Source organism: Streptomyces gilvus (assembly GCF_022513565.1).
Taxonomy (GTDB): Bacteria; Actinomycetota; Actinomycetes; order Streptomycetales; family Streptomycetaceae; genus Streptomyces; species Streptomyces gilvus.
The window spans coordinates 1-56,497 of record NZ_JAKWBE010000020.1 but is presented as its reverse complement, the minus strand read 5'-3'; the positions used below and the strand labels follow the sequence as shown (position 1 = coordinate 56,497).

Genomic DNA, 56,497 nt, shown 5'->3' with positions numbered 1-56,497 from the left:
GAGGGCGAGCGGCAGCGGTGGTCCGCGTCGGCCCAGGGAGTGCACGAGGAGCCGGTCGCGCACGACGGTCGGCGCGAGCTCGGGGCGCCCGAGGCGCCGTACAGTCGAGGCCGGGCGGACGGTGACGGCGGCGACCGCCAGCAGCAGCGGCCGGAAGGTCGTGGCGGCCACCGCGCGCAGCAGCTGGGCCAGCGCGCGCTCGCCGCGGCGCAGCCAGGCGGCGGCGAGCAGGCCGACGCCGACATGGGCGCCCAGCAGCAGCCAGGCGGTGGCCGGGTCGGCGTGCGCGAGCAGCGCCGCGAGGCGGTCGGGGTCCGCGCCGGTGACCTGCGCCAGCGGGGTGCCGACCTGGGTGTTGCTGCCGCACAGCACGTCCCAGCCGACCGAGGCCAGAGGGCCGGCGACCGGGCCGCCCGCGCGGCCGTAACAGACGTGCTGGCCGGTGGTGAGGATGGTGTCGGCCGCCAGCTCCAGCGGGATCAGCAGACCGGCGATCGGCCAGAAGCCGCGCTCACGGCCGGCCAGCGCGTAGGAGACCACGAACACGGCGGCGGCGAGCGCGGCCACCGTGTTCAGCGGCAGCGGGACCCGCGACAGCAGCACGTGCGACGCGGTGCTGAGCGTCACGACGAGTGCCGTGAACAGCGCCGCGCGCAGCGCTCTGAGTCGGGTCCCGGACATGTCCATAGCGTGGAGAGTGTGTCACGTGCTCCGGTAAGGGACCCCTAAAAGGTCCCTGTGAGACGACGGACTGTGCCGGACTGTTAGAGACCCGGAATCCGCCCGTTGCGGAACAGGTCCACGAAGATCTGGTGGTCGGCACGCGCGCGTGCGCCGTAGTCGTGCGCGAAGCCGACCATGAGGTCCGCGAAACCGTCCTCGTCCGCCGCGATCGCCGCGTCGATGGCCCGCTCGGTGGAGAACGGCACCAGGGACTCGCCGGAGGTGTCGTCCGCCGCCGCGTGCATGGTCGCCGTCGCCCGCCCGAGGTCGGCGACGACCGCCGCGATCTCCTCGGGGTCGTCGATGTCGCCCCAGTCGAGGTCGACGGCGTACGGCGAGACCTCCGCCACCAGCTGGCCCGCGCCGTCCAGCTCGGTCCAGCCCAGCCACGGGTCCGCGTGCGCCTGCAGGGCGCGCTGGGAGATCACCGTGCGGTGGCCCTCGTGCTGGAAGTAGTCCCGGATCGCCGGGTCGGTGATGTGCCGGGAGACGGCCGGGGTCTGGGCCTGCTTGATGTAGATCACCACGTCGTTCTCCAGGGCGTCGCTGTGCCCCTCGAGAAGGATGTTGTACGACGGCAGCCCGGCCGACCCGATGCCGATGCCGCGTCGGCCCACCACGTCCTTGACCCGGTAGGAGTCGGGGCGGGCCAGCGAGGAGTCCGGCAGCGTCTCCAGGTAGCCGTCGAAGGCCGCCAGGACCTTGTAGCGGGTGGCCGCGTCCAGCTCGATGGAGCCGCCGCCCGGGGCGAAGCGGCGCTCGAAGTCGCGGATCTCCGTCATCGAGTCCAGCAGCTCGAAGCGGGTCAGCGAACGGGCCGCGCGCAGCGCGCCCAGCAGCGGGCCCTCCGCGGTGTCCAGGGTGAAGGGCGGCACCTCGTCGCTCTTGGCGCCGGTCGCCAGGGCGTGGATCCGCTCGCGGTACGCGCCCGCGTACACCCGCACCAGCTCGCTGATCTGGTCGTCGCTGAGCGCCTTCGCGTACCCGATCAGCGCGACGGAGGCGGAGAAGCGCTTGAGGTCCCAGGTGAACGGGCCGACGTAGGCCTCGTCGAAGTCGTTGACGTTGAACACCAGACGGCCGTTGGAGTCCATGTACGTGCCGAAGTTCTCCGCGTGCAGGTCGCCGTGGATCCACACGCGCGAGGTGCGCTCGTCCAGGTACGGGCCGCCGCGCCGCGAGCCGAACTGATTGTTCGCAGTGAGGTCGTGGTAAAAGAGGCACGCCGTGCCCCGGTAGAACGCGAACGCGGAGGCCGCCATCTTGCGGAACTTCACCCGGAACGCGGCCGGGTCGGCGGCCAGGAGTTCGCCGAAGGCGGTGTCGAAGACGGCGAGGATCTCCTCGCCGCGCTGCTCGTCGTTGAGCTGGGAAACCGACATCGCGGGATGCCTCCTGGTGCATGGACGGGTGCGACAGCGTGTCTGCCGCTTCCAACGGGCGGCGGGTCACGGAAGTGCCCGCGACCCCCGCTGTGAAGGTACGCGGGGGACCCCTCGGATTGTCAGTGCCGAGGCATAGACTTCGACGCTGACCCCAGGACTGTCGCCGGCCCGTCGTCCACCGTTTCCACTGGAGGCTCCACCGTGTCAAAGCCGCCGTTCACGCACCTGCACGTCCACACCCAGTACTCGCTGCTGGACGGTGCCGCGCGGCTCAAGGACATGTTCAACGCCTGCAACGAGATGGGCATGACGCACATCGCCATGTCCGACCACGGGAACCTGCACGGGGCGTACGACTTCTTCCACACCGCGAAGAAGGCCGGGGTCACCCCGATCATCGGGATCGAGGCCTATGTCGCCCCGGAGTCCCGGCGCAACAAGCGCAAGATCCAGTGGGGCCAGCCGCACCAGAAGAAGGACGACGTCTCGGGTTCCGGCGGTTACACCCACAAGACCATGTGGGCCGTGAACTCGACGGGTCTGCACAACCTCTTCCGCCTCTCCTCGGACGCCTACGCCGAGGGCTGGCTGCAGAAGTGGCCGCGGATGGACAAGGAGACCATCTCCCAGTGGTCGGAGGGGATCGTCGCCTCCACCGGCTGCCCCTCCGGCGAGGTGCAGACCCGGCTGCGCCTGGGGCAGGAGGAGGAGGCCCTCAAGGCGGCCGCCGACTACCAGGACATCTTCGGCAAGGACCGCTACTTCCTGGAGCTGATGGACCACGGCATCGACATCGAGCACCGGGTCCGCGACGGTCTGCTCGAGATCGGCCGGAAGCTCGGCATCCCCCCGCTGGTCACCAACGACTCGCACTACACCTACGCGCACGAGGCGACCGCCCACGACGCCCTGCTGTGCATCCAGACCGGCAAGAACCTCTCCGACCCCGACCGCTTCAAGTTCGACGGCACCGGCTACTACCTGAAGTCCACTGACGAGATGTACGCCATCGACTCCTCGGACGCCTGGCAGGAGGGCTGCCGCAACACCCTCCTGGTCGCCGAGATGGTCGACACCGACGGCATGTTCGAGGCCAAGAACCTCATGCCGAAGTTCGACATCCCCGAGGGCTACACCGAGGTCAGCTGGTTCAAGGAGGAAGTCCGCCGAGGCATGGAGCGCCGCTTCCCCGGCGGCATCCCCGAGGACCGCCAGAAACAGGCCGAGTACGAGATGGACGTCATCATCTCGATGGGCTTCCCCGGCTACTTCCTCGTCGTCGCCGACTTCATCATGTGGGCCAAGAACAACGGCATCGCGGTCGGCCCCGGCCGAGGCTCCGCGGCCGGCTCGATCGTCGCCTACGCCATGGGCATCACCGACCTCGACCCGATCCCGCACGGCCTGATCTTCGAGCGGTTCCTCAACCCCGAGCGCATCTCCATGCCCGACGTCGACATCGACTTCGACGAGCGCAGGCGCGTCGAGGTGATCAGGTACGTGACCGAGAAGTACGGAGCCGACAAGGTCGCCATGATCGGCACCTACGGCAAGATCAAGGCGAAGAACGCGATCAAGGACTCCGCGCGCGTGCTGGGCTACCCGTACGCGATGGGCGACCGCATCACCAAGGCCATGCCCGCCGACGTCCTCGGCAAGGGCATCGACCTCAACGGCATCACCGACCCCTCGCACCCCCGCTACTCGGAGGCGGGCGAGGTGCGCGGCATGTACGAGAACGAACCGGACGTGAAGAAGGTCATCGACACCGCCAAGGGCGTCGAGGGCCTGGTCCGGCAGATGGGCGTGCACGCCGCCGGCGTGATCATGTCCAGCGAGACCATCACCGAGCACGTGCCGGTCTGGGTGCGGCACACCGACGGCGTGACCATCACACAGTGGGACTACCCGAGCTGCGAGTCGCTCGGCCTGCTGAAGATGGACTTCCTCGGCCTGCGCAACCTGACGATCATGGACGACGCCGTCAAGATGGTGAAGTCCAACAAGGGCATCGACCTGGAGCTGCTGAGCCTCCCGCTGGACGACCCCAGGACCTTCGAACTCCTCCAGCGCGGCGAGACCCTCGGAGTCTTCCAGTTCGACGGCGGCCCCATGCGCTCGCTGCTGCGCCTGATGAAGCCGGACAACTTCGAGGACATCTCCGCCGTCTCCGCGCTGTACCGTCCGGGCCCGATGGGCATGGACTCGCACACCAACTACGCGCTGCGCAAGAACAAGCTCCAGGAGATCACCCCGATCCACCCCGAGCTGGAGGAGCCGCTCAGGGAGGTCCTGGACGTCACCTACGGCCTGATCGTCTATCAGGAGCAGGTGCAGAAGGCCGCCCAGATCATCGCCGGCTACTCGCTCGGCGAGGCCGACATCCTCCGCCGCGTGATGGGCAAGAAGAAGCCCGACGAACTCGCCAAGAACTTCACCATCTTCCAGGCGGGCGCCCAGAAGAACGGCTACAGCGACGAGGCCATCCAGGCCCTGTGGGACGTGCTGGTCCCCTTCGCCGGCTACGCCTTCAACAAGGCCCACTCGGCCGCGTACGGACTGGTCTCCTACTGGACCGCCTACCTCAAGGCCAACTACCCGGCCGAGTACATGGCGGCGCTGCTGACCTCCGTCAAGGACGACAAGGACAAGTCAGCGGTCTACCTCAACGAGTGCCGTCGCATGGGCATCAAGGTGCTCCCGCCGAACGTCAACGAGTCGGTGCACAACTTCGCCGCCCAGGGCGACGACGTGATCCTCTTCGGCCTGGAGGCCGTGCGCAACGTCGGCACTGGCGTGGTCGACTCGATCATCAGGGCACGCAAGGCGAAGGGGAAGTTCGCCTCCTTCCCCGACTACCTGGACAAGATCGACGCCGCCGCGTGCAACAAGCGGACCACGGAATCGCTCATCAAGGCGGGCGCGTTCGACTCCCTCGGCCACACCCGCAAGGGACTCACCGCGCAGTACGAGCCGATGATCGACAACGTGGTCGCGGTCAAGCGCAAGGAGGCGGAAGGGCAGTTCGACCTCTTCGGCGGGATGGGCGAAGAGGACGCCGGCGGCGAGCCCGGGTTCGGCCTCGACGTCGAGTTCACCACCGACGAGTGGGACAAGACCTATCTGCTCGCCCAGGAGCGGGAGATGCTCGGTCTGTACGTCTCCGACCACCCCCTGTTCGGCCTGGAGCACGTGCTGTCCGACAAGGCCGACGCGGGCATCGCCCAGCTCACCGGCGGCGAGCACGCGGACGGCGCGGTCGTCACCATCGGCGGCATCATCTCGGGCCTGCAGCGCAAGATGACCAAGCAGGGCAACGCCTGGGCGATCGCCACCGTCGAGGACCTCGCCGGTTCCATCGAGTGCATGTTCTTCCCGGCGACCTACCAACTGGTGTCGACCCAACTCGTCGAGGACGCCGTGGTGTTCGTCAAGGGCCGGCTCGACAAGCGGGAGGACGTGCCGCGGCTGGTCGCGATGGAGCTGCAGGTCCCCGACCTGTCCAACGCGGGCACCAACGCGCCGGTGATCCTCACCATCCCGGCCACCCGGATCACCCCGCCGATGGTCAGCCGCCTCGGCGAGATCCTCACGCACCACAAGGGCGACAGCGAGGTCCGCATCAAGCTCCAGGGGCCGACGAAGACCACGGTGCTGCGACTGGACCGGCACCGGGTGAAGCCGGACCCGGCGCTCTTCGGCGACCTCAAGGTGCTGCTCGGCCCGTCCTGCCTGGCCGGCTGAGCACGGCACCCACGCGCGAGGGGCGCGCCCTGGACGGGTGCGCCCCTCGGTGGTGCCCGGGTCTCTACCGACCCGGCCCGGGTCTCAGCGACCCGTTGCACGGCGTCAGTTGTGACCGAAGCTCTTCTGCCGCCCCTTGCGGGCCATGTCGCCCGGGCTGACCGACGGGACGTGCTGCTCGGCCGGCGACTCCATCGGGATCTGCTCGCCCTGCTGACGGCCACGCTCGGACTGCGGCTGCTTACGGTTCTGCTTCTTGTTCTTGGCCATGGTGATCTGCCTCCTGTGGGTGATCTAGGGGCCAGGGCCGGGACCAGATTCACATAGGCTGACAACAAGCGCATGTCGGATAATTACCGTGTGTGACATGGCTTGTCGGGGAGTGCGGACCCGCTGCGCACTCCGAAACGCCACGCCGAAGATCGAGTTCGGGCCGTTAACCCCTGCGTAGTCGGGCAGACTCGAAGGAAGCCCGAAGCAAACCTCCCGGAAAGAGGGTGGATCGCGTGGACCGCTGCATCGTCCTGGTGGACGCCGGGTATCTGCTGGGGGCCGCCGCCAGTCTCCTCGCCGGGGAGCCCTCCCGCTCCCGCATCACCGTCGACCACACCGCCCTCATCCAGGGGCTGCGTGAGCGCGCCGAGTCCGACACCGAGCGGCCCCTGCTGCGCATCTACTGGTTCGACGGCGCCCCCGACCGCGTACCCCAGCCCGAGCACCGCCGGCTGCGGGTGATGCCCCGCGTCACCGTCCGGCTCGGCGCGCTGACCCGCAGCGACGGACGCTGGGCGCAGAAGGGCGTGGACGCGGCCATGCACGCCGAACTCACCGAGCTGGCCCGCAACCGCGCCTGCTCCGACATCGTCCTGGTCACCGGCGACGGCGATCTGCTGCCGGGCATGATGGCCGCCAAGGAGCACGGCGTGGCCGTGCACCTGTGGGCGGTGCAGGCGGCCGACGGGGACTACAACCAGTCCGAGGACCTGGTCGCCGAGGCCGACGAGCGGCGGGTGCTGGACCGTACCTGGATCACCAAGGCCGTACGGGCCAAAGAACTCGGCGGGGTGTGCGCGCCGCCGCCCGCGCCCCGGCCCGAGATCGCCGCGATCCTCTCCGCTCCGCTGCCGGAGTCCGCGCTCGCCGAGCGGTCCGCGGAGGACAGCGAGCACGCCCCGGCCGCGGCCGCGGAGAACGGCAGACAGGAGCGGGTCCCGGCGCCCAAGGGCGTGCCCACCCCGAAGGACCTCGCCGCGCTGCGCGCGCCCGGGGTGCAGCCGGCCCCCCATCCCGCGAGCGCGACCCTGCGCTGGTCCTCCGACAAGGGCTGGGTGGACCGGCCGACGGCCGAGCCGCCCGAGGTGGCCTCCATGCCGACGCTGGCGCAGCTGACGACGGCCGAGCAGCGCTGGGCCGACCGGGAGGAGGACATCACCACCGTCGGCGGGGACCCGTACGAGGTCGGGCAGGTGTTCGCACGGCGGTGGATGGAGCGGCTCGGGGACCAGAGCCATCTCCAGAAGCTGTCCGCCATGTACCCGCGCGTCCCGCACCGCATCGACGGCGAGCTGCTGCGCTACGCGGCCCGCTTCGGGCTGCTGGCCCACAAGGACGACCAGATCGACGAGCACGACCGTTACGCCATCCGGGCGGGGTTCTGGCGGGAGATCGACGTCCGCACGGCCGCGGAGCACGCACCCGCGGGTGAGTAGTTCTTTACCGGCGGATGTGCCGTCCTGGACCAACCCGAGAGCGGGCGGACGGCGGCGACCCCGTACCCTCGTCCTTTGTGAGTACGCGCGCGGCACAGGCACTTCGGCACGGTGGGGATGTCGTGTGCGCGGTGCGCGGGCTGACCAAGACCTATCCCGCGGTGCGCGGGCGGCGCGGGGCGCCGGCCACGCCGGCGGTGCGGGCCACCGACGACGTACGGCTGGACATCCGCCGCGGTGAGATCTTCGGGCTCCTCGGGCCGAACGGGGCCGGCAAGTCCACCCTGGTCCGCCAGCTGACCGGGCTGATGCGGCCCGACGCGGGGCGTGTGGAGATCCTCGGGCACGACATCGTGCGGCATCCGGAGCGGGCCGCGCGGATCCTCGCCTACCTCGGCCAGGAGTCCAGCGCGCTCGACGAGCTCACCGTGTCGCTGGCCGCCGAGACGACCGGGCGGCTGCGCGGGCTTGAGGCGCGGCAGGCGCGGGACGAGAAGGACGCCGTACTCGAGGAGCTGGGGCTCACGCCCATCGCCGGGCGGCCGCTGAAGAAGCTGTCCGGTGGGCAGCGGCGGCTGGCGTGCTTCGCCGCCGCGCTGGTCGGGGAGCGGCCGCTGCTGGTGCTCGACGAGCCGACCACCGGGATGGACCCGGTGGCGCGGCGGGCGGTGTGGGCGGCTGTGGACCGGCGGCGGGCCGAGCGGGGCACGACCGTGCTGCTCGTCACCCACAACGTCATCGAGGCCGAGACCGTCCTCGACCGGGTCGCCGTCCTCGACCAGGGCAAGGTGATCGCCTGTGACACCCCGGCCGGGCTCAAGGAGCAGGTCGCCGGGGAGGTCCGGGTCGAACTGGTGTGGCGTGAGACCGCGCCGCTGTACGTCCCCGAGGTCGCCGCACTGCGGGAGCGGGCCGTGGAGGCCGGGCGCCGCTGGACGCTGCGGCTCGCGCCGGAGGAGGCGCGGGCGGTCGTGGCCACGGTCACCGGCGGCAGCGCCTTCGCCGCGCTGGACGACTTCACGCTGGCCACGCCCAGCCTGGAGGATGTGTACCTGGCGCTGGGGGGCGCCGCGCAGCAGGGATTGGTGAAGGCATGAGCGACGTCGTGAGTCAGCGGACCGTGGTGTCCGTATGGACCCTTCGGGAGACCGCCTCAGTGACTGCCTCAGTGAGCCCGAGGAAGAAGGGGAGCAGCGCGACGTGAGTGTCGTACCCGCCGATGTCCTGCCCGGCGCCCTGGGCGCGGAGGGGGGCGAGCGTCGCGCGGCCGAGCTGGGGCCGCGGGCGCGGATGTGGCCGGCGCTCGTCGCCGTGTACCGGGCGCAGCTCTCCCGCGCGCGGGTCGCCCGGATCCCGCTGCTGTTCGTGGCGACCTTCCAGTCCGTCGGGATCATGGTCCTGATGCGGGGGGTCGTGGACGGCGGCGGCGAGGCCGAGTCGGTGGTCGCCGGCTCGTCGGTGCTCGTCGTGGCCTTCGTCGCGCTGAACCTGCTCGCGCAGTACTTCGGGCAGCTGCGGGCCAGCGGCGGGCTCGACCACTACGCGACGCTGCCGGTGCCGCCGACCGCCGTGGTCCTGGGCGCGGCGGGGGCGTACGCCTCCTTCACCGTGCCGGGGACCGTGGTGACCGCGGTGTTCGGGTGCGTGCTGTTCGGGCTGCCGCTGGCGCATCTGTGGGTGCTGGCCGCGGTGATCCCGCTGGCGGGGGCGGCCCTGTCCGGGCTCGGGGCGGCACTCGGGCTGCTCGCGCCCCGGCCGGAACTCGCGACGCTCCTTGGGCAGTTGGGGATGTCCGCCGCGCTGCTGCTGGGGGTGCTGCCCGCCGACCGGATGCCGGAGATCGTGCGGCTGGCGCGGGATCTGCTGCCGTCGACCTACGGCGTCGAGGCGTTCGCGCGGACGTTCGGGGCGCATCCCGACTGGGCGTTCGTGGCCGGTGACCTCGCCGTGTGCGCCGGGGTCGGGGTCGTCTCGCTGGCCGTGGCCACCTGGGCCTACCGTCGGGCGGCCGTCCGGTGACGCGCCGCACAGGCGGGCCTGGCACGATGGCAGGGTGACCGCACCGTTGACTCCGCCTCCGCCGCCCCATGAACAGTCCTCGCAGTCTTCCCAGGGTTCGCCCGCGCCGCAGCAGGCCTGGCAGGTGCCTGCCGGGGGACCCGCGGTGCCCTCGGGCCATGACCACCTGTGGGACGGCACGTACGGACAGGACGGCCCCGGGATGAAGACCGAAGTGCGCGAGGCCGCCCTGATCACGGTCGCGGTGGCGCTCGGAGGGGTGCTGCTCGGGGTGCTGTGGTGGTGGCTCGCCCCGCAGGTGCCGCTCGTCGGGGACATGGTCAACAAGCGCTGGATCGTCTACCTCGCCGACAGCGAGGGGGAGCAGGCGATAGGCGTGGACGGCACGTTCACACTGCTCGCGCTGGCCTTCGGAGTGGTGAGCGCTCTCGTCGTGTTCCTGGTGCGCCGGCGCGGCGGGATCCCCCTGGTGGTGGCGCTCGGCGTCGGCGGGCTGCTGGGATCCCTGCTGGCCTGGCGGCTGGGCGTGTGGCTCGGGCCCACGCAGGACGTGATCGCGCACGCCAAGCAGGTCGGCAACGGCGTCACCTTCCCGGCGCCGCTGAAGCTGGGCGCGAAGGGCGCGTTGCTGGCCTGGTCACTGGCAGCGCTGGTGGTCCACCTCGGCCTGACCGCCCTGTTCGGCCCCCGCGACCCGGACCCGTACCAACAGAACCCCGCCCAGACGAATCCGCACGGGGCTCCGCTGTCGTAGGGCCCGCCGCGAAACCCCTGCCTGCGCGGCGACGCCCGGCACGCCCCCCGGAGAGGGGGGGCCTCCACTCACCGCACCGGGCACAAAGCCGGGCGCATCCCGCACCCCGGCTCGCGTCCGGGGCGCGGAGAGCACGCTCCGTGGGCTTCGGGGCCCGCCGTCCGGGCGGACGACGGGGCTTTCGCGACGGGCCTGGGGATCATGCCGGACGGTGGCCGTGGTTGGAGTGGCCCTTCTTGGTGCGCCATTTGCGTTTCCGCGTTTTCTTCGACATGTCCCTCGTTCTTAACCGAACGAGCCGGGGTCGTCGAGGGGTCACGCACGCCCGATGGGGGCCACCACCGCGTCCGTGAGCTTCGCCAGGTCCTCGGGGGTCAGCTCCACCTCCAGGCCCCTGCGGCCCGCGGAGACGCAGATCGTGGCGTGCGCGGAGGCCGAGGCGTCCAGGACCGTCGGGAGCCGCTTGCGCTGGCCCAGGGGCGAGATACCGCCCCGGACGTAGCCCGTGGTGCGCTCGGCGAGGGCCGGGTCCGCCATCGCCGCCCGCTTGCCGCCCACCGCCGAGGCCAGGGCCTTCAGGTCCAGGGACCCCGCCACCGGGACGACGGCGACCGTCAGGGCGCCGTCCACGTCCGCCACCAGGGTCTTGAAGACGCGGTCCGGTGAGACGCCCATGGCCTCGGCCGCCTCCTCGCCGTAGGAGGGGTGGGCGGGGTCGTGGTCGTAGGCGTGGATCGTGTACGGCACCCCGGCCGAGGTCAGCGCCACCGTCGCCGGAGTGCCGCCCGGCTGCTGGGACTTCTTGGACTTCTTCGCCATCGCGGCCTTCGCTGTGTCGTCAGTTGAGGCTGGTCTGCCCGCGCGTCAGCTCCGACGCCGGCAGTGACGGCAGGTTACGGATGATCGCCGTCTCGGAGCGAAGGAGTTTCAGTTCGTCGCGCAGCCGCGAGGCCGTGTCCGGCGCCTGCAGCAGCCGTTGCTTGGTCGGGGTGTCCAGCATCATCGCGGCCGCCACCAGGTAGGAGACGACCGACGGCTCGTCGGGCAGGTCGGCGCCCGTCGACAGCGAGCGCTCCCGCGCGCCCGCCAGCCGCTTCTGGTACTGGCGGAACGCCCGCAGCACCCCTTCGGCGATCGCGCCGGCCTCGTCGCCCTGCTCCTCCGCGAGCTCCTCCAGCTCCGCCGTCAGGAACGGACCCGAGGTGTCGACGGAGAGCAGACGCACCCGGTTGGTCCCGGTCGCCAGCACCTCGAACGTGCCGTCCGCCCGCTCCCGGATCGTCGCCGCGTCCGCGACACAGCCCACCGCGTGGAAGGACTTCGCGGGGTCCGGGCCGAAGCCCGCCGCGGGGCCGCGCTCGGGCACGGCCGTGGGATCCGGCATGCCGGGCGCGCTCGGCGCGACCTCGTGGCCGTCGCGGATCGCCACGACGGCGAACCGGCGCGGCTCCTCCTCGGGCGTCTTGAGCAGCTCGCGCATCATGGCGCGATACCGCTCCTCGAACACGTTGAGCGGCAGGACGAGGCCCGGGAACAGCACCGAGTTCAGCGGGAAGAGCGGAAGGCGGACGGTGGTCACGACGCAGAAGCCTAGTGGTCGCGGGAGTGTGCGCGTTCGACCCGCTCGGACCGCGGACCTCCGGGAGCCTGCTGAGCCACCCGCGCGCGGACCTCGGCGCGCATCTTCAGGAAGAACGCCAGGGGGTCCTCGGACAGGTGGATCCAGGGGAAGGACGTGGCGTACGGGCCGATCAGCCGCAGCTGGTCCAGCGCCTCCTGCCAGCGTTCCAGGCGTACGAGGACATAGGTGAGCTTGTTGCGGATCTCCGACGGCCATGGGTCCGCCGCCGGGAAGCGGGCCGACAGCGCGATCGCCCGGTCGGCGGCCGCGTCGAGCCGCTCACGGGGCACCTCCACCGCGCAGCCGTCGGTCAGGTAGCCGAAGGCCGCCCGCGAGGGCAGCGCCTGGATCAGGGAGTCCGGCGGGGCGTCCTGCGCGGCCCGGTCGGCGAAGTCGAAGCACTCCTGGTGGGAGTGGTGCCAGGAGGCGGCCAGATAGCGCAGGGCGGCCGCGTGGCAGCCGTAGTGCAGCGGGGCGCGGCGCAGGGCCGCCTCCCACAGCTCGGAGAAGTACTTGTGCCCGGCGCCGGTCCCGCGCGCGTGGTCCAGCGCGATCCGCCACGGCACCGGGTCGCGGTCGTCGCCCCGCGCGGCGGCCGTGATCAGCGGGCTCACGTCCCGCAGCAGCTCAGCGCGGGCCGGTGAGACCCAGGCGTGGTCCACCGCGAGCTGGGCCCGCAGCAGCAGCACGTCCGGGTCCTCGGGGGTCTCGGCGTACCAGCGCTCCAGCCACTCGCCGCGCGAGCGCGCGAACGCCGTCAGCCTTCTCGCGTACCGGTCGCGGTACTCCCACTCGGCACGCACGCGCGTGCCGGCCAGCAGCTCGGACGCGGGCGCGTACTCGCCGCGGGCGGCCGCGACCAGCGTGGCGCCGAGGTGGTCGTCGGGCGCGTCGAGCAGCACCTCGTCGTCGGCGGGCAGGCCCGAGGCGTCCGCGGGCGGCGCGGAGGAGGCGGGGCGCGGCGCGGTCCGGGAGGTCCGGGCCGTGCGGCTGAAGGGGTGCAGCAGAGCCATGGTGTCGACCATTGAAAGGCCGCTGGTCAAGGCTGCGCCAGACGGAATGGGCAAGTTCCGGAAAGTTGTATGCCGCGCGGTCAAGTCCGCGTAAAAGTACGATGTTCAACAACTGTCCGAGTGGTGTACGTCCTGTGATGATCAGTTCCGGCGCAGCAGCCGGGTCGCCCCCGCGGCCACCGTCGTGGCCAGGATCCAGCCCAGCAGGACCATCGCCGCGGCCAGCCACTGCCAGCCCCCGCTGAGCTGCCAGACGCCGACCTGGCCCAGGTCGATGACGGGAAGCAGCAGGTCCAGGGCGAACAGCGCCGGGTTCCACGGCGGATGCGCCCCGGGCTGCAACGGCGGATGGCTCGCGTGCGCGAAGGCCAGCGAGCCCGCCGCCCACAGCACCGCCATCCACACCGCGGCCCGCCCCGGCCGGTACCCGTACGCCACCGTCCAGTCCTGCGCGTACCCCCACAGCTTGGCCGCCGGCGGCAGGCTCTCCCGGCGCCGGCGCTGCTTGGCCAGCAGCACCTCACGCGCGTCCTCGTCCTCGCCGCCGGCCCGCAGCACGGAGGCCAGCCGCTCGTACGGCTCCGGGTTGTACTCGGCGGTCGCCGCGGCCACCCAGTCCAGCCGCTCCTGAAGCGGGAAGGGCCCCTGCGGTACGAGGTTCTCGTACTGGAAGCCGCCCATGTGCAGATTCCCCGGGCCGGGCCAGGCGCTCGCCCGGTCGATCAGGTTGACCACCCGCGCCCCCGACAGCACCACCTTCCCGCGCTGCGGCCGCTCGCCGAGGAAGCGCAGCTCGGGCGTCTGCACCCGGCGCAGCGACAGCTCCTGGTCGTCGGTGAGGGTGAACCGGGCCCGCTCCAGGTCCACCGCGTCCCCGAAGCGCCCGTCGTCCAGCCGGATGCCGCCCTGGCACTCGAAGCGCTGGATGCGCGTCCCGCGCGCGGGCGTCGCCCCGCTGACCATCGAGGCGCCGACGCCCGCCGGCGTCAGGTACATCGTGCGCTCCACGGTCAGCTGGGGCGCGTTCAGCGCGAGCCGGCCGTACGGGTTGGCCAGCCGGGCGCCGCGCAGGCTCAGGCTGACGCCGACCTTGGCGCTGCGCAGCCTCAGCTCACCGTTCGACTCCAGCAGCTCGGCCTGGAGGTCCTGGCCCACGGTCATGCCGTCGGCGGCGATGGAGCGGCCGCTGCGGTCGGGGTGGACGACGGCCTGGTTGAGCATCAGGTCGGTGCCGATGTGGGCGTCGGTCAGCCGCACGCCGCCCAGGAACCGGCAGCGCGGGAGATGCAGGTCGCCCTCGGTGTGGACGCGGGCCGCCTCCAGGCGCGGCACCGAGCAGTCGATCATGCGCATGGTGGTGAACCGGGCCTCCGGCAGCAGCACCTCCCGCTCGAAACGGCAGCCGCGCAGCTCGACGTACGGCACGACGATCCCGCCGGCGAGGTCGAGCGTGCCGCTGATCCGCACCCCGCGCAGCTTCAGCGAGGACACCCGGCCCGCGAGCGCGGGCGGGCCGTCGAGCAGCAGCCAGCACACGATCCGCGCCCGCACGGTCCGCTCGGGCCCCCAGGGGCGCCCGCCGTGCGGATCGTCGACAACCGCGTCCCCGCTGCTGAGGTCGTACACACTGCCGTTGCGGAACGCCTGCCACATGCCGGCCTCGGCGGCGGTCAGATCGTCCGGCAGGTCCCCGGCACGCAGGCCGGCCCCCTCGGTCACAACTCCTCCAGTCCTGTGTGTTCGCACAGCGGGTGATGCCCGTTGCGTAACTCCCGAATCACTGGACGTGAGGGCGATCTTCCGGGTTCCGGGGCCGTTGTGTATCAGCCATTGATACGCGCGGACGACGGCCAACCCGGGTCTGAGAGAATTAACACCGTGATCTCCCGAATCGACCTGCGCGGCGACGCCCTCCCCGAAGGGCCCGCCCTGCGCGACCTGCTGCCCCGCGCCGACTTCGACGTTCAGGCCGCCCTCGAGAAGGTGCGTCCGATCTGCGAGGCCGTGCATCATCGGGGCGACGCGGCGCTGATCGACTTCGCGGAGAAGTTCGACGGGGTCAGGCTCGACCAGGTGCGGGTGCCGGCCGAAGCCCTCGCGAAGGCCCTCGACGAGCTCGACCCGGCGGTCCGCGCGGCCCTGGAGGAGTCCATCCGGCGGGCCCGTCTCGTCCACCGCGAGCAGCGCCGCACCACCCACACCACCCAGGTCGTACCGGGCGGCACGGTCACCGAGAAGTGGGTGCCGGTCGAGCGGGTCGGGCTGTACGCGCCGGGCGGCCGGTCGGTCTACCCGTCCTCCGTGGTCATGAACGTCGTCCCCGCCCAGGAGGCCGGCGTCCCGTCCGTCGCCCTCGCCTCGCCCGCCCAGGCCGAGTTCGGCGGCCTCCCGCACCCGACGATCCTCGCCGCCTGCGCCCTGCTCGGCGTCGACGAGGTGTACGCGGCCGGCGGCGCCACCGCCGTCGCGATGTTCGCGCACGGCACCGAGTCCTGCCCGCCCGCCAACATGGTCACCGGCCCCGGCAACATCTGGGTCGCCGCCGCCAAGCGCTACTTCACCGGCAAGATCGGCATCGACGCCGAGGCCGGCCCCACCGAGATCGCGATCCTCGCGGACGACACGGCCGACCCCGTGCACGTGGCCTCCGACCTGATCAGCCAGGCCGAGCACGACCCGCTCGCCGCCGCCGTCCTGGTCACCGACTCCGTCGCGCTCGCGGACGCGGTGGAGAAGGAGCTGGAGCCGCAGGTCGCGGCCACCAAGCACATCGAGGACCGGATCGTCCCGGCCCTCAAGGGCCGCCAGTCCGCGATCGTCCTCGTCGACGGCGTCGAGGAGGGGCTGCGGGTGGTCGACGCCTACGGCGCCGAGCACCTGGAGATCCAGACGGCCGACGCGGCCGCCGTGGCCGACCGGGTGAAGAACGCCGGCGCGATCTTCATCGGCCCCTGGGCCCCGGTGTCGCTGGGCGACTACGCGGCCGGCTCCAACCACGTCCTGCCCACCGGCGGTTGCGCCTGCCACTCCTCGGGCCTGTCCGTCCAGTCCTTCCTGCGCGGCATCCACATCGTCGACTACACCAAGGACGCGCTGGCCGAGGTCGCGCACCACGTGGTCACGCTGGCGGAGGCGGAGGACCTGCCGGCGCACGGCGCGGCGGTCAAGGCAAGGTTCGGCTGGAAGGTACCGACGAGCAAGTGAACCTCGGAATCGACGATCTCCCCGTACGGGACGAGCTGCGCGGCAAGTCCCCTTACGGCGCGCCCCAGTTGGACGTCCCCGTACGGCTGAACACGAACGAGAACCCCTACCCGCTGCCCGAGCCGCTGGTCGAGCGGATCGCCGAGCGCGTCCGCGAGGCCGCCCGCGACCTCAACCGCTACCCCGACCGGGACGCGGTCGAATTGCGCACCCGCCTCGCCGAGTACCTGACGAACACCTCCGGCCACGAGGTGGGCCTGGCCAACGTCTGGGCGGCGAACGGCTCCAACGAGGTCATCCAGCAGCTGCTGCAGACCTTCGGCGGACCGGGCCGTACGGCGATCGGCTTCGAGCCGTCGTACTCGATGCACGCGCTCATCGCACGCGGCACCGGCACGGGCTGGATCTCCGGTCCCCGCAACGAGGACTTCACCATCGACCTCGCAGCCGCCGAGCGGTGGATCGCCGAGAACGAGCCGGACGTCGTCTTCGTCACCACCCCCAACAACCCCACGGGCAATGCCGTTCCGCCCGAGACGGTCCTCGCGCTGTACGAGGCCGCGCAGGCGGCGAAGCCGTCCATGGTCGTCGTGGACGAGGCGTACATCGAGTTCAGCCACGGCGACTCGCTGCTGCCGCTCATCGAGGGCCGGCCGAACCTCGTCGTCTCCCGCACGATGTCGAAGGCCTTCGGCGCGGCGGGGCTGCGGCTCGGCTATCTCGCCGCGCACCCGGCCGTCGTCGACGCCGTCCAGCTCGTACGGCTGCCGTACCACCTCTCCGCGGTCACCCAGGCGACCGCGCTGGCCGCCCTGGAGCACACCGACACGCTGCTGAAGTACGTCGAGCAGCTCAAGGCGGAGCGGGACCGGCTGGTCGCCGAGCTGCGCGCGGCCGGCTACGAGGTCGTGGAGTCCGACGCGAACTTCGTGCAGTTCGGGCGGTTCGACGGCGAGGGCGGCTCGCACGCCGCCTGGCAGAAGATCCTCGACCGGGGTGTCCTGGTCCGGGACAACGGCATCCCGGGGTGGCTGCGGGTGTCCGCCGGAACCCCGGAGGAGAACGACGCGTTCCTCGACGCGGTACGTGCACTCAAGAAGGAGCAGAACACATGAGCCGCGTAGGACGCGTGGAGCGGGTGACGAAGGAGACCTCGGTGCTCGTCGAGATCGATCTCGACGGCAGCGGCAAGGTCGACGTGTCGACAGGCGTCGGCTTCTACGACCACATGCTCGACCAGCTCGGCCGGCACGGTCTGTTCGACCTCACCGTGAAGACCGAGGGCGACCTGCACATCGACTCGCACCACACCATCGAGGACACCGCCCTCGCCCTCGGCGCCGCCTTCAAGCAGGCGCTCGGCGACAAGGTGGGCATCTACCGCTTCGGCAACTGCACGGTCCCGCTGGACGAGTCCCTCGCCCAGGTGACCGTGGACCTGTCCGGCCGCCCCTACCTCGTGCACACCGAGCCCGAGAACATGGCGCCGATGATCGGCGAGTACGACACCACGATGACCCGGCACATCCTGGAGTCCTTCGTCGCCCAGGCCCAGATCGCGCTGCACGTGCACGTGCCCTACGGCCGCAACGCGCACCACATCGTGGAGTGCCAGTTCAAGGCCCTGGCGCGGGCTCTGCGCTACGCCTCCGAGCGCGACCCGCGCGCGGCCGGCATCCTCCCCTCCACGAAGGGCGCGCTGTGAACGGGCTGTCGACCATCCTGATCGTCGTCGGCCTCTTCCTGGTCGGCGGCATCATCTCCTTCGTCAAGCAGAAGATGCCCAGGCAGCTGATCGTGCTGCTGTCCATCGGCGCCGCGATGTGCCTGGTCGCGGGGATCATGCGGCTGGAGGTGTGGAATTGAGCGCACCGAAGAAGGTGGTCGTCTTCGACTACGGCTTCGGCAACGTCCGCTCCGCCGAGCGCGCCCTCGCGCGCGTGGGGGCCGACGTCGAGATAACGCGTGACTTCGACACGGCCATGAACGCCGACGGCCTACTGGTGCCGGGCGTCGGTGCCTTCGCCGCCTGTATGCAGGGCCTGAAGGAGGCGCGCGGCGACTGGATCGTCGACCGGCGGCTGTCCGGCGGGCGCCCGGTCATGGGCATCTGCGTCGGCATGCAGATCCTCTTCGCGCGCGGCATCGAGCACGGCGTGGAGAGCGAGGGCCTCGACGAGTGGCCCGGCTCGGTCGAGCCGCTGCAGGCCGAGATCGTGCCCCACATGGGCTGGAACACCGTCGAGGCGCCGGCCGGCTCCGAACTGTTCGCCGGCCTGGACGCGGACGCGCGCTTCTACTTCGTGCACTCCTACGCCGTCCACGACTGGTCCCTGGAGACGCACAACCCCGCCCTGCACGCCCCGAAGGTCACCTGGTCGACGCACGGCAAGCCCTTCGTGGCCGCCGTGGAGAACGGCGCCCTGTGGGCCACCCAGTTCCACCCCGAGAAGTCCGGCGACGCCGGCGCCCAGCTCCTCACCAACTGGATCGGAACACTGTGAGCAAGCTCGAACTCCTCCCCGCCGTCGACGTCCGCGACGGCCAGGCCGTCCGACTCGTCCACGGCGAGTCCGGCACGGAGACCTCCTACGGCTCCCCGCTGGAGGCCGCCCTCGCCTGGCAGCGGTCGGGCGCCGAGTGGCTGCACCTGGTCGACCTGGACGCCGCCTTCGGCACCGGCGACAACCGCGCGCTGATCGCCGAGGTGACCAAGGCGATGGACATCAAGGTGGAGCTGTCCGGCGGCATCCGCGACGACGACACCCTCGCCGCCGCCCTCGCCACCGGCTGCACACGGGTGAACCTCGGCACGGCCGCCCTGGAGACCCCTCAGTGGGTCGCCAAGGTCATCGCCGAGCACGGCGACAAGATCGCGGTGGGCCTCGACGTACGCGGCACGACCCTCCGTGGCCGTGGCTGGACACGGGACGGCGGCGACCTCTACGAGACGCTGGAGCGCCTCAACAAGGAGGGCTGCGCCCGCTACGTCGTCACCGACATCGCCAAGGACGGCACCCTCCAGGGCCCGAACCTGGAGCTCCTGAAGAACGTCTGCGCGGCGACGGACCGCCCGGTCGTGGCCTCGGGCGGCGTCTCGTCCCTCGACGACCTGCGCGCCATCGCCGAACTGGTCCCCCTCGGTGTCGAGGGCTCGATCGTCGGGAAGGCCCTGTACGCGAAGGCGTTCACCCTGGAAGAGGCCTTGGAGGCTGTGGCGTCATGAAGTCCGAAGCCGTACGGCGTGTGCAGAGCGGAACGTCCTGGGAAGAGACCTTCGGTTTCGCGCGCGCCGTGGCGGCGGGCGACCATGTGCTGGTGGCGGGCACCACGTCCTTCAAGGGCGATGTGCTGTACGGCGAGGGCGACCCGTACGAGCAGGCCAAGGTGGCCTTCGCCAGCGCGCTGGAGGCGATCGCCGAGTTCGGGCTCGGCATCGAGTCCGTGATCCGCACGCGCGTGTACCTCGCGCATCCGCGGGACGTCGACGAGGTCGGCCGGGCCCACAAGGAGCTGTTCGACTCCGTGCGCCCGGTGGCCACCCTGCTGGTGGTGGAGGGCTTCGTCGACCCGCGCGTGCTGGTCTCGGTGGAACTAGAGGCATACAGAGGAGCCGTGGATTCATGACCCTGGCGGTCCGAGTCATCCCCTGCCTGGACGTGGACAACGGCCGGGTCGTCAAGGGCGTCAACTTCCAGAACCTGCGCGACGCGGGCGACCCCGTCGAGATGGCCAAGGTGTACGACGCCGAGGGCGCCGACGAGCTGACCTTCCTGGACATCACCGCGTCGTCCGGCGACCGCGAGACGACCTACGACGTGGTGCGCCGGACGGCCGAGCAGGTCTTCATCCCGCTGACCGTCGGCGGCGGCGTGCGCACGGCGGAGGACGTCGACAAGCTGCTGCGGGCGGGCGCGGACAAGGTGGGCGTCAACACCGCCGCGATCGCCCGTCCCGACCTGATCCGGGAGATCGCCGAGCGCTTCGGCCGGCAGGTGCTGGTCCTCTCGGTGGACGCGCGGCGCACCCCCGAGGGCTCCTTCGAGGTCACCACGCACGGCGGCCGCCGCGGCACCGGCATCGACGCCGTCGAGTGGGCGCACCGGGCCGCCGAGCTGGGGGCGGGGGAGATCCTGCTGAACTCCATGGACGCCGACGGCACCAAGGACGGCTACGACGTGGAGATGATCCAGGCCGTCCGCAAGCACGTCACCGTCCCCGTGATCGCGTCGGGCGGCGCGGGCAAGCTGGACCACTTCCCGCCGGCCATCGCCGCGGGCGCGGACGCCGTCCTGGCCGCCTCGGTCTTCCACTTCGGCGACCTACGGATCGGCGAAGTGAAGCAGGCCCTCAGAGACGCGGGACATCCCGTCCGCTGACGGCCCTCTTCTGACGGCATCGTTCGCACGGCACCCTTCGCACGGCATCGCGGAAGCGAAAGGGAAGTTGCGCAAAAAAGATTGTGCAACTTTTCTTTCGCTTCTACCGTGAGGGCATGGCCGACCGCGAGAGAGACCGACGCATCACGGACGTGGGCACCCTCAAGGCGCTCGCGCATCCGTTGCGGGCGCAGCTGTACCGGCTGCTGATCATCGCGCGGACGGCCACCGCGTCCCAGCTCTCCGAGCAGGTCGACGAGGCGGTGTCGCTGGTCAGCTACCACCTCCGCAAGCTGGCCGCGCACGGCCTGATCGAGGAGGCCGAGCCGCGCGGGGACGGGCGCGAGCGCTGGTGGCGGCCCGCCTCGGACGGCGTGAGCATCCGGGACGTCGACTTCCGGGACGCCCCCGAGAAGGCAGCAGCGCACATAGCGGCCAGCCGTCTCTTCTTCGAACAGCGGGTCGACATGGTCCGACGCCACCTCGACGAGCGCGCGCAGTGGAGCGACCCATGGACCAGGGCGTCCGACTTCTCCGAGTGGCTGCTGCACCTGACCAGCGACGAGCTGCTCGAACTGGCCAAGGAGATGAACGCCCTCGTGCGCCGCTACGAGGAGCACGGCCGGGCCGCCATGGCCGCCGGCGACACCGAGGGCCGGGAGAACGTCGCGGTGCACACGTACGGCTTCCCCTTCCGTCTCTGAGAGGACCGCGCATGACCACCGGGCTCGAGAGCACGGCCACGGTCACCACTCCCGAGAAGCCCGCCCACCGGGACGGCAACGTCCTGCGCTGGGTCGGCGCCTACGCCTCCTCGATGGCCGGCGACGGCGTGTACTACGTCGCCCTGTCCTGGGCCGCGGTACAGGCGGGCACCCCCGCCCAGGCCGGGCTCGTGATGTCCGTCAGCGCTCTCCCGCGCGCGGTGCTGATGCTGGGCGGGGGAGTGGTCGCCGACCGGTTCGGGCCGCGCCGGGTCGTCATCGGCAGTGACGCGGTGCGCTGCGCGGCCGTCCTCGCCGTGGCGGCGCTGCTGTTCCTCACCGGCCCGGGGCTGTGGCCGCTCGCCGCGCTCGCGCTGGTCTTCGGCATTGTGGACGCCGTGTTCGTGCCCGCTGTGGGGGCGCTGCCCGCCCGGATCACCGGCCGGGGGCAGCTCGCCCGGGTGCAGGGCATGCGGGGTCTCGCGTACCGGTTCGCCGTCGTCGTGGGCGCGCCGCTCGGCGGGCTCGGTGTGGCGGTGGGCGGGGCGGCGGCCGCGTTCGGGCTCGCGGGGCTGCTGATCGCCGTGTCCGTGCCGCTGCTGGTCTCCGTACGGATGCGGGAGCTGCCGCCGGACGACGCGGTGGACGGGCAGGGCGGCACGGCCTGGGCCGACCTGGTGGCAGGCCTGCGGTACATCCGCCGTCACCGTGTCCTGGCTCCGCTGGTCCTGGCCATCGCCCTGGGAGACCTCGGGTTCGTCGGGCCGTTCAACGTGGGGCTGACACTGCTCGCCGACGAGCGCGGGTGGGGGGCCTCCGGGATGGGCTGGGTACTGGCCGGGTTCGGCGTCGGCGCGGGGTTCGTGTCGCTGCTGCTGGCCGTGCGGGGACGGCTGCCGCACGCCGGGCGGGTGGCGGGATGGGCGCTGCTCGCGGGGGCGGTCGCCATAGGGGCGCTGGCCTTCGTGCCGAGCCTCCTCGCGGCAGTGGGCACGGCACTCGCCGTCGGGCTGCTGGCGGGGCTCAGCGGCGCCATGTGCACGGCCCTGCTGCAGACCCACGCCGCCCCCGCCTACCTCGGCCGCGTCACCGCGGTCGCCAGCCTGGTCAGCCTCGGCCTGACCCCCCTCAGCATGCCCCTGACGGCCGCGGCGATCGGCGCGTGGGGCACGGGGCCGGTGTACGTGGCGAGCGCGGCGGTGTGCGGGCTGGGCGGGGCGGTCGCGCTGGGCGCGGGCGCCCTGCGGCGCGCGGAACTGCCCCGCTGAGGCGCGCAGGGGCCGGGCGGGGCGGTGACGCGCCACGCGCCCTGGATCCGGTCGGGGTGGTGGTGTGGGCGGGCCGCGTGTCGTGGATCCGGTCGGGGTGGTGGTGTGGGCGGGCCGCGTGTCGTGGATCCGGTCGGGGTGGTGGTGTGGGCGGGCCGCGTGTCGTGGATCCGGTCGGGGTGGTGGTGTGGGCGGGCCGCGCGCGTGTCGTGGATCGGGTCGGGGGGGGGCGGTGACGTGGGCGGGCCAAGTGCGGTGGAACCGGTCGGGCGCTGACGTGGATGCGGTCGGAGTGGTGGCGTGGGCGGGCCGCGTGTCGTGGATCGGGTTGGGGTGGTGGTGTGGGCGGGCCGCATGTCGTGGATGCGGTCGGGGCGGTGACGTGGGGGCGCCGCGCCCCCGGATCCGGCCGGGGCCGCGTCGGATGCGCCGCGTGGCCCCTGGATCCGGCGGTGCCTGGTCAGATGCGCCGCGTGCCGTGCCCCCAGACCCGGCCGTTGGCTTGTCAGATGCCGAGTTGCTTTGCCTCGTGGAGCCTGGTGATTGCTTCCTTGTCGCCGTCCAGTTCGACTTTGGCGGCGCTCTGGCGGCCGTAGGAGAACAGCAGCAGTTCGGACGGTTCGCCGGTGACCGTGACGACCGGGGTGCCGCGGTGGGCGACCGCCGTCTGGCCGTCGGGGCGGCGCAGCACCAGGCCGGTCGGGGCACTGCGGCCCATCAGCCGGGCCGAACGCTCCAGCCGCGACCACAGCGTGTCCTGGAAGACCTGGTCCAGCTCGCGCGGGCTCCAGTCCGGCCGGGCCCGGCGGACGTCCTCCGTGTGGACGTAGAACTCGACCGTGTTCGACAGCTCGTCCACCTGCTTGAGCTGGAACGGCGAGAAGCGGGGCGGGCCCGTGCGGATGAGCTGGATCAGCTCCTCGTACGGCTTCGCGGTGAACTCCGCCATCACCCGCTCGAGGCGCGGCGCGAGCTGCTTGATCAGTATGCCACCGGCGGCGTCGGGGCGGCGCTCGCGCACCACCACGTGCGCGGCGAGATCACGGGTGAGCCAGCCCTCGCACAGGGTCGGGGCGTCGGGGCCCTCGGCCTCCAACAGGTCGGCCAGAAGAAGTCGTTCACGCTTGGCGAATGTCGACATGCCAGCCAGCCTACGACCACCCTCCAGGTCCGCACAGTGGACACGGCCCGTCACTGTCAGTGGCGCGCGGCACAATGGCACCCATGACCAGTACGACCGGTACCCCCCGGCCCAGCAGCCTCGCCCCCGAGATCGCCGCGCGGCTCAAGCGCAGCGCCGACGGGCTCCTCCCGGCGATCGCCCAGCAGTACGACACCGGTGAGGTGCTGATGCTCGGCTGGATGGACGACGAGGCGCTGCACCGCACGCTCACCACCGGCCGTTGCACCTACTGGTCGCGCAGCCGCCAGGAGTACTGGGTCAAGGGCGACACCTCCGGCCACTTCCAGTGGGTCAGGTCGGTCGCGCTGGACTGCGACGCCGACACCGTGCTGGTCAAGGTCGACCAGGTCGGCGCCGCCTGCCACACCGGCGCCCGCACCTGCTTCGACGAGGACGTCCTCCTCAAGGAGACCGAGGGCGCCGATTCCGCCGTACCCGCACGGGATCAGTAAGGTCAGCCGCCATGGACCTCGAGACCTTCCGCAAGCTCGCCACCGACCGGCGTGTCATCCCGGTCACGCGCAAGCTCCTCGCCGACGGCGACACCCCCGTCGCGCTGTACCGCAAGCTCGCCGCCGAGCGCCCCGGCACCTTCCTGCTGGAGTCCGCGGAGAACGGCCTCTCCTGGTCCCGCTACTCCTTCGTGGGCGTCCGCAGCGCCGCCACCCTGACCTCCCGCGACGGCGGAACCCACTGGCTCGGCACCCCGCCCGTCGGCGTCCCCGTGGACGGCGACCCCCTCGCCGCCCTGCGCGCCACCATCGAGGCCCTGCACACCCCGCACCAGGAGGGTATGCCGCCCTTCACCGGCGGCATGGTCGGCTACCTCGGCTACGACATCGTGCGCCGCCTGGAGAAGATCGGGCCCGGCGAGCGGGACGACCTGCGGCTGCCCGAGCTGACCATGCTGCTCACCAGCGACCTGGCCGTCATGGACCACTGGGAGGGCGCGGTCCTGCTGATCGCCAACGCGATCAACCACAACGACCTGGACACCGGCGTCGACGAGGCCTACGCGGACGCCGTGGCACGGCTGGACGCGATGGAGGCGGACCTGTCCCGCGCGGTCGCCCAGCCGCCCGCCGTCCTGCCGCCCTCCGAACTCCCCGAGTACACCGCGACGTGGGGCGGCCCCGACTTCCAGGCGGCCGTCGAGGACGTAAAGGAACGCATCCGCGCCGGTGAGGCCTTCCAGGTCGTCCCCTCCCAGCGCTTCGAAACACCGTGCACGGCGAGCGCGTTGGACGTGTACCGGGTGCTCAGGGCCACCAACCCCTCCCCGTACATGTACCTGTTCCGCTTCGACGGCTTCGACGTCGTCGGTTCGTCCCCCGAGGCCCTGGTGAAGGTCGAGGCCGGACGGGCCATGGTCCACCCCATCGCCGGCACCCGGCACCGCGGTTCGACCCCGCAGGAGGACCAGGCGCTCGCCGACGAACTGCTCGCGGACCCGAAGGAGCGCGCCGAGCACCTGATGCTGGTCGACCTCGGCCGCAACGACCTCGGACGGGTCTGCGAGCCGGGCTCCGTCGAGGTCGTCGACTTCATGTCGATCGAGCGGTACTCGCACGTCATGCACATCGTCTCGACGGTCACCGGCCGGGTCGCCGCGGGCCGCACCGCCTTCGACGTCCTGACGGCCTGTTTCCCGGCCGGCACCCTCTCCGGCGCCCCCAAGCCCCGCGCGATGCAGATCATCGACGAACTCGAGCCGTCCCGGCGCGGGTTGTACGGCGGCTGCGTCGGCTATCTCGACTTCGCGGGCGACTCCGACACGGCCATCGCCATCCGCACCGCCCTGCTCCGGGACGGCACGGCGTACGTCCAGGCGGGCGCCGGCATCGTCGCCGACTCCGACCCCGTGGCCGAGGATCAGGAGTGCCGCAACAAGGCGGCGGCGGTGCTGCGCGCGGTCCACACGGCCAACCGGCTCGGGCAGTAGGACGGGTCTCACGTGAACCCCGGGTGACGGTTCACCCGGGGTTCGGGCGATAGTGGAGTACGTGACTGCCGTACCTCATCCCCGTTCCGAAGCCGCAGGACCCGTCCGGGCCGGCCGCCTCTCCCTCGCCGTGGCGCTGCTGGCCGGTGCGCTCGGCGCGGCCGTGGCGCTGCTGTCGACCCGGCAGCGCTGGTCGGAGGGCACCACGACGGTGGCCGGCGGCGCCTTCTCCCTGACCGCCAAGGGCAGTGACGTCACCGGCGTCCCCGCCGCGCTGGCCATAGTGGGACTGGCCGCGCTGGTCGCCGTGTTCGCCGTCCGCCGGGCCGGCCGCCTGCTGGTCGCCGCCCTGCTCGCGCTCTCCGGCGCCGGCACGGTCGCCGCGGCCCTGCTCGGCGCGTCCGACAGCTCGGCCCTCGACGACAAGGCCGCCCAGGCGGCCGGCGACACCTCGGCCACGGTGCACGCACTGAGCCACACGGCATGGCCGTACGTGGCCGCGGTGGGCGGCGCGCTCATCCTGCTGGCCGGACTGCTCGCCCTGCGCTACGGGCGCCACTGGCCGGCGATGTCCGGCCGCTACGAGCGGGACGGCGCGGCCAGGCCCCGGCGCAGGCCCGCCGGGATCGATCCCGACCGTCCCGAGGACCTGTGGAAGGCCCTCGACCGCGGGGAGGACCCGACGAGCGCGTAGGCGACGGCACCGACGCGCGAAGGGCCACCCCCGAGCAGCGCACGCGCGCGCGTGCGGAACAATGTCGGGTGAGCGTCCGGCTCAGACACGTAATCAGCAACGAGGAGCAAGTCATGGCGGGCAGCAGCCACGGTCACACCCCGGCCGCCTGGACCGGTGTCATCATCGCCTTCATCGGTTTCTGCGTCGCGGGCGCCTTCATGGTCATGGCTCAGCCCGTGGGCTTCTGGGCCGGCATGGCGATCGTGGTCATCGGCGGCATCGTCGGCTGGGTGATGAGCGCGATGGGCATGGGCCAGCCGAAGGACGCGCACGACAGCTTCCAGACGGAGCTGTCGAAGAGCCAGGCGGCGCACGCCAAGAGCTGAACGCGCACGGCCACCGCACGCGCGCGTGAGGGGCGATCCGGAAAGCCGGATCGCCCCTCACGCGCGCGGGGCGGCCGTTCAGGGGGAGAATGCCTGACGTGAACGTCGAGAGCCGGCCCGTCACGCCCGCCCGCGCCGAACCCACCAGGGCGGCGCGGCTCGCCGTGCCCGCGGGCATCATGGCCGCCGTCGCCGGGGCCTTCGCCTACGTGGGGACGGTGGACCCCAACCAGCCCGGCCACTACCCCGTCTGCCCCCTGTACGCCGTCACCGGCCTGTACTGCCCCGGCTGCGGTGGCCTGCGCAGCGCGCACGCCTTCGTCCACGGCGACTTCCTCGGGGCGCTCCACGACAACGCCCTGGCCACCGTCGGCTACCCGCTCTTCGCCGTGCTGTGGACCGTATGGGTGCTGCGCGCGGCACGCGGCCGGCCGACGCGGCTCGGGCTCGGTACGGCGCACCTGTGGGCGCTGGGGGCGTTGCTGCTGGTCTTCACGGTTGTCCGGAACCTGCCGTTCGGTGGCTGGCTGCATCCTTGATCAACCGGGGAACGTCCAGGTACTGGAACCGGCGTCAACCGGATGCGAGGGCTGCGCCCTCCTCCGGATACCATCGCAGTGACCATCGGTTTTCTCCCGACGGTCAAAAAGCTTCGACAGTCCACCGTCTGGAAGGGGGCCGCTCGCGTGAGTGTGCTCGACGAGATCATCGACGGAGTCCGTGCCGACCTCGCGGAGCGGCAGGCGCGCGTCAGCCTCGACGAGCTCAAGGAGCGTGCGGCGAAGGCTCCGACTGCCAAGGACGGGGTCGCCGCGCTCAAGGGCGACGGCGTCAAGGTCATCTGCGAGGTCAAGCGCTCCAGCCCCTCCAAGGGCGCGCTGGCCGCGATCGCCGACCCCGCCGGACTCGCCGCGGACTACGAGGCGGGCGGCGCCGCCGTCATCTCCGTCCTCACCGAGCAGCGCCGCTTCGGCGGCTCGCTGGCCGACCTGGAGGCCGTCCGCGCGCGCGTGGACATCCCCGTCCTGCGCAAGGACTTCATCGTCACGTCGTACCAGCTGTGGGAGGCCCGCGCGTACGGCGCCGACCTCGTGCTCCTGATCGTCGCCGCGCTGGAACAGCCCGCCCTGGAGTCCCTCATCGAGCGCGCCGTCTCCATCGGCCTCACCCCGCTCGTCGAGGTGCACGACGAGGACGAGGTCGAGCGGGCGGTGGACGCCGGCGCCAAGATCATCGGCGTCAACGCGCGCAACCTCAAGACCCTCGAGGTCGACCGCTCCACCTTCGAGCGCGTGGCCCCCGAGATCCCCGACCACCTCGTCAAGATCGCCGAGTCCGGCGTCCGCGGCCCCCACGACCTGATCGCCTACGCCAACGCCGGCGCCGACGCGGTCCTGGTCGGGGAGTCCCTGGTGACGGGGAAGGACCCGAAGACGGCGGTCTCGGACCTGGTGGCGGCAGGAGAGCACCCCGCTCTTCGGCACGGACGCAGTTGATCTTTCGGTAGGCTGACCCCGATGACTCTCACCGCGACGACCCTGGACCGGTACGCCCGCCTGGCGCGCGGCTGCCGCCCCCGGGGCTGCCGTGCGCCCGCCCGCCGGGTCCACGGCCGCAGGGTGCGTTACGTCATCGGAGACGAACCCGGGCAGGTCAACGGCCGTCGATGGCAGCGCGCCCTTCAGGGGCGCGGGGCTGTATCTGATGTGCGGCTACCGCCGCGCGAGCGCGACCGGCCCAATACGGCCTGAGGTCGTACGACAAGCTCCGCCCCCACGGCGAACAGGTCTGTTTCCAAACTCACCGTGAGGTTCAGTCATGCCCAGCGAGTTCTTCATCCCCGACCCCGAGGGTCACGTACCGAGCCCCGAAGGCTACTTCGGCGCCTTCGGCGGCAAGTTCATCCCGGAGGCCCTCGTCGCCGCCGTCGACGAGGTGGCCGTCGAGTACGACAAGGCCAAGCACGACCCCGAGTTCGCCCGCGAACTCGACGACCTGCTGCTCAACTACACCGGGCGCCCCTCGGCGCTCACCGAGGTCCCCCGTTTCGCCGAACACGCCGGAGGCGCCCGCGTCTTCCTCAAGCGCGAGGACCTCAACCACACCGGCTCCCACAAGATCAACAACGTCCTCGGTCAGGCCCTGCTCACCAAGCGCATGGGCAAGACCCGCGTCATCGCGGAGACCGGCGCCGGCCAGCACGGCGTCGCCACCGCCACCGCCTGCGCCCTGTTCGGCCTCGAGTGCACGATCTACATGGGCGAGATCGACACCCGGCGCCAGGCCCTCAACGTGGCCCGCATGCGCATGCTCGGCGCCGAGGTCGTCGCGGTGAAGTCCGGCAGTCGCACCCTGAAGGACGCCATCAACGAGGCCTTCCGCGACTGGGTCGCCAACGTCGACCACACCCACTACCTCTTCGGTACGGTCGCGGGCCCGCACCCCTTCCCGGCCATGGTCCGCGACTTCCACCGCGTCATCGGCGTGGAGGCCCGCCGCCAGCTCCTGGAGCGCGCCGGCCGCCTCCCGGACGCGGCGATCGCCTGCGTCGGCGGCGGCTCCAACGCCATCGGCCTCTTCCACGCCTTCATCCCCGACGAGGGCGTCCGCCTGATCGGCTGCGAGCCGGCCGGTCACGGCGTGGAGACCGGCGAGCACGCGGCCACCCTCACCGCCGGCGAGCCCGGCATCCTGCACGGCTCCCGGTCCTACGTCCTGCAGGACGAGGAGGGCCAGATCACCGAGCCGTACTCGATCTCGGCCGGCCTGGACTACCCGGGCATCGGCCCGGAGCACTCCTACCTCAAGGACAGCGGTCGCGGCGAGTACCGCGCGGTCACCGACGACGCCGCGATGCAGGCCCTGCGCCTGCTCTCGCGCACCGAGGGCATCATCCCGGCGATCGAGAGCGCGCACGCCCTCGCGGGCGCCCTGGAGGTCGGCAGGGAGCTGGGACCGGACGGCCTGATCGTCGTCAACCTGTCCGGTCGCGGCGACAAGGACATGGACACCGCCGCGCGCTACTTCGGCCTGTACGACACCGACGCCGAGGTCGCGGCCGACGCCGCCGACACCGCCGAGATCGAGGGGGACGCCAAGTGAGCGGGAACATTCAGCTGCTGTCGGACACCCTCGCCGCCGCCAAGGCCGAGGGCCGGGCCGCGCTCATCGCCTACCTCCCGGCCGGGTTCCCGACCGTGGACGGCGGCATCGAGGCGATCAAGGCCGCCCTGGAGGGCGGGGCGGACGTCATGGAGGTGGGGCTGCCGCACAGCGACCCCGTCCTCGACGGTCCCGTCATCCAGACGGCCGACGACATCGCCCTGCGCGGCGGCGTCAAGATCGCGCACGTCATGCGCACGGTCAAGGAGGCCCACGAGGCCACCGGCAAGCCGATCCTCGTCATGACGTACTGGAACCCCATCGACCGCTACGGCGTCGAGCGCTTCACCGCCGAGCTGGCGGAGGCCGGGGGCGCCGGGTGCATCCTGCCCGACCTGCCCGTCCAGGAGGCGGCACTGTGGCGGGAGCACGCCGAGAAGCACGGGCTCGCCACGGTCTTCGTCGTCGCGCCCAGCAGCAAGGACGCGCGGCTCGCGCAGATCACCGCGGCGGGCAGCGGCTTCGTGTACGCCGCCTCGCTCATGGGCGTCACCGGCACCCGTGAGTCGGTGGGCGCGCAGGCCCAGAACCTGGTCGAGCGGACCCGGGCGACCGGCACCGACCTGCCCGTCTGCGTCGGCCTGGGCGTCTCCGACGCCGCGCAGGCCGCCGAGGTGGCCGGCTTCGCCGACGGCGTGATCGTCGGTTCGGCGTTCGTGAAGCGGATGCTGGACGCGCCGGACGACGCGGCCGGCGTCGAGGCGGTCCGCGCGCTCGCCGGGGACCTGGCGAAGGGCGTACGCGGACAGGCGTAACGGCACACGTAACGGCACACTACGGAACAATCGGTCACTCGAACGGGTGGACCTGGGACCGGGGAGGCGCGACGCGCCTCCCCGGTTCGTTCTGGGGGTGTGAGCGAGAAGAACCGTGAGGGAAAGCGCACCGCCCGTGAGCGGCTGGCGGTCGAGCGCGAGAAGCAGAAGGCCGCCGAGAAGCGACGGCGGGCGCTGATCGTCGGCGCGAGTGTCGTCTGCGTGCTGGGGCTCGCCGCGGTGATCGGCGTGGTCGCCGCGAACGCCGGCAAGGACAAGGGCAGCAAGAGCTCGGGCCCCGTCGCCGCGCCGTCCGGGGCGCAGGGCAAGGACAGTCTCGCGATCCCGGTCGGCAAGGACGGCGCCAGGTCGACGCTCACCGTCTGGGAGGACTTCCGCTGCCCGGCCTGCCAGGCCTTCGAGATGACCTATCGCCCGACCCTCCACGAGCTGGCCGATGCCGGACAGCTCCGGGTCGAGTACCACCTGGTCAGACTGATCGACGGCAACCTCGGCGGCACTGGCTCGCTGCGCGCGGCCAACGCGGCGGCCTGCGCCCAGGACGCCGGGAAGTTCCGCGACTACCACGACGTGCTGTACCAGAACCAGCCGAAGGAGACCGACGACGCCTTCGCGGACAACGGCAAGCTGATCGCGCTCGCGGGCAAGGTGCACGGCCTGGACACCCCGGCCTTCCGCACGTGCGTCAACGGCGGCACGCACGACAGCTGGGTCGACAAGTCGGCCGCCGCGTTCCGGGCCGGCGGTTTCTCCGGCACGCCGACCGTGCTCCTCAACGGCAAGAACATCTACCAGGACCAGACGATGACCCCGGCCAAACTCAAACAACTGGTACAGGAGGCCGCCAAGCGGTAAGGCGCACGGGGCGCATTCACACCCGCCCGTTATGGACCCGTAGCCGGGCCGCCTGCCGTGGTCCCGGTCCGGCACGGTAGCGTCGACCCTGCCATGGAAGAACTTGCCTACATTCCGAGCCCGTCGCGCGGGGTGCTGTATCTCGGCCCCATTCCGCTGCGCGGCTACGCGTTCTGCATCATCATCGGCGTCTTCATCGCGGTCTGGCTCGGCAACAAGCGCTGGATCGCCCGCGGCGGGCGGGCCGGGACAGTGGCCGACATCGCTGTCTGGGCGGTGCCGTTCGGCCTCGTCGGTGGCCGGCTCTACCACGTGATCACGGACTACGAGCTGTACTTCAGCCAGGGCCGTGACTGGGTGAACGCCTTCAAGGTGTGGGAGGGCGGCCTCGGCATCTGGGGCGCGATCGCGCTCGGTGCGCTCGGTGCCTGGATCGGCTGCCGGCGCCGGGGCATCCCGATGCCCGCGTACGCCGACGCCGTGGCGCCCGGTATCGCCTTCGCACAGGCGATCGGGCGATGGGGCAACTGGTTCAACCAGGAGCTGTACGGCAAGGAGACCAACGTTCCCTGGGCGCTGCACATCACGTCCTCGGCGGACGGCCGGGTGCCGGGGTACTACCACCCGACGTTCCTGTACGAGTCCCTGTGGTGCATCGGCGTCGCCTTCCTGGTCATCTGGGCCGACCGGCGCTTCAAGCTGGGGCACGGGCGGGCGTTCGCGCTGTACGTCGCCGCGTACTGCGTGGGGCGGGCGTGGATCGAGTACATGCGGGTCGACGACGCGCACCACATCCTCGGGCTGCGGCTGAACGACTGGACCGCGGGGATCGTGTTCCTGCTCGCGGTGACGTACATCGTGGTGTCCTCGAAGAAGCGGCCCGGGCGGGAAGAGGTGGTCGAGCCGGGGGCGGCGGACGAAGTCGCCGACGGGGAGACCGGGGCCGAGGACGCCGACGCGAAGGAAGCCGACGTCAAGGAAGCCGACGTGGAGACCTCCGAGGCCAAGGCGGACGCCGACGCCGAGGCGAAGGACGAGGCCGAGCCGACCGAGTCGGCCAAGAAGCTCTGACGATCGACTGAACGGCGGGTTTCGGCGGGTTGGGCACCTCCGAGACCCGCCGTCGGCGTTCTCGCCGTCGCGGCTGAGAAAAAACTCGGGATCATCGGCAACGGTTCGCCAGGGACAGGGTTCGTTGGGCTGTTGCCACTACCGCCGCGTCGATGAAGCGGCCGTCCGGGAGGGCCTGGGCGCCCTGGTCCCTGGTCGCCGCCTTCACGATGGTTTCCGCCTCCTCGATCTCGTGGGTCGTGGGGAGGTAGGCCCGTTCGATGATGGGGAGCTGGCGGGGGTGGATGGCGGCTCGGCCGAGGAAGCCCAGGGCGCGGCCGTGGGTGCAGGAGGCCGCCAGGGCCTCCAGGTCCCGGATGTCCGGGTGCACCGACTGCGGTGGCGGGGGCAGGCCCGCCGCCCGGGCGGCCACGACGATCCGGGAGCGGGACCAGTCGAGGCCCGCGTCCTCACGTACGCCCAGGTCGGCCCGGAGGTCCGCCTCGCCCAGCGAGATGCCGCGCAGCGACGGGTGCGCGGAGGCGATGGCGTGGGCGTGTTCCACGGCCAGGGCGGTTTCCAGCAGGGCGTACAGGGCGGGGGAGTCGCCGGCAGTCAGCGAGGACATGCGGTGGGCGGTGCGGATGATCTGGGACGGTGACGTCACCTTCGGCAGGCGCAGGCCCGCCAGGCCCGGCAGCGTGGCGATCGCTTCGAGGTCCCTGGCCGCGAGCGGGCCGTCCAGGGCGTTGACGCGGACATGGACCGGGACCGGCTGGGGGCCGGTGAGGAGTTCCGCCGTGGCGGCGCGGGCGTGGTCCTTGCGGTCCGGGGCGACCGCGTCCTCCAGGTCGACGACCACGACGTCGGCGCCGGCGACGAGGGCCTTGGCGACCACGTGCGGGCGGTCGCCGGGGGCGTACAGCCAGGTGAGCGGGGTGGTCCTCTCGGTCATACGGCACCCTCCTCCCGCAGAGCCGCCAACTCGGCCCGGCTCAGGCCCAGTTCGGTCAGGACCTGTTCCGTGTCCGCGCCGTGCGGGCGGCCGGCCCAGCGGATGGCGCCCGGTGTCGAGGAGAGCCGGAAGAGCACGTTCTGCATACGGAGCGGGCCGAGTTCGGGGTCGTCGAGGGTCGTGATCGTGTCGAGGGCCTGGTACTGCGGGTCGGTGAGCACGTCCCGTACGTCCTGCACGGGTGCGATGGCCGCCTCCGCCTTCTCGAAGGCGGCGAGGACCTCCGTGCGGGTGCGGCCGGCGATCCAGTCGCCGACCGCCGCGTCGAGGACGTCCGCGTGCGCGGCGCGTTCGGCGCCCGTGGCGAACCAGGGCTCGTCGATCAGCTCCGGGCGGCCCACCAGGTGCATCACGCGTTCCGCGATCGACTGCGCCGAGGTGGAGACGGCGACCCAGGTGCCGTCGGCGGTGCGGTAGGTGTTGCGCGGGGCGTTGTTGGCGGAGCGGTTGCCGGTGCGGGCCTGGACGTATCCGAGCTGGTCGTACCAGGTGGGCTGGGGGCCGAGGACGGTGAGGATCGGTTCGATGATCGCCATGTCGACGACCTGGCCCTCGCCGGTGCGCTCGCGCGCGGCGAGCGCGGTCAGCACGCCGTACGCCGTCGCGAGGCCCGCGATGGAGTCGGCGAGGCCGAAGGGCGGGAGCGTCGGAGGGGCGTCCGGTTCACCGGTGATCGCGGCGAATCCGCTCATCGCCTCGGCGAGGGTGCCGAAGCCGGGGCGGTGGGCGTAGGGGCCGAACTGGCCGAAGGCGGTGACGCGGGTGAGGACCAGCCGGGGGTTGGCGGCGGACAGCTCCGGCCAGCCGAGGTCCCACTTCTCCAGGGTGCCCGGACGGAAGTTCTCGATCAACACGTCGGCGGTGGCGGCCAGTTGAAGCAGCGTGGCGCGGCCGCCGGGCTTGGAGAGGTCGAGGGCGATCGTGCGCTTGTTGCGGCCGAGGATCTTCCACCACAGACCGACGCCGTCCTTCGAGGGACCGTGGCCGCGCGAGGGATCCGGCTTGGTGGGGTGCTCGACCTTGACGACGTCCGCGCCGAAGTCGCCGAGCAGGGTGGCGGCGAGGGGGCCCGCGAAGAGCGTGGCGAGGTCGAGGACGCGCAGGCCGGTGAGCGGGGGAGGGGTGCCGGGAGTGGTCATGAGGAGTACCGCGCCTCGATCTCGGAGCGGTACGGCATCGACGCGGAGGCGCCGGGACGCTGCACCGAGAGCGCGGCGGCCGCGGCGGCCCAGGTCAGGGCCTCGCGGATGGGCCGCTCCTCGCCGAGGGCGACCGCGAGGGCGCCGACGAAGGTGTCGCCCGCGCCGGTGGAGTCCACGGCGGTGACCTGCGGGGCCCCGACGGCGAGGGGCTCGGCGTCCCGTGCCAGGTACAGGCTGCCCGCCGCGCCGAGCGTGACCACCACGGCCGGGACCTTCTCCAGCAGGGCGGTGGCCGCGTCGACCGTGTCCGTCTCGTCGGTGAGGGTGACCGCCTCGTACTCGTTGGCGACCAACAGGTCGGTGGCGGCCAGGAGTTCGGGCGGCAGGGGTTGCGCCGGGGCGGGGGTGAGGATCGTACGGACGCCGTGGGCGCGGGCGGTCCGCGCTCCCGCGACGACCGCGGGCATCGGGATCTCCAGCTGCAGCAGCAGGGTGTCGGCGGAGGCGATGAGGCCCTCGTCGCCGGGGACGAGGTGGTCGACGGTGCCGTTGGCGCCGGGGATCACGACGATCGCGTTGCCGCCCTCGTCGTCCACGACGATGTGGGCGGTGCCGGAGGGGCCGTCGATGGTACGGAGCAGGTCCGTCTCGACGCCCGAGTGTTCCAGGGTGGAGCGGAGACGGGCGCCGTAGGCGTCGGTGCCGACGGCGCCGATCATCGACACGGTGGCGCCCGCGCGGGCCGCGGCGATCGCCTGGTTGGCGCCCTTGCCGCCGGGGATCGTACGGAACTCCCGTCCCGTCACGGTCTCTCCGCGCTGCGGGGCCTTGTCGACATAGGTGACGAGGTCCATGTTCGTGCTGCCCAGCACGACGATGTGGGTCATGGGCGGGATGCCTCCCGGTGGGTGAGGTGGGCCAGGGTGTCGAAGCCGACGCCGTTGAAGTCGCCGACGGACGTGGACAGCCGGTTCTTCAGCGGGGACGTCCAGCGGTCGGGGAGGGCGGCGGGGCTGCCGGTGAGCAGTGCGGCGATGCCACCGGCGGTGGCGCCGTTGGAGTCGGTGTCCCAACCGCCGGACACGGCACGGGAGATGGAGCCGGTGAAGTCGCCGTCGGCGTGGGTGAGGGCGGCGGCGGTCAGAGCCGTGTTGGGGATGGCGTGGACCCAGTGGTGGGTGTCGGCGTAGGTGGCGTGGAGTTCGTCCACGACCACGTCGAAGTCGGAGTGCTCCGTGGCGAGTCGGACGGCGTGGTGGATCGCCTCGGACAGGCGGGAGCGGGGTGGGATCACCGTGAGGCCCGTACGGAGGCAGGCGTGGATGTCGTGTTCGCCGGTCGCGGCCTCGGCGATGACGGCCGCGGTGAACATCGCCGCGTAGACGCCGTTGCCGGTGTGGGTGAGGGTGGCGTCAGCGTGGGCCTGTTCCGCGGCGGCGGCCGGGTCGCCGGGGTTGGTCCAGCCGTGGACGTCCGCGCGGATGAGGGCGCCGATCCACTCGCGGAAGGGGTTGCGGTGGCGGGCGGTGTGCGGGGGTTCGACGCCGGTGAGGAGGTTGCGGTAGGCGACGCGTTCGGCGGTGAAGGTACGCCCGGCGGGGAGTTCGTCCAGCCAGAGCCCCGCCACGTCGGCGGTGGTGAAGCGGCGGCCGTGGCGTTGGAGCAGAAGCAGGTTGAGGAGCGGGTAGTTGAGGTCGTCGTCCTCGGGCATGCCGTCGATGTTCTCGGCGAGGGAGGTGGGGGCCGAGCGGCGGTTCCAGGGGTGCTGCGAGAGGAGTTCTTCCGGGACTCCGCGGGCGGTGAAGTAGGTGTTCAACGGCCAGTTGCCGGTGGCCCGGGCCAGTTGGCGGATGCCGGTGAGGGGGAGCTTCTCGACGGGTTTGCCCAGGAGGCAGCCCGCGGCCCGGCCCAGCCAGGCGGCTTCCAGACGGAGTCGGCTCGTGGCCCCACGGGAGGGCCGGGGCCAGTCGGGGCAGCAGGCCTTGATCCTCGTGAGGTCCGTCGGCTCGGCCTCGGTCAATGTGCCGGGCAGGTCCGCCAGTTCGTCCAGCAGGTCCTCCGCCAGCTGCCGCAGGTAGCGCGACGCCCGTTGCGTCGAGGCACCCGCTCGTGCCGGGGCTTCCGCACCACCCGCCGCCCTCCAGCGCGCCGCGATCACCGACGCCTCACGACCGTCCAGAGCCGCCTGACGCAGCTCGTGGCCGATCAGGTCCTCCGGCTGCACCCAGGTCAGTCGGAGCATCCGAGGCTTCCGAGTCTCGTGAACGCGGCCTCGTGCGCCCGCCGGCGCCGTACGTCCCGCTCGAAGATCTCGTACGTCACCTCGGTGAGGACGCGGGCTGGTTCCCACAGGTCCAGACGGCTCGCCTCCGAGACCGTCTTGGCCCAGTCGTCGGGGACCGGGGAGCCGAGCGCGCCGGTCAGGGCGCCCGCCATGGTGGCGATCGAGTCGCAGTCCCGGCCGTAGTTCACCGCGCCCAGGACCGCGTGGCGGTAGTCGCCGCCCGCCACCAGCACCATGCCGAGCGCGATGGGGAGTTCCTCGATGGAATGCAGACGGGAGGGGCGACGGGCGCCGAGGGAGGGGGCGCGGTAGTCGGGGCCCACCGTGTCGTACGGCGCCACCGCCTCGCGCAGCGGGAGCAGGGCCGACTCGAAGTCCGTGTGCCGGGACGCCACGTCGCAGACCCGCTCGATCGCCTCGCGGGTGCCGTCCTTGGCCAGGGACAGGACGGTCTCGACGATCGTGTCCGGGGTGGCGCCGGGGACGCAGGCCGCCGCGACCGCCGCCGCGAAGACGGCCGCCGCCTCCCGGCCGTACGACGACTGATGGGCGCCCGCGACGTCCAGGGCCTCGGCGTAGGCGGCCGCGGGGTCCGCCGCGTTGACCAGGCCGACCGGGGCCATGTACATCGCGGCCCCGCAGTTGACGATGTTCCCGACGCCGGCCTCGCGGGGGTCGGCGTGGGCGTAGTGGAGGCGGGTCACCAGCCATTTCTCGGCGAGGAAGACACGGTGGAGGGGAAGGGCCTCCGCCTCCAGCTCCGGGATCCAGCGTGGGTTCGTCATCAGGTCGGGGACCAGGTGGTCGGCGATCGCGTACGCGTCGAGGTGGTCGCGGACGGTCGCGTAGACCCGTACCAGCGCGTGCGTCATCAAGGTGTCGTCGGTGACGTGACCGTCGCCCTTGTGGTACGGGGCGAGGGGGCGGGCCGTGCGCCAGGCGTCGCCGTTCCAGGGTCCGACGATGCCGTGGACCCGGCCGCCGTGACGTTCGAGGATCTGGGCGGGGGAGTAGCCCTCGACCGGGCCGCCCAACGCGTCGCCGACCGCCGCGCCCACGAGGGCTCCGGTGATGCGGTCCTCGAGGCCGGCTGCTTCTTGTTCTGCAGGGTTGGTTTTTTCCTGCTGTTTGGGCGTCATGCCCGAATCATCCTCCCGGTGGGGCCGGTTGCGTGGCTTCCAGGAGTTCGGCGAGTTCCACCAGGTCGGTGGCGGTGAGGCGGGGGAGGGCGCAGCCGGAGAGGGTGCGGCAGGCGTTCCGCCAGGAGGCCGGGATCGTGCCGCCGCCGCCCAGTGCTCCGGTCAGGGCGCCGGCGAGGGCGGGGGCGGAGTCGGCCACTCGGGAGAGACAGGCCGCCGCCGGTACCGCTTCGGCGATACGGCCCCTTGCGGCGGTCGTCAGGGCCAGTGCCACCGGGACGGTTTCGGCGGCCGCGATGCCGTAGCTGTAGACGTGGTCGACGATCTGGTGTTCCAGGAGGGGGACCAGGGCGAAGGCGGACTCGGCCCGGTGGGCCAGGTCGAGCGCGTGGCGGGCGTTGCGGCCGATCTCGGTGGTCTCGGGGAGTTCGGCGAGGGCCGCTGTCACGCAGGTGTGGACGTCGGCGCCGGTCAGCGCCAGGGACACCGCCGCCGCCATCGCGCGGGCTCCGTGCACGCCGTCGCCGTCCTGGGTGTAGCGGGCGTCGAACTCGGCGAGTTCCGCGGCGAGTCGGGGGTCGCCGGGGTGGGCCACGGCCAGGACGCAGGCCCGGACGCAGGCCGCGTCGTCGAAGTAATGGGGGTTGTCGTGGCCGGTGGCGGGTGGGCGGAGGCCGGCGGCGAGGTTGCCGAGGCCGGCGCGGACGGAGATGCGGGCGCGGAGGGGGAGGACGGCGGACTCCACTTCCGGGGCGCGTTGGGCCGCGGCGGCGACCTCGCTCGCCAGGGCGTTCCAGGTGAGGTCGATGGCGGCTCTGGTGCGGCGTTCGCGGCTGAGGTCGCCGAGGGCGGTGTCGTCACCGGCGCGGAGGAGGGCCTCGGCGGCGAAGGCGGCCCACTCGGCGTCGTCGGAGGGGCCCAGGAGGAGGGGCTCGGGGGGTTGGTTGAGGGCGATGGGGACGGGGAGGGTGGTCGTGGCGTTGTGCTCGGCGAAGTTGTCGAGTTCGCGGGTGAGGCGGCGGGTCCAGTCGGGCATGCGGGTGGCTCTGTGGCGGGCGGAGGGCCAGCCGGCGGCGTCGCCTGCGGCCAGCCCCAGCAGGAGGCCGAGGGTTCTACCGGCCTCGGCGGGTCCGTGCGGGGGCTTGCCACCGACCACCGCCTCGGCTTCGCCTTCGGCGGGTTCGCTCCCACCCGCACCATCCGTACACCTATCGTCGGCGGGTGCCGGTGGCCCCTGTGGGGCGTCCCCGCCGTCGGCGGCCGCGGGGGCGGTCGGCTTCGCCGTGGGCGTCGGTACAGCCGTGCTGTCGGTACGCACGGGGGCGGCAGCCGTGACCGTGAGGTCGGTGGCCTGCGGTCCTTCGTCCAGCGGGCCGGGCGGCCTCACCGGGGTGCCCCCGCCTCCGTGTCGGGGGCCAGGGTGTAGGACGCCGGGTCCGGGGGACGGGGCGAGGGCTGCTCGGGACCCGTCAGCAGGTCGGCGACCTCCAGGACATGGCGGCCCGCCATCGCCGGCAGGCAGCTGCCCCGCGCCGGGGTGATTGCCGATGCCCAGTCGGCCGGGATCGCGGCGACGCCCTGGGTCGCTCCCGCCAGGGCGCCCGCCACCGCCGCCGTCGTGTCGGCGTCGCGGCCCATGTTGACCGCCGTGAGGACCGCGTCGCGGAAGTCGCCGTCGGCCGCCGCGTAGGCGCCGAAGGCCAGGGCGACGGCTTCCGGGGCCAGGTCCGTCCACGGGTAGCCGCCGATCACCACCGCCGAGCGGACCGCGCGTTCGCCGCGGTGGGCGGCCGTCACCGCCCGGCGCAGGGAGCGGGCCGTCCAGGAGTCGTCCGGGACGACGGCGAGGGCGGAGGCCACCACCGCGATGGGCGCCGCCCCGGCCATCGCCGCCGCCACGCCCGCCGCCACCGCCTGGCCGCCGTAGATGCCCTCGCCCTCGTGGCTCACCGAGCCGTCGATCGCCGCCAGCCGGGCCGCCTCGGCGGGGCGGCCCGCGGCGAAGACGCCGAAGGGGGCCGCGCGCATGGCGAGACCGTCGCTCCAGGCGTGCCGGTGCTGGGCGGAGATGGGGGCGGCGAGGCCGCGGCGGAGGTTCTCCAGGGTGCCGCGCTCGCTGAAGCCCGCCCCCCGGAAGGGGCCCTCGGCGCGGTCGGCGATCCACTCGTGCCAGGCCGCCTCGACATGGGCGGGAGTGAGGGCCGAGCCGTGGCGGGCCAGCAGCAGGCCGGAGAAGATCGCGTACTCCGTGTCGTCCGTGCCGGCCGGCACGTCCGTGACGTACCCGGTGATCCGGCCCCAGCGGGCGCGGATCTCGGACGGCTTCAGGTTCTCCGCAGGCGCCCCGAGGGCGTCCCCCACGGCCAGACCGAGCAGTGCGCCGCGTGCCCGTTCGCGGATCGATGGCATGCGCCATGTGTCCCACCATCGGCGGTTGACCCCAGCCTCGCAGGGCTCCATGTCACCCGGTCGATCGGCAAAGTCGCAGGTTAGCCCAGCCTTTCCTTGCTGGCGGCCGGGAATGCGGAGGCGTAGGTTGTGCGTTGTCAGAACTTAGAACGTGTCCAAAGTTAGCTTTGGCTTAGCTTCCCTGGGGGACCCCGCAATGGCGATCATCGAGACCGAGGCCACGCTCCACGAGGCCCACCGCGACAACCACACACACCGTGACGTCAACGGTGGGTGGCTGCGGCCGGCCGTGTTCGGGGCGATGGACGGGCTCGTCTCCAACCTCGCGTTGATGACCGGTGTGGCGGGCGGCGCCGTGGGCCACAGTGCCATCGTGCTGACAGGCCTCGCGGGCCTCGCCGCCGGCGCCTTCTCGATGGCCGCGGGCGAGTACACCTCCGTCGCCTCCCAGCGCGAGCTCGTCGAGGCCGAGCTGGACGTCGAGCGCGCCGAGCTGAGGAAGCACCCGGCGGACGAGGAGGCCGAGCTCGCCGCGCTCTACCAGGCGCGCGGCGTCGAGCCGGAGCTGGCCCGCGAGGTCGCCCGGCAGCTGTCCCGCGATCCCGAGCAGGCGCTGGAGATCCACGCCCGCGAGGAGCTCGGCATCGACCCCTCGGACCTGCCGTCGCCGCTGGTCGCCGCCGTGTCGTCCTTCGGGTCCTTCGCGCTGGGCGCGCTGCTTCCCGTACTGCCGTACCTGCTCGGGGCGACCGCGCTGTGGCCCGCTCTGCTGCTCGCCTTCATCGGGCTGTTCGCGTGCGGTGCGGTGGTGGCCCGGGTGACCGCGCGCAGCTGGTGGTACAGCGGGCTGCGGCAGCTTGCGCTCGGCGGTGCCGCGGCCGGTGTGACGTACGCCCTGGGCAGCCTGTTCGGAACGGCCGTAGGATAGGTCGGCTGGAACTTATGCGTTGGGCCGCATAAGTAGCCGTTACCCGCTGGTTTCGAATGGTTTTCCACCGGGCATGAGCCGTAAGCGCTGTGGGCAATGAGGCCTGCCGCGCACCACCGGGAAGGGCGACGCAGCCCTCCCCGTCTTTCGGGTCGGCGGACACTGATCTGTCCCGTCCGGTCCCCATAGCTTCCACCGCAGGCGCGGCACCCGCGCTGCAGCCGAGCGGTGTCCGCATGCTGGAACGGAATATCCCGGTTCCCGAGAACCGCTCCATCATGTAACCTGCACGAAATTTTGCACTCCGCAGAGGGCCAACGTCGTCCCTCGGCAATCTGCATGCCACTTGAGACGACGACGGGAGAGCCGATGCGTACGCCGCGCCAGCCGTCCCAGCATTCCGCGAATGGCCAGAACTGGTCCTTCATGGATGCTCGCCCTGCTGCGCAGGGTATGTACGACCCCCGCTTCGAGCGCGACGCGTGCGGCGTCGGCTTCGTTGCCACCCTCACCGGCGAGGCGTCCCACACCCTGGTCGAACAGGCCCTGACCGTCCTGCGCAACCTCGAACACCGCGGTGCCACCGGCTCGGAGCCGGACTCCGGGGACGGCGCCGGCATCCTCTCCCAGGTGCCCGACACGTTCTTCCGCGACGTGGCCGGATTCGAACTGCCCGAAGCGGGCGGTTACGCGGTCGGCATCGCCTTCCTGCCCGAGGAGGGGACCGAGGACGCCGTCTCACACATCGAGACGATCGCCGGCGACGAGGGTCTCACCGTCCTCGGCTGGCGCGAGGTCCCGGTCGCCCCCGAACTGCTCGGCGCCACCGCCCGCTCGACCATGCCCGCCTTCCGGCAGATCTTCGTCACGGACAACGCCTCGCAGGGCATCGTCCTCGACCGCAAGGCCTTCGCGTTGCGCAAGCGCGCCGAGCGCGAGGTCGGTGTCTACTTCCCGTCGCTCTCCGCGCGGACCATCGTCTACAAGGGCATGCTGACCACCGGCCAGCTGGAGCCCTTCTTCCCGGACCTGTCCGACCGCCGCTTCGCCTCCGCGATCGCGCTCGTGCACTCCCGGTTCTCCACGAACACCTTCCCGTCGTGGCCGCTCGCGCACCCGTACCGCTTCGTCGCGCACAACGGTGAGATCAACACCGTCCAGGGCAACCGCAACTGGATGGTCGCCCGCGAGTCCCAGCTCGTCTCGGACCTGTTCGGAGACAAGGGCCTGGAGCGCGTCTTCCCGATCTGTACGCCGGACGCCTCCGACTCGGCGTCCTTCGACGAGGTGCTCGAACTCCTGCACCTGGGCGGCCGTTCGCTGCCGCACTCCGTGCTGATGATGATCCCGGAGGCGTGGGAGAACCACGACTCCATGGACCCGGCCCGCCGCGCCTTCTACAACTTCCACTCCACGATGATGGAGCCCTGGGACGGCCCGGCCTGCGTCACCTTCACCGACGGCAGCCAGGTCGGCGCGGTCCTCGACCGCAACGGCCTGCGCCCCGGCCGCTACTGGGTCACCGACGACGGCCTGGTCGTCCTCGGCTCCGAGGTCGGCGTCCTCGACATCGACCCCGCCAAGGTCGTCCGCAAGGGCCGGCTGCAGCCCGGCAAGATGTTCCTCGTCGACACCGTCGAGCACCGCATCATCGAGGACGACGAGATCAAGGCGACCCTCGCCGCCGAGCAGCCCTACGCCGAGTGGATCGAGGCCGGCGAGATCGAGCTGGGCGACCTGCCCGAGCGCGAGCACATCGTCCACACCCACGCCTCGGTCACCCGCCGCCAGCAGACCTTCGGCTACACCGAGGAGGAGCTGCGCGTCATCCTCGCGCCGATGGCCAAGGCCGGTGCCGAGCCGATCGGTTCGATGGGTACGGACAGCCCGATCGCCGCGCTCTCCGAGCGCCCGCGGCTGCTGTTCGACTACTTCACCCAGCTGTTCGCGCAGGTCACCAACCCGCCGCTGGACGCGATCCGCGAGGAGCTGGTCACCTCCCTGCGCTCGTCGCTGGGCCCGCAGGGCAACCTGCTCGACCCGGGCGCCGCCTCCTGCCGCTCCGTCGTGCTGCCCTTCCCGGTCATCGACAACGACGAGCTGGCCAAGCTCATCCACATCAACGCCGACGGCGACATGCCCGGCTTCAAGGCCGCGACCCTCTCCGGCCTGTACCGGGTCTCCGGCGGCGGTGAGGCCCTCGCCGCGCGCATCGAGGAGATCTGCGCCGAGGCCGACGCCGCCATCGACAACGGCGCCCGGCTGATCGTCCTGTCGGACCGCCACTCGGACGCCGAGCACGCGCCGATCCCCTCGCTGCTGCTCACCGCGGCCGTCCACCACCACCTCATCCGCACCAAGCAGCGCACCCACGTGGGCCTGCTGGTCGAGGCCGGCGACGTCCGCGAGGTCCACCACGTCGCCCTGCTCATCGGCTACGGCGCCGCCGCCGTGAACCCCTACCTGGCCATGGAGTCGGTCGAGGACCTGGTCCGCGCCGGCACCTTCCTCTCCGACATCGAGCCCGAGAAGGCCATCCGCAACCTGATCTACGCCCTCGGCAAGGGCGTGCTGAAGGTCATGTCGAAGATGGGCATCTCCACGGTCGCCTCCTACCGGGGCGCCCAGGTATTCGAGGCCGTCGGCCTCGACGACGCGTTCGTCGCCAAGTACTTCAGCGGTACGGCCACCAAGATCGGCGGGGTCGGCATCGACGTCGTCGCCAAGGAGGTCGCCGCCCGCCACGCCAAGGCCTACCCGGCCTCCGGCATCGCTCCCGCGCACCGCGCCCTGGAGATAGGCGGCGAGTACCAGTGGCGCCGCGAGGGCGAGCCGCACCTGTTCGACCCGGAGACGGTTTTCCGCCTCCAGCACTCCACGCGCACCGGCCGGTACGACATCTTCAAGAAGTACACCGAGCGGGTGAACGAGCAGTCCGAGCGCCTGATGACGCTGCGCGGCCTGTTCGGCTTCAAGTCGGACCGGCAGCCGATCTCCATCGACGAGGTCGAGCCGGTCAGCGAGATCGTCAAGCGCTTCTCCACCGGCGCCATGTCGTACGGCTCCATCTCGCGCGAGGCGCACGAGACGCTCGCCATCGCCATGAACCAGCTGGGCGGCAAGTCCAACACCGGTGAGGGCGGCGAGGACCCGGACCGCCTCTACGACCCGGCCCGCCGGTCCGCCATCAAGCAGGTCGCCTCCGGCCGCTTCGGCGTGACCTCCGAGTACCTGGTCAACGCGGACGACATCCAGATCAAGATGGCCCAGGGCGCCAAGCCCGGCGAGGGCGGCCAGCTGCCCGGCCACAAGGTGTACCCGTGGGTCGCCAAGACCCGTCACTCGACCCCGGGTGTCGGTCTGATCTCCCCGCCGCCGCACCACGACATCTACTCCATCGAGGACCTGGCCCAGCTGATCCACGACCTGAAGAACGCGAACCCGCAGGCGCGGATTCACGTCAAGCTGGTCTCCGAGGTCGGCGTCGGCACGGTCGCGGCGGGTGTGTCCAAGGCGCACGCGGACGTCGTGCTCATCTCCGGCCACGACGGCGGCACCGGTGCCTCCCCGCTGACCTCGCTGAAGCACGCGGGCGGCCCCTGGGAGCTCGGCCTCGCCGAGACCCAGCAGACCCTGCTGCTCAACGGCCTGCGCGACCGCATCGTCGTCCAGACCGACGGCCAGCTCAAGACCGGCCGTGACGTCGTCATCGCCGCGCTGCTGGGCGCCGAGGAGTTCGGTTTCGCGACCGCGCCGCTCGTCGTCTCCGGCTGCGTCATGATGCGCGTCTGCCACCTGGACACCTGCCCGGTCGGCATCGCCACCCAGAACCCGGTCCTGCGCGACCGCTTCTCCGGCAAGGCCGAGTACGTCGTCAACTTCTTCCAGTACATCGCCCAGGAGGTCCGCGAGATCCTCGCCGAGCTCGGCTTCCGCTCCATCGAGGAGGCCGTCGGCCAGGCCGGGACGCTCGACGTGACCCGCGCGGTCGACCACTGGAAGGCGCAGGGCCTGGACCTGGCCCCGCTGTTCCACGTGCCCGAGCTGCCCGAGGGCGCGGTCCGCCACCAGCTGATCGCCCAGGACCACGGCCTGGAGAAGGCGCTCGACAACGAGCTGATCAAGCTCGCCGCCGACGCCCTGGCCGCGGACTCCGCCACCGACGCCCAGCCGGTGCGCGCCCAGGTCTCCATCCGCAACATCAACCGCACGGTCGGCACCATGCTCGGCCACGAGGTGACGAAGAAGTTCGGTGGCGCGGGCCTGCCCGACGACACCATCGACATCACCTTCACCGGTTCCGCGGGCCAGTCCTTCGGCGCCTTCCTCCCGCGCGGTGTGACGCTGCGCCTGGAGGGCGACGCCAACGACTACGTCGGCAAGGGCCTGTCCGGCGGCCGGGTGATCGTCCGTCCGGACCGGGGCGCCGACCACCTCGCCGAGTACTCGACCATCGCGGGCAACACCATCGCGTACGGCGCGACCGGCGGCGAGCTGTTCCTGCGCGGTCGTACCGGCGAGCGGTTCTGCGTCCGCAACTCCGGCGCGACGGTCGTCTCCGAGGGCGTGGGCGACCACGGCTGCGAGTACATGACCGGCGGCCGCGCGGTGGTCCTCGGCCCGACGGGCCGCAACTTCGCGGCCGGCATGTCCGGCGGTGTCGCGTACGTGATCGACCTCGACCGCGACAACGTCAACGTCGGCAACCTGGAGTCGGTCGAGGCGCTGGACGACACCGACAAGCAGTGGCTGCACGACGTGGTGCGCCGGCACCAGGAGGAGACCGGCTCCACGGTCGCCGAGAAGCTGCTGGCCGAGTGGGACACAGCGGTCGAGCGCTTCAGCAAGATCATCCCCAGCACGTACAAGGCAGTGCTCGCCGCCAAGGACGCCGCCGAGCAGGCGGGACTCTCCGAGTCCGAGATCACCGAGAAGATGATGGAGGCGGCGATCAATGGCTGACCCGAAGGGCTTTCTGAACCACGGCCGCGAGGTCGCCACGTCCCGTCCGGTCGAGGACCGCCTGAAGGACTGGAACGAGGTCTACGTCCCCGGCTCCCTGCTGCCGATCATCAGCAAGCAGGCCAGCCGCTGCATGGACTGCGGCATCCCGTTCTGTCACAACGGCTGTCCGCTGGGGAACCTGATCCCCGAGTGGAACGACTACGCCTACCGCGAGGACTGGTCGGCCGCGAGCGAGCGTCTGCACGCGACCAACAACTTCCCCGAGTTCACGGGGCGGCTGTGCCCGGCCCCGTGCGAGTCGGCGTGTGTGCTGGGCATCAACCAGCCGCCGGTCACCATCAAGAACGTCGAGGTCTCGATCATCGACAAGGCGTGGGAGACCGGTGACGTCGCCCCGCAGGCGCCCGAGCGCCTGTCCGGCAAGACCGTCGCCGTCGTCGGCTCGGGCCCGGCAGGCCTGGCCGCCGCCCAGCAGCTGACCCGGGCCGGCCACACCGTCGCCGTCTACGAGCGCGCCGACCGCATCGGCGGCCTGCTCCGCTACGGCATCCCCGAGTTCAAGATGGAGAAGCGGCACATCAACCGCCGTATCGAGCAGATGCGCGCGGAGGGCACCCGCTTCCGTACCGGCATCGAGATCGGCCGCGACATCAAGGCGAGCGACCTGAAGAAGCGGTACGACGCCATCGTCATCGCCGCCGGTGCGACGACCGCGCGTGACCTGCCGGTGCCGGGCCGCGAGCTCAAGGGCATCTACCAGGCCATGGAGTACCTGCCGCTGTCGAACAAGGTCCAGGAGGGCGACTACGTCGTCGCCCCGATCTCGGCCGAGGGCAAGCACGTCGTGGTCATCGGCGGCGGCGACACCGGCGCGGACTGCGTGGGCACCGCCCACCGCCAGGGCGCGGCCTCCGTCACCCAGCTGGAGATCATGCCCCGGCCGGGCGACGAGCGGAACGCCGTCACCCAGCCGTGGCCGACCTTCCCGATGCTGTACAAGGTGACCTCCGCGCACGAGGAGGGCGGCGAGCGGGTCTACTCCGTCTCCACCACCCACTTCGAGGGCGACGAGGACGGCAACGTCCAGTGGCTGCACCTCACCGAGGTCGAGTTCATCGACGGCAGGCTGACCCCGAAGCCGGGCACCGAGCGCAAGATCCCGGCCCAGCTGGTGACGCTGGCGATGGGCTTCACCGGCACCGACCGGGAGAACGGCCTGGTCGACCAGTTCGGCCTGGACCTCGACGAGCGGGGCAACATCGCCCGCGACGCCGACTTCCAGACCAACGTCCCCGGAGTCTTCGTCGCCGGTGACGCCGGCCGCGGCCAGTCGCTCATCGTGTGGGCGATCGCGGAGGGCCGCTCGGCCGCCCGCGGCGTCGACCGCTTCCTGACCGGCGCCAGCGACCTGCCGGCCCCGATCCGCCCGACGGACCGCGCGCTGATGGTCTGACGGTTCACCGAGAACGTCCCGTACAAAGGCGTACGGAACACTGACGGCGTCTGCCCAGTCCCCGACCGGACTATGGGCAGGCGCTGTCGCCTTTTCGGCTGCTCAGACCGTCAGTTCCGCGACCTTCGCCATGGCCAGGATCACCAGCAGCGCCAGCAGGGCCACGCACGCGCCCGCCTGGACGAGGGCGCGGCGCTGGTCGCGGGGCGCGTAGGCGTAGGCGACGGTGACCACGGCGCCGGCCAGCAGTCCGCCGAGGTGGCCCTGCCAGGAGGTCAGGCCCGCGGAGACCAGCAGCCACAGCAGCAGGCCCGCCATGAACCGGTTGACCTGGCTCATGTCGGCGCCCAGCCGCCGGGCCATGACGTAGTACGCGGCGCCGAGCCCGAAGATCGCGCCGGACGCGCCCAGCGTCGGGGTGTCCGGAGCGATCAGCAGCACCAGCACCGAGCCGCCCAGCGCCGACAGCAGATACAGGGTGACGTACCGGATCCGGCCGAGCTGGGACTCCACCACCCGGCCGATGTTCCACAGCGACACCATGTTCATCACGATGTGCAGGATCCCGAACGTGCCCCCGGTCGGCGGCAGATGCAGGAACGCGCCGGTCAGCAGCCGGTACCACTCCCCGTCGACGACACCCTCGGCGTGGTAGGCCGAGGGGTACCCGGCCACCCACACGTAGTGCCCGCCGTCCGGCCCGATGAGCCCCCGGCCCAGCATCTCGAACCGGTCCACGACCGACGGCCGCACCAGCTCGGCCAGATACGCGAGCACATTGAGCCCGATCAGGACGTACGTCACCACGGGCGCCGTGGTGATCCGCCCGCCGAACGCCGTGCGCGCCTGCCGCACCGAGCGCGCGCCTTCCCGTGCGCACTCCACGCACTGGTGGCCGACGGACGCCTCCCGCATGCAGTCCGGGCAGATGTAGCGGTCGCAGCGGGTGCAGCGGACGTGGGACTCCACCGCGGGGTGGCGGTAGCAGGTGGTGACGGTGGACTCGGGTTCCACGCCGGCTCCTCGGAGGGGATGGGACGAACGGTGAGCCGGTGGGGACGGCGGCGAACAAAATAACCAACACAGGTGACGGATGGGAGAGTAGGGGCCATGGTTGCGATCAGTCTGAAGAAGGTCGAGGAGACCGCACCGGCCCTGGTCAGCCTCTACAAGAGCGCCGGAGTCTCGCTGCGCAAGCACGGGCTGGACGGGCTGCGGGCCGCCGTGTACCTCGTCGTCGACTACTCCGGCTCGATGAAGCCGTACTACGAGGACGGCAGTGTGCAGGCGCTGGCCGACCGGGTGCTCGGGCTGTCCGCGCATCTCGACGACGACGGGAGCGTGCCGGTGGTGTTCTTCTCCACCGACATCGACGCCGAGACCGAGATCGCGCTCGCCGACCACGCGGGGCGCGTCGAGAGGATCGTGGCCGGGCTCGGGCACATGGGCAGGACCAGCTACCACCTGGCCATGGACGCCGTGATCGACCACTACCTCGACAGCGGCTCCACCGACCCCGCCCTGGTGGTCTTCCAGACCGACGGCGGCCCGATCAACAAGCTCGCCGCGGAACGGTACCTGTGCAAGGCGGCCCGGCTGCCGCTGTTCTGGCAGTTCGTGGGCTTCGGGGACCCGCACAGCAAGCAGTTCGACTTCCTGCGCAGGCTCGACGACCTGGCGGTGCCGGACAAGCGGGTCGTGGACAACGCCGGGTTCTTCCACGCCGGGGCCGACCCGCGGAAGGTGTCGGACGCCGAGCTGTACGACCGGCTCGTGGGCGAGTTCCCGAAGTGGCTGGTGGCGGCGCGGGCGCAGGGGATCGTGCCGCAGTCCTGAACGCACCGTTGGCTCGGCCCGGGGACGCGTGCCACCCTGATGTTGATCCGACGGGGAGGCGACGAACGTATGGACGGCGCACGTGCGGAGAACGACGGGGCTGCGGCCCGCAGGGAGCCCCCGGGCAGGGGCGAGAAGGTCGCCGACTGGGCCGACGGACGGCTCGGCCTCTACGCCCTGGCCAAGGCCAACATGCGCAAGGTCTTTCCGGACCACTGGTCCTTCATGCTCGGCGAGATCTGCCTGTACAGCTTCATCATCCTGATCCTCACCGGCATCTACCTGACCCTGTTCTTCGAGCCCAGCGGGGTCGAGGTCGTCTACCACGGCTCGTACGTCCCGCTCAACGGCGTCCGGATGACCCGCGCCTACGAGTCCGCGCTCGACATCAGCTTCGACGTGCGCGGCGGACTGCTCATCCGGCAGATCCACCACTGGGCGGCGCTGGTCTTCGTCACCGGCATGCTGGTGCACATGATGCGGGTGTTCTTCACCGGCGCCTTCCGCAAGCCCCGCGAGGTCAACTGGCTGTTCGGCTGGACCCTGCTGATGCTCGGCATCATCACCGGCCTGACCGGCTACTCGCTCCCCGACGACCTGCTCTCCGGCACCGGCATCCGCTTCGCCGACGGCGCGATCCTGTCGATCCCGATCGTCGGGACGTATCTGTCGATGTTCCTGTTCGGCGGGGAGTTCCCGGGCCACGACATCATCTCGCGGCTCTTCCCGGTCCACGTCCTGCTGCTGCCCGGGCTGATGCTGGGGCTGGTGGTCGCCCATCTGATCCTGGTCTTCTACCACAAGCACACCCAGTACCCCGGGCCCGGACGCGACCAGAAGACCGTGGTCGGCATGCCCTTCCTGCCCGTCTACATGGCCAAGGCCGGCGGTTTCTTCTTCCTCGTCTTCGGCGTGCTGGCCGTCATGGGCGGCATCGCCAGCATCAACCCCGTGTGGGCCTTCGGCCCCTACCGTCCGGACCTCGTGACCACCGGCGCGCAGCCCGACTGGTACCTCGGCTTCTCCGAGGGGCTGATCCGGGTGATGCCGGGATGGGAGATCAACGCCTGGGGCCACACCCTGGTGCTGGGCGTCCTCATCCCCTTCTCGCTCTTCCCGCTGATCCTGCTCGCTCTCGGCCTGTATCCCTTCGTCGAGGCGTGGATCACCGGGGACAGACGGGAACACCACATCCTGGACCGGCCGCGCAACGCGCCCGTGCGCACCGGGCTGGGCGTGGCCTGGCTCGCCCTGTACGTGGTGCTGCTGATCGGCGGCGGCAACGACATCGTGGCCACACATCTGCACCTGTCCATCAACGCCATCACCTGGTTCGTGCGGGTCGCCTTCTTCGTGGCGCCGGTCATCGCCTTCGTCGTCACCAAACGGGTCTGCCTGGGCCTGCAGCGCCGGGACCGGGACAAGGTGCTGCACGGCAGGGAGACCGGCACCATCACCCGGCTGCCGCACGGCGAGTTCGTCGAGGTGCACGAACCGCTCCCGCAGGACCAGCTGTTCACCCTCACCCAGCACGAACAGAACCCGCCCTACGAGATCGGCCCGCTCGTCGACGCCAACGGCGTGCGCCGGCCGGTCACCGTCGCCCAGCGGGTGCGCGCCCAACTGGCGCGGGCGATGTTCGGGCCAGAGGCGCGGATCGCCAAACCGACCGTGGAGGAGTACCGGGAACTCACCAGCGGCGACCACCACCACTGACCACCAGCGCCCGGCACTCGTGCGGCGTGCCCCACGCGGTGCGCAGCGCCCGGGCCTTGGTCAGCCACAGGGACAGGTCGTACTCCGCGGTGTACCCGATCGCGCCGTGCGACTGGAGCGCGGTACGGGCGGCCCGGTACGCCGCCTCGCAGGCCGCGACCTTGGCGGCGGCCACGTCGGCGGGCGCCAGGGTGAGCGCGGCCCCGAACACCAGGGGCCGCGCGAACTCCAACGCGACCTTGACGTCGGCCAGTCGATGCTTGACGGCCTGGAAGGAGCCTATGGGCACGCCGAACTGGGTGCGCTGTTTCACGTACGCGACGGTCCGGTCGAGGAGGGCGAGACCGACGCCGAGGGCCTGGGCGGCGGTGGCGAGGCGGGCGTAGGCGAGGGCGTGCTCCACGGGCGGCTCGGCGGCGAGGAGCTCGCCGCCCGGGGCGAGGGGGGTGAGGCGGCGGGCGGGGTCGAGGGAGGGGCGTACCGGACCGTGACCGGGGGCCAGGCGCAGGCCGTCGGGTGCCAGCGACAGACGGATGTCCGCCGCCTCGCCGTCCAGGGCGTACGACCCCTCGTGCGCCACCGTCGCCATCGCCTCGCCCGAGGCCAGCGACGGCAGCAGGCGCTTGGCGGACGGACTCGGCTCACCGAGCAGGGCGGCCGCCACGACCGTCTCCACCACCGGTCCCGGTACGGCGTGCCGCCCCAACTCCACGAAGGCGACGGCGAGTTCCACCGGACGGGCGCCCAGTCCGCCGTACTCCTCCAGTACGGCGAGAGCGAACACCCCCGTTTCGGCGACACGGCGCCACAACGCACGGCCGCTCGCCCGCTCGCCGCGGCTCCACCCCCGTATCACGGACGGCGTGTCGGAGGCCGTGAGCAGGGCGTCCAACGAGGCCGCGAACGCCCGCTGTTCGGCGTCGAGCAGAAAGCGCATCAGCGGCGTCCCTTCGGCAGGCCCAGCAGGCGCTCGGCGATGATGTCCCGCTGGATCTCGTTGGTGCCCGCGTAGATGGGGCCGGCGAGCGAGAAGACATAGCCCTCGGCCCAGGCCGTGTCCGCCGACTCGCCCTCCTCGCCGAGCAGGTCGAGGGCCGTCTCGTGCAGCGCGATGTCGTACTCGGACCAGAAGACCTTGTTCAGGCTGGACTCGGGGCCGATGGAGTCGCCGTCCAGGAAGCGGGAGGCCGCCGCGAGGGTGAAGAGCTGGTAGGCGCGGGCGCCGATCAGGGCGTCGGCCACCTGGTCCTGTGCGTGGGACGGACGTCCCCGCTCCTCCCAGAGGGCGCGGAGTCGCTCGGCGGAGGCGAGGAAGCGGCCCGGGGAGCGCAGCATCAGCCCCCGCTCGTTCCCCGCCGTCGACATCGCGATCCGCCAGCCCTCGCCGGGCGCGCCGATCACGTCCTCGTCCGGCACGAACACCTCGTCGAGGAAGAGCTCGGCGAACGCCGGTTTCCCGTCCAGGCGGCCGATCGGGCGGACCGTGACACCTGGGGCACGCAGGTCGAACATCAGGTAGGTCAGGCCCTGGTGGGGTTTCGGCGTGTCCGGGTCGCTGCGGAACAGGCCGAAGGCGCGGTCGGCGAAGGCGGCCCGGGACGACCAGGTCTTCTGCCCCGTCAGCAGCCAGCCGCCGTCCGTGCGCACCGCCCGCGACCGGAGGGAGGCCAGATCCGAGCCCGCCTCGGGTTCGGACCACGCTTGCGCCCAGATCACCTCGCCGGTGGCCATCGACGGCAGCACCCGCGCCCGCTGCTCCTCGGTGCCGTGGTCGAAGAGGGTCGGCGCCAGCAGACTGATCCCGTTCTGACTCACCCTGCCCGGCGCGCCCGCCGCCCAGTACTCCTCCTCGAAGGCCAGCCAGCGCGGCAGACCGGCGTCCCGTCCGCCGTACCGGGCCGGCCAGTTGACCACCGACCAGCGGTCCGCGGCCAGCTCCGCCTCCCACGCCCGGTGCGCCGCGAAGCCCTCCGCGGTCTCCAGGGACGGCAGCGGGTCGGCCGGCACATGCGCGGTGAGCCAGGCCCTGGCCTTCGCGCGGAACTCCTTGTCGGCGCGCGAGTCGGTGAGGTCCACGGTCGTCGCCCTCCTTCCCTAACAAGTGTTTGGTAGATTAGCGTGGCCCTATGACAACGGTCGAGACTCCGGCATACGTGCCCGGGCACGGCCTGCTGACCGGCCGCACCGCCGTCATCACCGCGGCGGCCGGAGCGGGCATCGGCGGCGCCACCGCGCGCCGCTTCCTGGAGGAGGGCGCCCGCGTGCTGATCAGCGACGCCCACGCGCGGCGGCTGAAGGAGCACGAGGCCGAGCTGGCCCGGGACTTCCCCGGCGCGGTGACCGCCGTGCCGTGCGACGTCACCGACGAGGCCCAGGTGCGGACCCTGTTCGAGACGGCGGTGAGCACGCACGGACGGCTGGACGTCGTCGTCAACAACGCGGGGCTCGGCGGCACTTCGCCCCTCGCCGACATGACCGACGAGCAGTGGAGCCGGGTCCTGGACGTGACCTTGAACGGCACCTTCCGGTGCACCCGGGCCGCACTGCGGCTGATGCGCGAGGGCGGTGGCGGGGTCATCGTCAACAACGCCTCCGTCGTCGGCTGGCGCGCCCAGGCCGGACAGGCCCACTACGCCGCCGCCAAGGCCGGTGTGATGGCGCTGACCCGGTGCGCGGCGCTGGAGGCGGCCGAATACGGGGTGCGGGTCAACGCCGTCTCGCCGAGCCTCGCCATGCACCCGCACCTGGTGAAGGTGACGACCCCCGAGCTGCTGGAGGAACTGACCGCGCGCGAGGCCTTCGGCCGGTACGCCGAGCCCTGGGAGGTGGCCAACGTGATCGTCTTCCTGGCGTCCGGCTACTCCTCGTACATGACGGGAGAGGTCGTCTCCGTCAGCAGCCAGCACGCCTAGGACGAGAATGTACCCGTGCCGACCAAGAAGAAGCCCCAGGTGACCGCCGCGCCCGCCCGGCGCCGCGAACTCCTCGAGACCGCCGCCGAGGTCTTCGCCGAGCAGGGCTACAACGCCACCACCGTACGCAAGATCGCCGACCACGCGGGCATGCTCGCGGGCAGCCTCTACTACCACTTCGACTCCAAGGAATCGATGCTGGAGGAGATCCTGCGCACCTTCCTCGACGAGCTGTGGAGCGGCTACGACACCGTCCTGGATGCCGAGTTGGACCCGCGCGAGACCCTTCAGGCCCTGGTCACCGAGTCGTTCCGGGAGATCGACCGGCACCGCGCCGCCGTCGCGATCTACCAGAAGGAGAGCAGACAGCTGGTGGCGCAGGAACGGTTCGCGTTCCTCGCCGAGTCGCAGCGCAAGTTCGAGAAGGCGTGGCTGTCCACGCTGGAGCGCGGGGTCGCCGCCCGGGTCTTCCGGGCCGACCTCGACGTGCGTCTCACCTACCGGTTCGTGCGCGACACCGTGTGGGTGGCCGCGTCCTGGTACCGGCCCGGCGGACAGCACAGCCCGGAGGAGATCGCCCGGCAGTACCTGTCGATGGTGCTGGACGGGATCGCCGTACGTACGTGACCCATTGGGGAGTCGCCATGGCCGAGGCCTACATCGTCGAAGCGGTCCGAACGCCCGTGGGGCGGCGGGGAGGTGGGCTGAGCGGGGTCCATCCGGCCGACCTGGGCGCGCATGTGCTCAAGGAACTGGTGGCGCGCTCGGGCGTGGATCCGGCCGCCGTCGAGGACGTCGTCTTCGGCTGTCTGGACGCGGTGGGGCCGCAGGCCGGGGACATCGCCCGCACCTGCTGGCTGGCGGCCGGACTGCCCGAGGAGGTGCCCGGCGTGACGGTCGACCGGCAGTGCGGCTCCTCGCAGCAGGCCGTGCACTTCGCGGCGCAGGGGGTGCTGTCCGGCACGCAGGACCTGGTGGTCGCGGGCGGTGTGCAGAACATGTCGCAGATCCCGATCGCCTTCGCCACCCGCCAGGCCGCCGAGCCGCTCGGCTTCACGGCCGGGCCCTTCGCGGGCAGCGAGGGCTGGCGGGCCCGGTACGGGGACCAGCCCGTCAACCAGTTCGTGGGCGCCGAGATGATCGCCGCCAAGTGGGGGATCAGCCGCCAGGACCAGGAGGAGTTCGCGTTGCGGTCGCACCGGCGGGCGCTGCGGGCGATCGACGAGGGACGGTTCGAGCGGGAGATCGTGGCCCTCGGCGAGGTCGCCGTCGACGAGGGGCCGCGCCGGGACACCTCGCTGGAGAAGATGGCCGGGCTGAAGCCGGTCCTCGACGGCGGCACCGTCACCGCCGCCTGCTCCTCCCAGGTCTCCGACGGGGCGGCGGCGATGCTGCTGGCCTCGGAGCGGGCGGTGCGCGAGCACGGGCTACGGCCGCGCGCCCGCGTCCACCATCTCTCCGTGCGTGGCGAGGACCCCGTCCGCATGCTCTCCGCTCCCATCCCGGCCACCGCCCACGCCCTGAAGAAGACCGGCCTGACCATCGACGACATCGACCTCGTCGAGATCAACGAGGCCTTCGCCCCGGTCGTCCTCGCCTGGCTCAAGGAGACCGGCGCGGACCCCGAGAAGGTCAACGTCAACGGCGGCGCGATCGCCCTCGGCCACCCCCTCGGCGCGACCGGCGTCAAACTCATGACCACCCTGCTCCACGAACTGGAGCGCACCGGCGGCCGTCTCGGCCTCCAGACGATGTGCGAGGGCGGCGGCCAAGCCAACGTGACGATCATCGAACGGGTCTGAGGACGGTCCGGAGGGGACCGGCGGCTTGCAGCGGCGGGGCGGCTGTGGGCGGGCCGCGGCGGGTGGTGTCGGTGCGCGGCCGGCGAGCAGTGGTGGGTGACGGTGCGGTGGTCGTGGTCGTGGTCGTGGTCGTGGTCGTGGGCGGTGGCGGTGCGCTGGCGGTGGTGGGCGGCCACCGGTCACCCGTTACCGGCTGGCGCGCGGGGGCGCGCGGCCGCGGACGGTGCGCGGTCGGCTGGTGGCCGGGGCGCGGCTGGCGAGCAGTGGTGGGTGACGGTGCGGTGGTCGTGGGCGGTGGTGGGCGGCCACCGGTCACCCGTTACCGGCTGGCGCGCGGGGGCGT

53 protein-coding genes (1 of these 53 cut by a window edge) are annotated in these 56,497 nt (G+C 71.8%); 35 read left to right on the top strand and 18 right to left on the bottom strand.

What is annotated here, in order from left to right; translation table 11 throughout:
- Together MKW14_RS27175 and MKW14_RS27170 are read right to left on the bottom strand one after the other, a co-directional pair.
- Positions 1-687, bottom strand: the 5' portion of a protein-coding gene (locus MKW14_RS27175) for a hypothetical protein (protein ID WP_240866433.1). Its footprint begins 6 nt before the window's first position; 687 of the gene's 693 nt are visible here — the first part of the coding sequence; its start codon is at positions 685-687; the stop codon falls past the left edge of the window.
- A gap of 77 nt (positions 688-764) precedes the next feature.
- Positions 765-2,105: a DUF2252 domain-containing protein gene (locus MKW14_RS27170; RefSeq protein ID WP_240866431.1), complete on the bottom strand. Its 1,341-nt coding sequence runs from the start codon at positions 2,103-2,105 to the stop codon at positions 765-767.
- 204 nt (positions 2,106-2,309) lie between these two features.
- On the opposite strand from MKW14_RS27170, the gene dnaE reads away from it, so the two are divergent.
- Positions 2,310-5,852 carry a DNA polymerase III subunit alpha gene (gene dnaE, locus MKW14_RS27165; RefSeq protein ID WP_240866429.1) on the top strand — a complete coding sequence of 1,181 codons (3,543 nt, stop codon included), beginning with the start codon at positions 2,310-2,312 and terminating at the stop codon, positions 5,850-5,852.
- Positions 5,853-5,957: 105 nt separating this feature from the next.
- Here the strand turns inward: dnaE and MKW14_RS27160 are convergent, their stop codons facing one another.
- Positions 5,958-6,122, bottom strand: coding sequence for a hypothetical protein (locus tag MKW14_RS27160; RefSeq protein WP_240866427.1), 165 nt, complete (start codon positions 6,120-6,122; stop codon positions 5,958-5,960).
- Positions 6,123-6,358: 236 nt separating this feature from the next.
- Here MKW14_RS27160 and MKW14_RS27155 point away from each other — a divergent pair, with 236 nt between their 5' ends.
- From MKW14_RS27155 to MKW14_RS27140, 4 genes are all read left to right on the top strand, one after another.
- Positions 6,359-7,561: an NYN domain-containing protein gene (locus MKW14_RS27155; protein WP_240866425.1), complete on the top strand. Its 1,203-nt coding sequence runs from the start codon at positions 6,359-6,361 to the stop codon at positions 7,559-7,561.
- 122 nt (positions 7,562-7,683) lie between these two features.
- Positions 7,684-8,658, top strand: coding sequence for an ABC transporter ATP-binding protein (locus MKW14_RS27150; RefSeq protein WP_240866626.1), 975 nt, complete (start codon positions 7,684-7,686; stop codon positions 8,656-8,658).
- A 103-nt stretch (positions 8,659-8,761) separates the two neighbouring features.
- Entirely contained in the window at positions 8,762-9,580 is an 819-nt protein-coding gene (locus tag MKW14_RS27145; protein ID WP_240866424.1) for an ABC transporter permease, read from the top strand.
- Between the two features lie 34 nt (positions 9,581-9,614).
- On the top strand, positions 9,615-10,334 hold the full coding sequence (locus MKW14_RS27140; RefSeq protein ID WP_240866422.1) for an AAA family ATPase: 720 nt from the start codon (positions 9,615-9,617) through the stop codon (positions 10,332-10,334).
- A 315-nt stretch (positions 10,335-10,649) separates the two neighbouring features.
- Here the strand turns inward: MKW14_RS27140 and ybaK are convergent, their stop codons facing one another.
- From ybaK to MKW14_RS27120, 4 genes are all read right to left on the bottom strand, one after another.
- Positions 10,650-11,153, bottom strand: a complete 504-nt coding sequence (gene ybaK, locus MKW14_RS27135) for a Cys-tRNA(Pro) deacylase (protein WP_240866420.1) — start codon at positions 11,151-11,153, stop codon at positions 10,650-10,652.
- A gap of 19 nt (positions 11,154-11,172) precedes the next feature.
- Complete coding sequence (locus MKW14_RS27130; RefSeq protein ID WP_240866418.1) at positions 11,173-11,913, bottom strand: LON peptidase substrate-binding domain-containing protein; 741 nt, start codon at positions 11,911-11,913, stop codon at positions 11,173-11,175.
- A gap of 11 nt (positions 11,914-11,924) precedes the next feature.
- The gene (locus MKW14_RS27125) at positions 11,925-12,980 is read right to left on the bottom strand and encodes a hypothetical protein (RefSeq protein WP_240866415.1); all 1,056 of its coding nucleotides are present in this window, start codon (positions 12,978-12,980) and stop codon (positions 11,925-11,927) included.
- Between the two features lie 129 nt (positions 12,981-13,109).
- The gene (locus MKW14_RS27120) at positions 13,110-14,687 is read right to left on the bottom strand and encodes an oxidoreductase (protein WP_240866413.1); all 1,578 of its coding nucleotides are present in this window, start codon (positions 14,685-14,687) and stop codon (positions 13,110-13,112) included.
- Positions 14,688-14,846: 159 nt separating this feature from the next.
- Here MKW14_RS27120 and hisD point away from each other — a divergent pair, with 159 nt between their 5' ends.
- The 10 genes from hisD (at position 14,847) to MKW14_RS27070 (ending at position 22,523) form a co-directional block, all read left to right on the top strand.
- On the top strand, positions 14,847-16,172 hold the full coding sequence (gene hisD / locus MKW14_RS27115; RefSeq protein WP_240866411.1) for a histidinol dehydrogenase: 1,326 nt from the start codon (positions 14,847-14,849) through the stop codon (positions 16,170-16,172).
- Positions 16,169-17,287, top strand: coding sequence for a histidinol-phosphate transaminase (locus MKW14_RS27110; RefSeq protein ID WP_240866409.1), 1,119 nt, complete (start codon positions 16,169-16,171; stop codon positions 17,285-17,287). Before hisD ends, MKW14_RS27110 begins: the two co-directional genes overlap by 4 nt.
- Positions 17,284-17,877, top strand: a complete 594-nt coding sequence (hisB, locus tag MKW14_RS27105) for an imidazoleglycerol-phosphate dehydratase HisB (RefSeq protein ID WP_030932889.1) — start codon at positions 17,284-17,286, stop codon at positions 17,875-17,877. Before MKW14_RS27110 ends, hisB begins: the two co-directional genes overlap by 4 nt.
- Positions 17,874-18,038 (top strand): CG2302 family histidine operon protein, encoded by a 165-nt coding sequence (locus MKW14_RS27100; RefSeq protein ID WP_240866407.1) that lies wholly within the window; start codon positions 17,874-17,876, stop codon positions 18,036-18,038. Before hisB ends, MKW14_RS27100 begins: the two co-directional genes overlap by 4 nt.
- Positions 18,035-18,676, top strand: coding sequence for an imidazole glycerol phosphate synthase subunit HisH (gene hisH, locus MKW14_RS27095; RefSeq protein ID WP_240866404.1), 642 nt, complete (start codon positions 18,035-18,037; stop codon positions 18,674-18,676). Before MKW14_RS27100 ends, hisH begins: the two co-directional genes overlap by 4 nt.
- Complete coding sequence (gene priA / locus MKW14_RS27090; protein ID WP_240866402.1) at positions 18,673-19,398, top strand: bifunctional 1-(5-phosphoribosyl)-5-((5-phosphoribosylamino)methylideneamino)imidazole-4-carboxamide isomerase/phosphoribosylanthranilate isomerase PriA; 726 nt, start codon at positions 18,673-18,675, stop codon at positions 19,396-19,398. The genes hisH and priA overlap by 4 nt, the downstream gene beginning before the upstream one ends.
- Positions 19,395-19,799: a RidA family protein gene (locus MKW14_RS27085; RefSeq protein WP_240866400.1), complete on the top strand. Its 405-nt coding sequence runs from the start codon at positions 19,395-19,397 to the stop codon at positions 19,797-19,799. The genes priA and MKW14_RS27085 overlap by 4 nt, the downstream gene beginning before the upstream one ends.
- Entirely contained in the window at positions 19,796-20,551 is a 756-nt protein-coding gene (gene hisF, locus MKW14_RS27080; RefSeq protein ID WP_133042813.1) for an imidazole glycerol phosphate synthase subunit HisF, read from the top strand. The genes MKW14_RS27085 and hisF overlap by 4 nt, the downstream gene beginning before the upstream one ends.
- A gap of 116 nt (positions 20,552-20,667) precedes the next feature.
- Positions 20,668-21,255, top strand: coding sequence for an ArsR/SmtB family transcription factor (locus MKW14_RS27075; protein WP_240866397.1), 588 nt, complete (start codon positions 20,668-20,670; stop codon positions 21,253-21,255).
- 11 nt (positions 21,256-21,266) lie between these two features.
- On the top strand, positions 21,267-22,523 hold the full coding sequence (locus tag MKW14_RS27070; RefSeq protein ID WP_240866395.1) for an MFS transporter: 1,257 nt from the start codon (positions 21,267-21,269) through the stop codon (positions 22,521-22,523).
- Between the two features lie 505 nt (positions 22,524-23,028).
- On the opposite strand, the gene MKW14_RS27065 is transcribed toward MKW14_RS27070, so the two are convergent.
- Positions 23,029-23,664 (bottom strand): TIGR03085 family metal-binding protein, encoded by a 636-nt coding sequence (locus MKW14_RS27065; RefSeq protein WP_240866394.1) that lies wholly within the window; start codon positions 23,662-23,664, stop codon positions 23,029-23,031.
- Positions 23,665-23,747: 83 nt separating this feature from the next.
- Here MKW14_RS27065 and hisI point away from each other — a divergent pair, with 83 nt between their 5' ends.
- From hisI to lgt, 11 genes are all read left to right on the top strand, one after another.
- Complete coding sequence (hisI, locus tag MKW14_RS27060; RefSeq protein WP_240866390.1) at positions 23,748-24,158, top strand: phosphoribosyl-AMP cyclohydrolase; 411 nt, start codon at positions 23,748-23,750, stop codon at positions 24,156-24,158.
- Positions 24,159-24,169: 11 nt separating this feature from the next.
- Positions 24,170-25,648 (top strand): anthranilate synthase component I, encoded by a 1,479-nt coding sequence (locus MKW14_RS27055; protein WP_240866387.1) that lies wholly within the window; start codon positions 24,170-24,172, stop codon positions 25,646-25,648.
- Between the two features lie 52 nt (positions 25,649-25,700).
- Positions 25,701-26,342: a TIGR02234 family membrane protein gene (locus MKW14_RS27050; protein ID WP_240866385.1), complete on the top strand. Its 642-nt coding sequence runs from the start codon at positions 25,701-25,703 to the stop codon at positions 26,340-26,342.
- A gap of 113 nt (positions 26,343-26,455) precedes the next feature.
- A complete protein-coding gene (locus MKW14_RS27045) occupies positions 26,456-26,710 on the top strand; it encodes an HGxxPAAW family protein (RefSeq protein WP_240866381.1) in 255 nt (84 codons plus the stop codon).
- A gap of 89 nt (positions 26,711-26,799) precedes the next feature.
- On the top strand, positions 26,800-27,249 hold the full coding sequence (locus MKW14_RS27040) for a DUF2752 domain-containing protein (protein ID WP_240866378.1): 450 nt from the start codon (positions 26,800-26,802) through the stop codon (positions 27,247-27,249).
- A gap of 147 nt (positions 27,250-27,396) precedes the next feature.
- Complete coding sequence (trpC, locus tag MKW14_RS27035; RefSeq protein ID WP_240866375.1) at positions 27,397-28,206, top strand: indole-3-glycerol phosphate synthase TrpC; 810 nt, start codon at positions 27,397-27,399, stop codon at positions 28,204-28,206.
- Between the two features lie 21 nt (positions 28,207-28,227).
- Positions 28,228-28,461 carry a tryptophan biosynthesis modulator TrpM gene (trpM, locus tag MKW14_RS27030; RefSeq protein ID WP_240866371.1) on the top strand — a complete coding sequence of 78 codons (234 nt, stop codon included), beginning with the start codon at positions 28,228-28,230 and terminating at the stop codon, positions 28,459-28,461.
- Positions 28,462-28,528: 67 nt separating this feature from the next.
- On the top strand, positions 28,529-29,812 hold the full coding sequence (gene trpB / locus MKW14_RS27025; RefSeq protein ID WP_240866368.1) for a tryptophan synthase subunit beta: 1,284 nt from the start codon (positions 28,529-28,531) through the stop codon (positions 29,810-29,812).
- The gene (gene trpA, locus MKW14_RS27020) at positions 29,809-30,627 is read left to right on the top strand and encodes a tryptophan synthase subunit alpha (protein WP_240866365.1); all 819 of its coding nucleotides are present in this window, start codon (positions 29,809-29,811) and stop codon (positions 30,625-30,627) included. The genes trpB and trpA overlap by 4 nt, the downstream gene beginning before the upstream one ends.
- A 99-nt stretch (positions 30,628-30,726) precedes the next feature.
- A complete protein-coding gene (locus tag MKW14_RS27015) occupies positions 30,727-31,503 on the top strand; it encodes a DsbA family protein (RefSeq protein ID WP_240866362.1) in 777 nt (258 codons plus the stop codon).
- Between the two features lie 93 nt (positions 31,504-31,596).
- Entirely contained in the window at positions 31,597-32,574 is a 978-nt protein-coding gene (gene lgt, locus MKW14_RS27010) for a prolipoprotein diacylglyceryl transferase (protein WP_240866359.1), read from the top strand.
- A gap of 91 nt (positions 32,575-32,665) precedes the next feature.
- Here the strand turns inward: lgt and MKW14_RS27005 are convergent, their stop codons facing one another.
- From MKW14_RS27005 to MKW14_RS26975, 7 genes are all read right to left on the bottom strand, one after another.
- The gene (locus MKW14_RS27005) at positions 32,666-33,508 is read right to left on the bottom strand and encodes an HpcH/HpaI aldolase/citrate lyase family protein (protein ID WP_240866356.1); all 843 of its coding nucleotides are present in this window, start codon (positions 33,506-33,508) and stop codon (positions 32,666-32,668) included.
- On the bottom strand, positions 33,505-34,707 hold the full coding sequence (locus tag MKW14_RS27000) for a CaiB/BaiF CoA transferase family protein (RefSeq protein WP_240866354.1): 1,203 nt from the start codon (positions 34,705-34,707) through the stop codon (positions 33,505-33,507). Before MKW14_RS27000 ends, MKW14_RS27005 begins: the two co-directional genes overlap by 4 nt.
- Positions 34,704-35,597, bottom strand: coding sequence for a ribokinase (rbsK, locus tag MKW14_RS26995; protein WP_240866351.1), 894 nt, complete (start codon positions 35,595-35,597; stop codon positions 34,704-34,706). The genes MKW14_RS27000 and rbsK overlap by 4 nt, the downstream gene beginning before the upstream one ends.
- The gene (locus MKW14_RS26990; protein WP_240866348.1) at positions 35,594-36,952 is read right to left on the bottom strand and encodes an ADP-ribosylglycohydrolase family protein; all 1,359 of its coding nucleotides are present in this window, start codon (positions 36,950-36,952) and stop codon (positions 35,594-35,596) included. Before MKW14_RS26990 ends, rbsK begins: the two co-directional genes overlap by 4 nt.
- On the bottom strand, positions 36,940-38,133 hold the full coding sequence (locus MKW14_RS26985; RefSeq protein ID WP_240866345.1) for an ADP-ribosylglycohydrolase family protein: 1,194 nt from the start codon (positions 38,131-38,133) through the stop codon (positions 36,940-36,942). The genes MKW14_RS26990 and MKW14_RS26985 overlap by 13 nt, the downstream gene beginning before the upstream one ends.
- A gap of 7 nt (positions 38,134-38,140) precedes the next feature.
- On the bottom strand, positions 38,141-39,451 hold the full coding sequence (locus tag MKW14_RS26980) for an ADP-ribosylglycohydrolase family protein (protein WP_240866624.1): 1,311 nt from the start codon (positions 39,449-39,451) through the stop codon (positions 38,141-38,143).
- A gap of 65 nt (positions 39,452-39,516) precedes the next feature.
- On the bottom strand, positions 39,517-40,542 hold the full coding sequence (locus MKW14_RS26975) for an ADP-ribosylglycohydrolase family protein (RefSeq protein ID WP_240866342.1): 1,026 nt from the start codon (positions 40,540-40,542) through the stop codon (positions 39,517-39,519).
- 196 nt (positions 40,543-40,738) lie between these two features.
- On the opposite strand from MKW14_RS26975, the gene MKW14_RS26970 reads away from it, so the two are divergent.
- The 3 genes from MKW14_RS26970 (at position 40,739) to MKW14_RS26960 (ending at position 47,888) form a co-directional block, all read left to right on the top strand.
- On the top strand, positions 40,739-41,470 hold the full coding sequence (locus tag MKW14_RS26970) for a VIT1/CCC1 transporter family protein (RefSeq protein ID WP_240866340.1): 732 nt from the start codon (positions 40,739-40,741) through the stop codon (positions 41,468-41,470).
- Between the two features lie 369 nt (positions 41,471-41,839).
- Positions 41,840-46,432: a glutamate synthase large subunit gene (gene gltB / locus MKW14_RS26965; RefSeq protein ID WP_240866336.1), complete on the top strand. Its 4,593-nt coding sequence runs from the start codon at positions 41,840-41,842 to the stop codon at positions 46,430-46,432.
- Positions 46,425-47,888: a glutamate synthase subunit beta gene (locus MKW14_RS26960; RefSeq protein ID WP_240866334.1), complete on the top strand. Its 1,464-nt coding sequence runs from the start codon at positions 46,425-46,427 to the stop codon at positions 47,886-47,888. The genes gltB and MKW14_RS26960 overlap by 8 nt, the downstream gene beginning before the upstream one ends.
- Positions 47,889-47,990: 102 nt before the next feature.
- Here the strand turns inward: MKW14_RS26960 and MKW14_RS26955 are convergent, their stop codons facing one another.
- A complete protein-coding gene (locus tag MKW14_RS26955; protein WP_240866332.1) occupies positions 47,991-48,902 on the bottom strand; it encodes a rhomboid family intramembrane serine protease in 912 nt (303 codons plus the stop codon).
- Between the two features lie 96 nt (positions 48,903-48,998).
- Between MKW14_RS26955 and MKW14_RS26950 the strand changes: the two genes are divergently transcribed.
- Together MKW14_RS26950 and qcrB are read left to right on the top strand one after the other, a co-directional pair.
- Positions 48,999-49,724 carry a vWA domain-containing protein gene (locus tag MKW14_RS26950; protein ID WP_240866330.1) on the top strand — a complete coding sequence of 242 codons (726 nt, stop codon included), beginning with the start codon at positions 48,999-49,001 and terminating at the stop codon, positions 49,722-49,724.
- A 69-nt stretch (positions 49,725-49,793) separates the two neighbouring features.
- Positions 49,794-51,440, top strand: coding sequence for a cytochrome bc1 complex cytochrome b subunit (gene qcrB, locus MKW14_RS26945; protein WP_240866327.1), 1,647 nt, complete (start codon positions 49,794-49,796; stop codon positions 51,438-51,440).
- Here the strand turns inward: qcrB and MKW14_RS26940 are convergent.
- Together MKW14_RS26940 and MKW14_RS26935 are read right to left on the bottom strand one after the other, a co-directional pair.
- Positions 51,415-52,377 (bottom strand): acyl-CoA dehydrogenase family protein, encoded by a 963-nt coding sequence (locus tag MKW14_RS26940; RefSeq protein WP_240866325.1) that lies wholly within the window; start codon positions 52,375-52,377, stop codon positions 51,415-51,417. The genes qcrB and MKW14_RS26940 overlap by 26 nt on opposite strands.
- Positions 52,377-53,516 (bottom strand): acyl-CoA dehydrogenase family protein, encoded by a 1,140-nt coding sequence (locus tag MKW14_RS26935; protein WP_240866323.1) that lies wholly within the window; start codon positions 53,514-53,516, stop codon positions 52,377-52,379. The genes MKW14_RS26940 and MKW14_RS26935 overlap by 1 nt, the downstream gene beginning before the upstream one ends.
- Before the next feature lie 50 nt (positions 53,517-53,566).
- Here MKW14_RS26935 and MKW14_RS26930 point away from each other — a divergent pair, with 50 nt between their 5' ends.
- The 4 genes from MKW14_RS26930 to MKW14_RS26915 all read left to right on the top strand — a co-directional run.
- Positions 53,567-54,352, top strand: a complete 786-nt coding sequence (locus tag MKW14_RS26930) for an SDR family oxidoreductase (RefSeq protein ID WP_240866321.1) — start codon at positions 53,567-53,569, stop codon at positions 54,350-54,352.
- Between the two features lie 15 nt (positions 54,353-54,367).
- Complete coding sequence (locus tag MKW14_RS26925; RefSeq protein ID WP_240866319.1) at positions 54,368-54,979, top strand: TetR/AcrR family transcriptional regulator; 612 nt, start codon at positions 54,368-54,370, stop codon at positions 54,977-54,979.
- Positions 54,980-54,996: 17 nt separating this feature from the next.
- Complete coding sequence (locus tag MKW14_RS26920) at positions 54,997-56,154, top strand: acetyl-CoA C-acetyltransferase (RefSeq protein ID WP_240866316.1); 1,158 nt, start codon at positions 54,997-54,999, stop codon at positions 56,152-56,154.
- Between the two features lie 92 nt (positions 56,155-56,246).
- On the top strand, positions 56,247-56,497 hold a 251-nt coding region (locus MKW14_RS26915), incomplete at its 3' end, for a hypothetical protein (RefSeq protein WP_240866314.1).

What these genes read in the sequence shown, in the direction of transcription:
- MKW14_RS27170 (WP_240866431.1), bottom strand. Translation starts at nt 2,105, where the DNA reads ATGTCGGTTTCCCAGCTCAACGACGAGCAGCGCGGCGAGGAGATCCTC.
- MKW14_RS27065 (WP_240866394.1), bottom strand. Translation starts at nt 23,664, where the DNA reads ATGTCGACATTCGCCAAGCGTGAACGACTTCTTCTGGCCGACCTGTTG.
- hisF (WP_133042813.1), top strand. Translation starts at nt 19,796, where the DNA reads ATGACCCTGGCGGTCCGAGTCATCCCCTGCCTGGACGTGGACAACGGC.
- MKW14_RS26990 (WP_240866348.1), bottom strand. Translation starts at nt 36,952, where the DNA reads ATGCTCCGACTGACCTGGGTGCAGCCGGAGGACCTGATCGGCCACGAG.
- MKW14_RS27125 (WP_240866415.1), bottom strand. Translation starts at nt 12,980, where the DNA reads ATGGTCGACACCATGGCTCTGCTGCACCCCTTCAGCCGCACGGCCCGG.
- MKW14_RS27040 (WP_240866378.1), top strand. Translation starts at nt 26,800, where the DNA reads ATGCCTGACGTGAACGTCGAGAGCCGGCCCGTCACGCCCGCCCGCGCC.
- MKW14_RS26975 (WP_240866342.1), bottom strand. Translation starts at nt 40,542, where the DNA reads ATGCCATCGATCCGCGAACGGGCACGCGGCGCACTGCTCGGTCTGGCC.
- MKW14_RS26950 (WP_240866330.1), top strand. Translation starts at nt 48,999, where the DNA reads ATGGTTGCGATCAGTCTGAAGAAGGTCGAGGAGACCGCACCGGCCCTG.
- MKW14_RS27055 (WP_240866387.1), top strand. Translation starts at nt 24,170, where the DNA reads ATGGACCTCGAGACCTTCCGCAAGCTCGCCACCGACCGGCGTGTCATC.
- MKW14_RS27005 (WP_240866356.1), bottom strand. Translation starts at nt 33,508, where the DNA reads ATGACCGAGAGGACCACCCCGCTCACCTGGCTGTACGCCCCCGGCGAC.
- MKW14_RS26930 (WP_240866321.1), top strand. Translation starts at nt 53,567, where the DNA reads ATGACAACGGTCGAGACTCCGGCATACGTGCCCGGGCACGGCCTGCTG.
- MKW14_RS26960 (WP_240866334.1), top strand. Translation starts at nt 46,425, where the DNA reads ATGGCTGACCCGAAGGGCTTTCTGAACCACGGCCGCGAGGTCGCCACG.
- lgt (WP_240866359.1), top strand. Translation starts at nt 31,597, where the DNA reads ATGGAAGAACTTGCCTACATTCCGAGCCCGTCGCGCGGGGTGCTGTAT.
- qcrB (WP_240866327.1), top strand. Translation starts at nt 49,794, where the DNA reads ATGGACGGCGCACGTGCGGAGAACGACGGGGCTGCGGCCCGCAGGGAG.
- MKW14_RS26920 (WP_240866316.1), top strand. Translation starts at nt 54,997, where the DNA reads ATGGCCGAGGCCTACATCGTCGAAGCGGTCCGAACGCCCGTGGGGCGG.
- MKW14_RS26970 (WP_240866340.1), top strand. Translation starts at nt 40,739, where the DNA reads ATGGCGATCATCGAGACCGAGGCCACGCTCCACGAGGCCCACCGCGAC.
- MKW14_RS27000 (WP_240866354.1), bottom strand. Translation starts at nt 34,707, where the DNA reads ATGACCACTCCCGGCACCCCTCCCCCGCTCACCGGCCTGCGCGTCCTC.
- rbsK (WP_240866351.1), bottom strand. Translation starts at nt 35,597, where the DNA reads ATGACCCACATCGTCGTGCTGGGCAGCACGAACATGGACCTCGTCACC.
- MKW14_RS27070 (WP_240866395.1), top strand. Translation starts at nt 21,267, where the DNA reads ATGACCACCGGGCTCGAGAGCACGGCCACGGTCACCACTCCCGAGAAG.
- hisB (WP_030932889.1), top strand. Translation starts at nt 17,284, where the DNA reads ATGAGCCGCGTAGGACGCGTGGAGCGGGTGACGAAGGAGACCTCGGTG.
- hisI (WP_240866390.1), top strand. Translation starts at nt 23,748, where the DNA reads ATGACCAGTACGACCGGTACCCCCCGGCCCAGCAGCCTCGCCCCCGAG.
- MKW14_RS26940 (WP_240866325.1), bottom strand. Translation starts at nt 52,377, where the DNA reads ATGCGCTTTCTGCTCGACGCCGAACAGCGGGCGTTCGCGGCCTCGTTG.
- MKW14_RS27075 (WP_240866397.1), top strand. Translation starts at nt 20,668, where the DNA reads ATGGCCGACCGCGAGAGAGACCGACGCATCACGGACGTGGGCACCCTC.
- trpB (WP_240866368.1), top strand. Translation starts at nt 28,529, where the DNA reads ATGCCCAGCGAGTTCTTCATCCCCGACCCCGAGGGTCACGTACCGAGC.
- MKW14_RS26985 (WP_240866345.1), bottom strand. Translation starts at nt 38,133, where the DNA reads ATGACGCCCAAACAGCAGGAAAAAACCAACCCTGCAGAACAAGAAGCA.
- trpM (WP_240866371.1), top strand. Translation starts at nt 28,228, where the DNA reads ATGACTCTCACCGCGACGACCCTGGACCGGTACGCCCGCCTGGCGCGC.
- gltB (WP_240866336.1), top strand. Translation starts at nt 41,840, where the DNA reads ATGCGTACGCCGCGCCAGCCGTCCCAGCATTCCGCGAATGGCCAGAAC.
- MKW14_RS27045 (WP_240866381.1), top strand. Translation starts at nt 26,456, where the DNA reads ATGGCGGGCAGCAGCCACGGTCACACCCCGGCCGCCTGGACCGGTGTC.
- MKW14_RS27160 (WP_240866427.1), bottom strand. Translation starts at nt 6,122, where the DNA reads ATGGCCAAGAACAAGAAGCAGAACCGTAAGCAGCCGCAGTCCGAGCGT.
- ybaK (WP_240866420.1), bottom strand. Translation starts at nt 11,153, where the DNA reads ATGGCGAAGAAGTCCAAGAAGTCCCAGCAGCCGGGCGGCACTCCGGCG.
- MKW14_RS27085 (WP_240866400.1), top strand. Translation starts at nt 19,395, where the DNA reads ATGAAGTCCGAAGCCGTACGGCGTGTGCAGAGCGGAACGTCCTGGGAA.